General features: G+C 66.0%; 51 protein-coding genes (1 of these 51 running past the window's edge). 30 read left to right on the forward strand and 21 right to left on the reverse strand.

The genetic code is table 11. The features are described from left to right. Positions 1–135 precede the first annotated feature (135 nt). From ACSBQT_RS13390 to ACSBQT_RS13410, 5 genes are all read left to right on the forward strand, one after another. A complete protein-coding gene (locus tag ACSBQT_RS13390) occupies positions 136–960 on the forward strand; it encodes a hydroxypyruvate isomerase family protein (protein WP_410710853.1) in 825 nt (274 codons plus the stop codon). Positions 961–995: 35 nt separating this feature from the next. Continuing rightward, on the forward strand, positions 996–1,883 hold the full coding sequence (locus ACSBQT_RS13395; protein WP_410710852.1) for a 2-hydroxy-3-oxopropionate reductase: 888 nt from the start codon (positions 996–998) through the stop codon (positions 1,881–1,883). Between the two features lie 90 nt (positions 1,884–1,973). Next, positions 1,974–3,767, forward strand: coding sequence for a glyoxylate carboligase (gene gcl, locus ACSBQT_RS13400; protein ID WP_410710851.1), 1,794 nt, complete (start codon positions 1,974–1,976; stop codon positions 3,765–3,767). 128 nt (positions 3,768–3,895) lie between these two features. Beyond that, positions 3,896–5,251 carry an allantoinase AllB gene (gene allB / locus ACSBQT_RS13405; protein ID WP_410710850.1) on the forward strand — a complete coding sequence of 452 codons (1,356 nt, stop codon included), beginning with the start codon at positions 3,896–3,898 and terminating at the stop codon, positions 5,249–5,251. A gap of 144 nt (positions 5,252–5,395) precedes the next feature. After that, a complete protein-coding gene (locus tag ACSBQT_RS13410) occupies positions 5,396–6,385 on the forward strand; it encodes a DUF559 domain-containing protein (protein WP_410710849.1) in 990 nt (329 codons plus the stop codon). 89 nt (positions 6,386–6,474) lie between these two features. Here the strand turns inward: ACSBQT_RS13410 and ACSBQT_RS13415 are convergent, their stop codons facing one another. Then, positions 6,475–6,954: a peroxiredoxin gene (locus ACSBQT_RS13415; RefSeq protein ID WP_410710848.1), complete on the reverse strand. Its 480-nt coding sequence runs from the start codon at positions 6,952–6,954 to the stop codon at positions 6,475–6,477. A 48-nt stretch (positions 6,955–7,002) separates the two neighbouring features. Further along, entirely contained in the window at positions 7,003–8,160 is a 1,158-nt protein-coding gene (locus ACSBQT_RS13420) for a glycerate kinase (protein ID WP_410710847.1), read from the reverse strand. Positions 8,161–8,358: 198 nt separating this feature from the next. On the opposite strand from ACSBQT_RS13420, the gene uraD reads away from it, so the two are divergent. From uraD to aceE, 4 genes are all read left to right on the forward strand, one after another. Next, positions 8,359–8,850 (forward strand): 2-oxo-4-hydroxy-4-carboxy-5-ureidoimidazoline decarboxylase, encoded by a 492-nt coding sequence (gene uraD / locus ACSBQT_RS13425; RefSeq protein ID WP_410710846.1) that lies wholly within the window; start codon positions 8,359–8,361, stop codon positions 8,848–8,850. Continuing rightward, positions 8,847–9,170, forward strand: coding sequence for a hydroxyisourate hydrolase (gene uraH, locus ACSBQT_RS13430; protein ID WP_410710845.1), 324 nt, complete (start codon positions 8,847–8,849; stop codon positions 9,168–9,170). Before uraD ends, uraH begins: the two co-directional genes overlap by 4 nt. A gap of 155 nt (positions 9,171–9,325) precedes the next feature. Further along, the gene (pucL, locus tag ACSBQT_RS13435) at positions 9,326–10,210 is read left to right on the forward strand and encodes a factor-independent urate hydroxylase (RefSeq protein ID WP_410710844.1); all 885 of its coding nucleotides are present in this window, start codon (positions 9,326–9,328) and stop codon (positions 10,208–10,210) included. Between the two features lie 95 nt (positions 10,211–10,305). Continuing rightward, the gene (aceE, locus tag ACSBQT_RS13440; protein ID WP_410710843.1) at positions 10,306–13,050 is read left to right on the forward strand and encodes a pyruvate dehydrogenase (acetyl-transferring), homodimeric type; all 2,745 of its coding nucleotides are present in this window, start codon (positions 10,306–10,308) and stop codon (positions 13,048–13,050) included. Between the two features lie 24 nt (positions 13,051–13,074). On the opposite strand, the gene ACSBQT_RS13445 is transcribed toward aceE, so the two are convergent. Further along, positions 13,075–13,854: an IclR family transcriptional regulator gene (locus tag ACSBQT_RS13445; RefSeq protein ID WP_139907129.1), complete on the reverse strand. Its 780-nt coding sequence runs from the start codon at positions 13,852–13,854 to the stop codon at positions 13,075–13,077. A 162-nt stretch (positions 13,855–14,016) separates the two neighbouring features. Here ACSBQT_RS13445 and ACSBQT_RS13450 point away from each other — a divergent pair, with 162 nt between their 5' ends. The 3 genes from ACSBQT_RS13450 to ACSBQT_RS13460 all read left to right on the forward strand — a co-directional run bounded on the left by ACSBQT_RS13450 (position 14,017) and on the right by ACSBQT_RS13460 (position 17,671). Beyond that, positions 14,017–15,396: an NAD-dependent malic enzyme gene (locus tag ACSBQT_RS13450; RefSeq protein WP_410710842.1), complete on the forward strand. Its 1,380-nt coding sequence runs from the start codon at positions 14,017–14,019 to the stop codon at positions 15,394–15,396. 108 nt (positions 15,397–15,504) lie between these two features. Next, a complete protein-coding gene (locus tag ACSBQT_RS13455; RefSeq protein ID WP_410710841.1) occupies positions 15,505–16,812 on the forward strand; it encodes a DUF6986 family protein in 1,308 nt (435 codons plus the stop codon). A gap of 34 nt (positions 16,813–16,846) precedes the next feature. Beyond that, a complete protein-coding gene (locus ACSBQT_RS13460) occupies positions 16,847–17,671 on the forward strand; it encodes a bifunctional allantoicase/(S)-ureidoglycine aminohydrolase (protein WP_410710840.1) in 825 nt (274 codons plus the stop codon). Positions 17,672–17,779: 108 nt separating this feature from the next. Here the strand turns inward: ACSBQT_RS13460 and ACSBQT_RS13465 are convergent, their stop codons facing one another. Continuing rightward, positions 17,780–19,255 carry a malate:quinone oxidoreductase gene (locus ACSBQT_RS13465; protein ID WP_410710839.1) on the reverse strand — a complete coding sequence of 492 codons (1,476 nt, stop codon included), beginning with the start codon at positions 19,253–19,255 and terminating at the stop codon, positions 17,780–17,782. Positions 19,256–19,469: 214 nt separating this feature from the next. Between ACSBQT_RS13465 and ACSBQT_RS13470 the strand changes: the two genes are divergently transcribed. Together ACSBQT_RS13470 and ACSBQT_RS13475 are read left to right on the forward strand one after the other, a co-directional pair. Next, positions 19,470–20,531, forward strand: coding sequence for a pyridoxal phosphate-dependent aminotransferase (locus ACSBQT_RS13470; protein WP_410710838.1), 1,062 nt, complete (start codon positions 19,470–19,472; stop codon positions 20,529–20,531). Further along, complete coding sequence (locus ACSBQT_RS13475; RefSeq protein ID WP_410710837.1) at positions 20,528–21,940, forward strand: FAD-binding oxidoreductase; 1,413 nt, start codon at positions 20,528–20,530, stop codon at positions 21,938–21,940. The genes ACSBQT_RS13470 and ACSBQT_RS13475 overlap by 4 nt, the downstream gene beginning before the upstream one ends. Before the next feature lie 19 nt (positions 21,941–21,959). On the opposite strand, the gene ACSBQT_RS13480 is transcribed toward ACSBQT_RS13475, so the two are convergent. Further along, positions 21,960–22,565 carry a flavin reductase family protein gene (locus ACSBQT_RS13480; protein WP_410710836.1) on the reverse strand — a complete coding sequence of 202 codons (606 nt, stop codon included), beginning with the start codon at positions 22,563–22,565 and terminating at the stop codon, positions 21,960–21,962. A 105-nt stretch (positions 22,566–22,670) separates the two neighbouring features. On the opposite strand from ACSBQT_RS13480, the gene ACSBQT_RS13485 reads away from it, so the two are divergent. After that, positions 22,671–23,678: an isopenicillin N synthase family dioxygenase gene (locus ACSBQT_RS13485; protein ID WP_410710835.1), complete on the forward strand. Its 1,008-nt coding sequence runs from the start codon at positions 22,671–22,673 to the stop codon at positions 23,676–23,678. 4 nt (positions 23,679–23,682) lie between these two features. Here the strand turns inward: ACSBQT_RS13485 and mmuM are convergent, their stop codons facing one another. Further along, positions 23,683–24,600: a homocysteine S-methyltransferase gene (mmuM, locus tag ACSBQT_RS13490; RefSeq protein WP_410710834.1), complete on the reverse strand. Its 918-nt coding sequence runs from the start codon at positions 24,598–24,600 to the stop codon at positions 23,683–23,685. 21 nt (positions 24,601–24,621) lie between these two features. Between mmuM and tgt the strand changes: the two genes are divergently transcribed. After that, positions 24,622–25,878, forward strand: a complete 1,257-nt coding sequence (gene tgt, locus ACSBQT_RS13495; protein WP_410710833.1) for a tRNA guanosine(34) transglycosylase Tgt — start codon at positions 24,622–24,624, stop codon at positions 25,876–25,878. 198 nt (positions 25,879–26,076) lie between these two features. Here the strand turns inward: tgt and ACSBQT_RS13500 are convergent, their stop codons facing one another. Both ACSBQT_RS13500 and ACSBQT_RS13505 read right to left on the reverse strand, forming a co-directional pair. Beyond that, a complete protein-coding gene (locus tag ACSBQT_RS13500; protein WP_410710832.1) occupies positions 26,077–26,835 on the reverse strand; it encodes a queuosine precursor transporter in 759 nt (252 codons plus the stop codon). Continuing rightward, positions 26,816–29,398 (reverse strand): M3 family metallopeptidase, encoded by a 2,583-nt coding sequence (locus ACSBQT_RS13505; protein WP_410710831.1) that lies wholly within the window; start codon positions 29,396–29,398, stop codon positions 26,816–26,818. Before ACSBQT_RS13505 ends, ACSBQT_RS13500 begins: the two co-directional genes overlap by 20 nt. A 94-nt stretch (positions 29,399–29,492) precedes the next feature. Here ACSBQT_RS13505 and ACSBQT_RS13510 point away from each other — a divergent pair, with 94 nt between their 5' ends. Beyond that, entirely contained in the window at positions 29,493–30,563 is a 1,071-nt protein-coding gene (locus tag ACSBQT_RS13510) for an AI-2E family transporter (protein ID WP_062861148.1), read from the forward strand. 17 nt (positions 30,564–30,580) lie between these two features. On the opposite strand, the gene ACSBQT_RS13515 is transcribed toward ACSBQT_RS13510, so the two are convergent. Further along, positions 30,581–30,805 (reverse strand): hypothetical protein, encoded by a 225-nt coding sequence (locus ACSBQT_RS13515; protein ID WP_410710830.1) that lies wholly within the window; start codon positions 30,803–30,805, stop codon positions 30,581–30,583. 58 nt (positions 30,806–30,863) lie between these two features. Between ACSBQT_RS13515 and ACSBQT_RS13520 the strand changes: the two genes are divergently transcribed. The 3 genes from ACSBQT_RS13520 to ACSBQT_RS13530 all read left to right on the forward strand — a co-directional run bounded on the left by ACSBQT_RS13520 (position 30,864) and on the right by ACSBQT_RS13530 (position 33,437). Further along, positions 30,864–31,334 (forward strand): GNAT family N-acetyltransferase, encoded by a 471-nt coding sequence (locus tag ACSBQT_RS13520; protein ID WP_410710829.1) that lies wholly within the window; start codon positions 30,864–30,866, stop codon positions 31,332–31,334. A gap of 160 nt (positions 31,335–31,494) precedes the next feature. Then, on the forward strand, positions 31,495–33,018 hold the full coding sequence (exaC, locus tag ACSBQT_RS13525) for an acetaldehyde dehydrogenase ExaC (RefSeq protein ID WP_410710828.1): 1,524 nt from the start codon (positions 31,495–31,497) through the stop codon (positions 33,016–33,018). Beyond that, the gene (locus ACSBQT_RS13530; protein WP_410710827.1) at positions 33,018–33,437 is read left to right on the forward strand and encodes a DUF779 domain-containing protein; all 420 of its coding nucleotides are present in this window, start codon (positions 33,018–33,020) and stop codon (positions 33,435–33,437) included. The genes exaC and ACSBQT_RS13530 overlap by 1 nt, the downstream gene beginning before the upstream one ends. Positions 33,438–33,440: 3 nt before the next feature. On the opposite strand, the gene ACSBQT_RS13535 is transcribed toward ACSBQT_RS13530, so the two are convergent. The 6 genes from ACSBQT_RS13535 to ACSBQT_RS13560 are packed head-to-tail and all read right to left on the reverse strand — an operon-like array spanning position 33,441 to position 41,159. Further along, a complete protein-coding gene (locus tag ACSBQT_RS13535) occupies positions 33,441–34,739 on the reverse strand; it encodes an alkylhydroperoxidase domain protein (RefSeq protein WP_410710826.1) in 1,299 nt (432 codons plus the stop codon). A 1-nt stretch (position 34,740) separates the two neighbouring features. Next, positions 34,741–35,808, reverse strand: a complete 1,068-nt coding sequence (locus tag ACSBQT_RS13540; RefSeq protein ID WP_435001915.1) for a putative FMN-dependent luciferase-like monooxygenase — start codon at positions 35,806–35,808, stop codon at positions 34,741–34,743. Positions 35,809–35,813: 5 nt separating this feature from the next. Continuing rightward, positions 35,814–37,508 carry a dipeptide ABC transporter ATP-binding protein gene (locus tag ACSBQT_RS13545; RefSeq protein WP_410710824.1) on the reverse strand — a complete coding sequence of 565 codons (1,695 nt, stop codon included), beginning with the start codon at positions 37,506–37,508 and terminating at the stop codon, positions 35,814–35,816. After that, positions 37,505–38,365, reverse strand: coding sequence for an ABC transporter permease (locus ACSBQT_RS13550; protein WP_410710823.1), 861 nt, complete (start codon positions 38,363–38,365; stop codon positions 37,505–37,507). Before ACSBQT_RS13550 ends, ACSBQT_RS13545 begins: the two co-directional genes overlap by 4 nt. Then, positions 38,362–39,441 (reverse strand): ABC transporter permease, encoded by a 1,080-nt coding sequence (locus tag ACSBQT_RS13555; protein ID WP_410710822.1) that lies wholly within the window; start codon positions 39,439–39,441, stop codon positions 38,362–38,364. The genes ACSBQT_RS13550 and ACSBQT_RS13555 overlap by 4 nt, the downstream gene beginning before the upstream one ends. Then, complete coding sequence (locus tag ACSBQT_RS13560; protein ID WP_410710821.1) at positions 39,438–41,159, reverse strand: TIGR04028 family ABC transporter substrate-binding protein; 1,722 nt, start codon at positions 41,157–41,159, stop codon at positions 39,438–39,440. Before ACSBQT_RS13560 ends, ACSBQT_RS13555 begins: the two co-directional genes overlap by 4 nt. Before the next feature lie 190 nt (positions 41,160–41,349). Here ACSBQT_RS13560 and ACSBQT_RS13565 point away from each other — a divergent pair, with 190 nt between their 5' ends. The 3 genes from ACSBQT_RS13565 to ACSBQT_RS13575 all read left to right on the forward strand — a co-directional run bounded on the left by ACSBQT_RS13565 (position 41,350) and on the right by ACSBQT_RS13575 (position 43,586). Beyond that, positions 41,350–42,051, forward strand: a complete 702-nt coding sequence (locus tag ACSBQT_RS13565) for a VOC family protein (protein ID WP_410710820.1) — start codon at positions 41,350–41,352, stop codon at positions 42,049–42,051. Beyond that, entirely contained in the window at positions 42,039–42,707 is a 669-nt protein-coding gene (locus ACSBQT_RS13570; protein WP_410710819.1) for a VOC family protein, read from the forward strand. The genes ACSBQT_RS13565 and ACSBQT_RS13570 overlap by 13 nt, the downstream gene beginning before the upstream one ends. A gap of 105 nt (positions 42,708–42,812) precedes the next feature. Further along, a complete protein-coding gene (locus ACSBQT_RS13575; protein ID WP_410710818.1) occupies positions 42,813–43,586 on the forward strand; it encodes a DUF3152 domain-containing protein in 774 nt (257 codons plus the stop codon). Between the two features lie 88 nt (positions 43,587–43,674). Here ACSBQT_RS13575 and ACSBQT_RS13580 read toward each other — a convergent pair whose 3' ends face one another. Both ACSBQT_RS13580 and ACSBQT_RS13585 read right to left on the reverse strand, forming a co-directional pair. Further along, the gene (locus ACSBQT_RS13580; RefSeq protein ID WP_410710817.1) at positions 43,675–45,423 is read right to left on the reverse strand and encodes a DHA2 family efflux MFS transporter permease subunit; all 1,749 of its coding nucleotides are present in this window, start codon (positions 45,421–45,423) and stop codon (positions 43,675–43,677) included. Then, a complete protein-coding gene (locus ACSBQT_RS13585) occupies positions 45,420–46,070 on the reverse strand; it encodes a TetR/AcrR family transcriptional regulator (RefSeq protein ID WP_410710816.1) in 651 nt (216 codons plus the stop codon). The genes ACSBQT_RS13580 and ACSBQT_RS13585 overlap by 4 nt, the downstream gene beginning before the upstream one ends. 176 nt (positions 46,071–46,246) lie before the next feature. Here ACSBQT_RS13585 and ACSBQT_RS13590 point away from each other — a divergent pair, with 176 nt between their 5' ends. Continuing rightward, entirely contained in the window at positions 46,247–48,796 is a 2,550-nt protein-coding gene (locus ACSBQT_RS13590) for an ATP-dependent Clp protease ATP-binding subunit (RefSeq protein ID WP_410710815.1), read from the forward strand. 96 nt (positions 48,797–48,892) lie between these two features. Here ACSBQT_RS13590 and ACSBQT_RS13595 read toward each other — a convergent pair whose 3' ends face one another. Both ACSBQT_RS13595 and ACSBQT_RS13600 read right to left on the reverse strand, forming a co-directional pair. Beyond that, positions 48,893–49,705, reverse strand: coding sequence for a YidC/Oxa1 family membrane protein insertase (locus ACSBQT_RS13595; protein WP_410710814.1), 813 nt, complete (start codon positions 49,703–49,705; stop codon positions 48,893–48,895). Positions 49,706–49,840: 135 nt separating this feature from the next. Then, the gene (locus ACSBQT_RS13600; RefSeq protein ID WP_264800804.1) at positions 49,841–50,146 is read right to left on the reverse strand and encodes a hypothetical protein; all 306 of its coding nucleotides are present in this window, start codon (positions 50,144–50,146) and stop codon (positions 49,841–49,843) included. Between the two features lie 147 nt (positions 50,147–50,293). Between ACSBQT_RS13600 and ACSBQT_RS13605 the strand changes: the two genes are divergently transcribed. The 5 genes from ACSBQT_RS13605 to ACSBQT_RS13625 all read left to right on the forward strand — a co-directional run bounded on the left by ACSBQT_RS13605 (position 50,294) and on the right by ACSBQT_RS13625 (position 53,958). Next, positions 50,294–50,938, forward strand: coding sequence for a ClpP family protease (locus ACSBQT_RS13605; RefSeq protein WP_410710813.1), 645 nt, complete (start codon positions 50,294–50,296; stop codon positions 50,936–50,938). Next, the gene (locus ACSBQT_RS13610) at positions 50,935–51,516 is read left to right on the forward strand and encodes a ClpP family protease (RefSeq protein WP_410710812.1); all 582 of its coding nucleotides are present in this window, start codon (positions 50,935–50,937) and stop codon (positions 51,514–51,516) included. The genes ACSBQT_RS13605 and ACSBQT_RS13610 overlap by 4 nt, the downstream gene beginning before the upstream one ends. Positions 51,517–51,596: 80 nt before the next feature. Continuing rightward, positions 51,597–52,886, forward strand: a complete 1,290-nt coding sequence (locus ACSBQT_RS13615) for a sensor histidine kinase (protein WP_410710811.1) — start codon at positions 51,597–51,599, stop codon at positions 52,884–52,886. Next, positions 52,883–53,557, forward strand: coding sequence for a response regulator (locus ACSBQT_RS13620; RefSeq protein WP_410710810.1), 675 nt, complete (start codon positions 52,883–52,885; stop codon positions 53,555–53,557). The genes ACSBQT_RS13615 and ACSBQT_RS13620 overlap by 4 nt, the downstream gene beginning before the upstream one ends. A gap of 119 nt (positions 53,558–53,676) precedes the next feature. Continuing rightward, positions 53,677–53,958, forward strand: a complete 282-nt coding sequence (locus tag ACSBQT_RS13625) for an SHOCT domain-containing protein (protein ID WP_410710809.1) — start codon at positions 53,677–53,679, stop codon at positions 53,956–53,958. On the opposite strand, the gene ACSBQT_RS13630 is transcribed toward ACSBQT_RS13625, so the two are convergent. Continuing rightward, positions 53,955–54,314, reverse strand: coding sequence for a helix-turn-helix domain-containing protein (locus ACSBQT_RS13630; RefSeq protein ID WP_410710808.1), 360 nt, complete (start codon positions 54,312–54,314; stop codon positions 53,955–53,957). The two genes, ACSBQT_RS13625 and ACSBQT_RS13630, sit on opposite strands and share 4 nt — an antisense overlap. Before the next feature lie 178 nt (positions 54,315–54,492). On the opposite strand from ACSBQT_RS13630, the gene ACSBQT_RS13635 reads away from it, so the two are divergent. Next, positions 54,493–55,521: an iron-siderophore ABC transporter substrate-binding protein gene (locus tag ACSBQT_RS13635; RefSeq protein WP_410710807.1), complete on the forward strand. Its 1,029-nt coding sequence runs from the start codon at positions 54,493–54,495 to the stop codon at positions 55,519–55,521. A 51-nt stretch (positions 55,522–55,572) separates the two neighbouring features. Here ACSBQT_RS13635 and ACSBQT_RS13640 read toward each other — a convergent pair whose 3' ends face one another. Further along, on the reverse strand, positions 55,573–56,930 hold the 3' portion of the coding sequence (locus ACSBQT_RS13640) for a L,D-transpeptidase (RefSeq protein ID WP_410710806.1). 139 nt of this gene lie beyond the right edge of the window; only the last 1,358 of its 1,497 coding nucleotides appear in the window; its start codon lies off the right edge, out of view; the stop codon is at positions 55,573–55,575.

A 56,930-nucleotide genomic window follows, 5' to 3' on the forward strand; every position in this document is an offset into this window, starting at 1 on the left:
GGTTGCTGGGCCGCCGTCAGGTAGTTCTGGGGGAAAGGTCTTGACGGGAACTCCACGGCCGACTTATGCTGATTTCACGGAATGGAAACAAACTTCCACAATACGGAAAACAGCGGCAACTCAAAGGAGAGCTCCATGTCCCAGAACTTCACCTCACCTGGCAGCTACGTCCTCAACTGCTCCACCCTGCTCACCGAACTGCCCGTTCTCGAGCGCGCCCAGGCCGCGAAGGACGCCGGTTTCGACGAGCTCGAATTCTGGTGGCCCTTCGACGGGAACCCGAGCCCCACCTCGGCGGAGGTCGATGAGTTCATCGCCTCCCTCGAATCCGCAGGCGTCGCCCTCAAAGGCCTGAACTTCTGGGCCGGGAACATGGCAGCCGGCGATCGCGGAATGGTCTCGATCATCGGCGCCGAAGAGGACTTCGCGAAGAACGTCGACATCGTCGTCGAAATCGGCCGTCGCACCGGCTGCCGCGCATTCAACGCCCTCTACGGGCTGCGCACCAACGGCCAGGACTCCGCCTCTCAGGACGCCACCGCCGCCGCCAACCTCGCGCTGGCCGCCGGCAAGGTCGCCGAAATCGGCGGGACCGTCCTCGTCGAACCCGTCTCCGGAGCCGAGGCCTACCCGCTCAAGCGCTACGCCGACGCCGCCGAGGTGGTTGCTCGGGTCCGCGCCGACGGATCCGAGAACATCGCCGTGCTCGCCGACTTCTACCACATGCACGTCAACGGCGACGACGTCGCGGCCGTCATCGAGGCCGAAGCCGCCAACTTCGGCCACATCCAGATCGCCGACGCCGATGGCCGCGGGGCACCGGGAACCGGGTCGCTGCCGCTGCGCCAGTGGATCGACCGCGCCTACGACCTCGGCTACACCGGAGCCGTGGCACTCGAATACAAACAGGATCGCGCCACGGCCTTCGACTGGCTCGACCGCGCCGCCCAGACTGCCTGAACCTCACCACCGACGACTCGAAGGAAACCCCCACCATGTCCAAGACCATCGCTTTCATCGGACTCGGAATCATGGGCCTGCCCATGGCCAAGAACCTCGTTAACGCCGGATTCGACGTCCGCGGCTTCAACCGCACCCCGGCCAAGGCCCAAACGCTCGCCGAGGCGGGAGGCAGTGCCGCCGCCACCATCGCCGAGGCGGTGGACGGGGCCGACGTCATCATCACCATGGTTCCCGACTCACCCGACGTCGAAGCCGTGCTCACCAGCGACGACGGAATCCTCGCCCACGCGTCTGCCGGGTCCACCTGGATCGACTTCTCCACCATCCGCCCCGATGTCGCGAAGGACTTGGCCGAACGGGCCAAGGCTGCTGGCCTCAAACCGCTCGACGCCCCCGTCTCCGGCGGCGAACCCGGAGCCGTCGACGGTGTCCTCTCTGTCATGGTCGGCGGCGACCAGGCCGACTTCGATGCGGTCTCCGACGTCTTCGAAGCCGTCGGCAAGACCATTGTCCTCGTCGGCCCCTCGGGAGCCGGCCAGACGGTCAAGGCCGCGAACCAGCTCATGGTCGCCGGCAATATCGGACTCCTCGCCGAAGCCGTCGTCTTCCTCGAAGCCTATGGAGTCGAAACGGGTGCGGCACTGCAGGTCCTCGGCGGCGGGCTGGCCGGATCCAAGGTGCTCGATCAGAAGGGCCAGAAGATGCTCGACCGCTCCTTCGACCCCGGATTCCGGCTCGAACTCCACCACAAGGACATGGGCATCGTCACCGCCGCCGCCCGCGAGGCAGGAGTGGCGATCCCGCTCGGCGCCACGGTCGCCCAGCTCGTCGCCGCAACCGTGCAGCAGGGCAACGGAGGTCTCGATCATTCGGGTCTCTTCACCGTCGTCGAAGCCCTCTCCGGCAAGAACGAGAACTGAACGACCGCCTCGGCGCCGGTGATCTCACCACTCAACCCCGAACCGAGCCGGCGACAGCGTCGTCGCCGGCTCACGAACAAAGGACGAACCATGACACGCATGCGCGCAGTCGACGCCGCAGTGCTCATCCTCGAAAAGGAAGGCGCCACCGAGACCTTCGGCCTGCCCGGGGCGGCGATCAACCCGCTGTACTCGGCGATGAAGGCTCACGGCGGAATCTGCCACACCCTGGCCCGGCACGTCGAGGGAGCCTCGCATATGGCCGACGGATACACCCGTTCGGCACCGGGCAACATCGGAGTCTGCCTGGGCACCTCGGGCCCGGCCGGCACCGACATGATCACCGGGCTCTACGCCGCGGCCGCGGACTCCCAGCCGATTCTGTGCATCACCGGCCAGGCGCCCGTCGCCGTGCTCGACAAGGAGGACTTCCAAGCCGTCGACATCGCCTCGATCGCGAAGCCCGTGACGAAGATGGCCAAGACGGTGCTCGAAGCCGGGCAGGTGCCCGGCGTCTTCCAGACCGCCTTCCAGCTCATGCGCTCGGCCCGTCCCGGACCCGTGCTCATCGACCTGCCCATCGACGTGCAGCAGACCGAGATCGAATTCGACATCGACGCCTACGAACCGCTGACCCCGGCCAAGCCCGCGGCCACCTCGGCGCAGGCGGAGAAGATCCTCGATCTCATCGCCGAGGCGGAACACCCCATCATCATCGCCGGCGGGGGAATCATCAACGCCGACGCCGCCGACCGGCTCGTCGAATTCGCCGAACTCACTTCCATCCCGGTGTCACCGACCCTCATGGGCTGGGGCGTGATCCCCGATGACCACCCGCTGGCCGCGGGCATGGTCGGAATCCAGACGCACGTGCGCTACGGCAACGCGAGCTTCCTCGAATCCGACCTCGTCATCGGCATCGGCAACCGCTGGGCCAACCGCCACACCGGTGATCTGAACGTGTACCGGAAGGGTCGGAAGTTCGTCCACATCGACATCGAACCGACGCAGATCGGCCGCGTCTTCGCCCCGGATTTCGGGGTCGCCTCGGACGCCGGCGCAGCCCTCGATGCCCTGCTGGAGGCGGCGCGCGCCCGGTCGGGCGGACTGCCGGACTTCACCGGCTGGGCCGATGAGTGCACGGCGCGGAAGTCGACCGAGCATCGGAAGACGAACTTCACCGAGATGCCGATCAAGCCGCAGCGCGTCTACCAGGAGATGAACCGGGCGTTCGGCCAGGACGTCACCTACGTCTCGACGATCGGACTGAGCCAGATCGCCGGAGCCCAGATGCTCCACGTCTACCGGCCCCGGCACTGGATCAACGCCGGCCAGGCCGGACCGCTGGGCTGGACTGGACCCGCGGCACTCGGCGTGGCCAAGGGCAAGCCAGGCGAGACCGTGGTGGCGCTGTCCGGTGACTACGACTTCCAGTTCATGATCGAAGAGCTCGCAGTCGGCGCGCAGCACAAGATCCCCTATGTCCACGTCGTCGTCAACAACTCCTACCTGGGACTCATCCGCCAGTCCCAGCGCGGATTCGAGATGGACTACGAGGTGTCGCTGGCCTTCGAGAACATCAACGCCGCCGGTTCCGCATCCTCCGGATACGGCGTCGACCATGTGGCCGTGGCCCAGGGGCTCGGGTGCAAGGCGCTGCGGGTCGAGGATCCCGAACTCATCGGCGAAGGCCTGCGGGTGGCCAAGGAACTCATGGACGAACACCAGGTGCCCGTGGTCGTCGAGGTCATCCTCGAGCGGGTCACGAACATTTCGATGGGAACTGCCCTCGATCAGATCAACGAGTTCGAGACCCTCGCCCAGACCCCGGCCGATGCCCCGACGGCGCTGAGCCCGATGGGCGAACTGGCCGCGGCGAAATAGGGTGGGGCCCGGTCTCGCTGGGTCGAACCGCGGGAGGGCTGGGCCGAACCGCCCGAGCCGAGTAGTCTAGAACGGTATACCGAAACTGCATCCACCGGCCCACAAGGGCGGGCGACCGAGGAGGAACATTGAGCAACGACGCCGACTTCGACCTGATCATCCATGCCGAGAAGGCTCTGCTGCCTGAGGGCATCGAACCGGTGACGATCGGGGTCAGGGACGGGAAGATCGCCGAGATCGCCCGCGGTGGACAGGATCTGGGCACAGCCGCCTCGGCGGAGGTGAAAGTCATCGAAATCGGGGATGATCAGGTGCTGCTGCCCGGTCTCGTCGACTCCCACGTCCACGTCAATGATCCCGGTCGCGCCGAGTGGGAGGGCTTCGCCAGCGCCACCCGCGCGGCCGCGGCCGGGGGAGTGACGACGATCGTCGACATGCCGCTGAACTCGCTGCCGCCGACGGTCAACATCGCAGCCCTGGAGACGAAACGCGAGGTCGCCGAGCCCAAGGCCTTCGTCGACGTCGGCTTCTGGGGAGGGGCGATCCCCGGCAACACCGCGGATCTGCGGCCCCTGCATGAGGCCGGCGTCTACGGCTTCAAATGCTTCCTCGAGGACTCCGGCGTCGAGGAATTCCCGCCGTTGGAGCCGGCCGAGATGAAGGCGGACATGACCGAGATCGCCTCCTTCGACGGAATGCTCATCGTCCACGCCGAGGACCACGAGGTGATGACGTCGGCGCCGAAGAACTCGGGTCCGAAGTTCGCCGACTTCCTCGCCACACGCCCTCGCGAGGCCGAGAACGTCGCGATCGGCCGGGTCATCGACGCCGCCCGGGAGACCGGGGCCCGGGCGCACATTCTGCACCTGTCCTCGGCGGATGCGCTTGACCAGATCGCCGCGGCCAAGGCCGAGGGCATCAAGCTCACCGTCGAGACCTGCCCGCACTACCTCGTCTTCACCGCCGAGGAGATCCCGGACGGGGCGACCACGCACAAGTGCTGCCCGCCGATCCGCGAGGAATCGAACCGGGAAGCGCTGTGGCAGGGGCTCATCGACGGCACGATCGACTGCATCGTCTCCGACCACTCGCCCTCAACGGCCGAGCTCAAGCTGCTCGACACCGGCGATTTCGGTGCCGCATGGGGCGGAATCTCGTCGCTGCAGCTGGGACTCTCCCTCGTGTGGACCGAAGCCGCCAAGCGCGGAATCGACCTCGCCGAGGTGGTCCGCTGGATGTCCGCGGCACCGGCAGCCGTGGCGCGGGTCGAAGGCAAGGGAGCGATCGCCGAGGGCAATGACGCGGACTTCGCCGTCTTCGCTCCCGACGAGGAGTGGACCGTGAAGGCCACAGAGCTCTGGCACCGCAACCAGATCAGCGCTTATGACACCCGCACCGTCCGCGGTCGGGTCACACAGACGGTGCTGCGCGGAGCCCCGGTCGACTTCGAGACCCCGGCGGGCCGACTCCTCAACGCCCGCTGATTTACTACCTGACGGCGGCCGTGCCACCTCGCGCGAGGTAGCACGGCCGCCGTCAGGTAGTTGTGGGGAGAAGTTATCCACAGGTTGTTCTCAGGTATTGTCTTTTGATGGTCAAGAGTGCAGTTTGGTGTCATGTACCTAAGTATGACGACGCAGAAGCTCTATCGGCTCGGGTTCACCAAAGACGAGATTCGGCGCGGGGAGAAGTGCTGCCTCGAACGCGTAGCGCGAGGACGATATGTGGCCACCGGCTCCTGCACGGACGCGCGACATGAGCCGATCTGGTCGGCACTGAGTGAAGAGGACTTCGAGGAGTTCGGCCACCACGGCGACATGCGTGATGAGATCGAGCGTCTTCGCGTACTCATCCGGACTCGGGCTGAGAAGATCCACACCGCGTCTGGACGGTGGCGAGTGACGAAGGGGCGCGAGGTCTTCTCGCATCTGTCGGCGGCGCTCATCCACGGCCTCCCGATCGCCTATCCGGCCGAGTCCAGGGTGGAGGTGCTGCGTCCCAACATCAGCCGCAAGTACAAGCACCTCTATGTCCGGGACAGAGAGGTTCCGTCACCACATCGCCAGATGGTCGGCATCTATGCGGTGACGACGATGGAACGGACGCTCATCGACGTCGCCCGCGACTACGGACCCGATATGTCGGTGCCGATGCTCGACGAGGTGATCCGCCGACGCCGCACCGCGCGATTCCGCATCGAGGCGGTGCTGGCCGAATGCCCCGAATTACGCGGGGACGCGGCGGTGCTGCGCGCCCTCGACCTCACCGACGGCAGGCGCGAAGCCCCGTCGGAGTCGATCGCAGCAGTGCGCTTCTTTGAGCACGGAATCATCGGCTTCGAACCGCAAGTCGAATTCTTCGACCACTCCGGAGGCGTTGTCGCCCGAGTCGACTTCTGCAATCACGATGCCCGTCTGATCATCGAGATCGACGGCATGGAGAAGTACACGATGAATGGACGTTCGCCGGAAGAGAGCATCGCCGCGGAGAAGGCGCGTCAGGCCGCACTCGAAGCCAGGGGGTACACGATCATCCGGCTCACATACGGCGATCTCTTCCGTGCGGCTCCGTTCGAGCGGATCCTCGGTGAGCTCGCCACCCGGCTGCGCACGAACTGAGTGCCCGGAAACGCTCCCAGACGCAGGTGGCGGCGGTGGTGCCACCTCGCGCGAGGTGGCACGGCCGCCGCCAGGTAGTAATTGGAGGGTCAAGCGTTGAGCTCGTCGCGGAGGCGGGCGACGTGGCCGCGGGCGTCGACGTTGTACTCGGCGTGGGTGAGCGTGCCGTCGGCGCCGATGACGAAGGTCGAGCGCTGAGTGCCCTGGAACGTGTGCTCGCCGACCGTCTTCTGTCCATAGCTGCCGTAGGCCTTCGCCACCGCAGCGCCCGGGTCGGAGAGCAGCGAGAAGGTCAGCCCCTCCTCGGCGGCGAACTCCTTGAGCGATTCGGTGTCATCGGGGGAGACCCCGAGGACCTCGAAGCCCGCGGCCGCCAACGCCGAGAGGTTGTCCCGGAAATCGCAGGCCTCCGTCGTGCAGCCCGGCGATGCGGCCTTCGGGTAGAAGTAGAGGATGACGCTGCGGCCGGCATAGTCCGCCTTCGACACGGTCCGTCCCTCCGCGTCGGTGAGCGTGAAGTCGGGAGCGATGTCTCCGACAGCGAGCCGAATCTGAGTGGTCGTGGTCATGGTGCGTCCTTTCGTCGTTGAAATGGAGTGGCAGGTTGAAATGGTGTGTCAGACGGCCGCGAGTGCGCACGCCTGCGCAGCCGTGTCCTCGATGAGCGCCTCGGCGCGCTCGGACAGGGTGGCCAGGTCCGCCGGCCCCGGAGCGATCGACAACGCCGCCGTGATCCCGGCGTCCCGACATTCCGCGGCGGTCAGGCCGACCCGACCGGCGATGACGATCACCCTCGCCGAGGCGGGGGCATGGTCCCGCACGGCCGCGACGACTTTCCCGCCCAAGGATTGGGAATCGAAGGACCCCTCTCCCGTGAGCACGAGATCGGCGTCGGCCAGGGTCTCGGACAGTCCCACGGCCTCGGCGACCATCGTCGATCCGGGCACCACCTCGGCGCCGAGCAGCGTCGTCAGCGCCAGCGGAATCCCGCCGGCAGCCCCGAACCCCGGCATCGCCGCCAGGTCTTCTGCCTCGGCAGAGGTGTCGGTGAGCACCTCGGCCAAATGACCGAGTCCGGAATCGAGCACGGCCACCGAGTCCGCGTCCGCCCCCTTCTGCGGACCGAAGACCGCAGCGGCCCCGCGGGGCCCGGTGAGCGGATTGTCGACATCGACGGCGATGCGCCACCGCACTGCCGTCGCCCGCCGGTCCAGCCCCGAAGTGTCCACCGCAGCGATCGCGGCCAGGCCGCCTCCGCCCGGTGTGACCGGCTGACCTGCAGCGTCGGTGAAGCGTGCGCCGAGGGCGGACAGTAGTCCGGTTCCGCCGTCCGTGCTCGCCGAGCCGCCGATGCACAGCAGGATCTCCTCGACGCCGAGGTCGAGTGCCGCGGCCGCGATGAGCCCGACGCCGTAGGTATCGGCGCGTTCGGGCTGCAGCTCCACGTCCGAGACCTGCGGCAGGCCATTGGCTTGGGCCGCCTCGATGACCGCGGTCTTTCCGTCAGGGGAGAGGCCGAAGTCCGCCGAGGCGGCCCTGCCCAGGGCATCGACCGTGTCGACGGTGCGCGGCCGGGTTCCCCAGACGGCGAGCAGGGCATCGAGCGTGCCCTCCCCGCCGTCGGCGAACGGCAGTTCGGTGACCCGTGCGCCGGGGAAGACTGCGCGGGCGCCGCGGGCCATGGCGGCCGCGGCGGCAGGAGCGGAGGCTGAGCCCTTGAAGGAGTCAGGGGCGCAGACGATTGACGGGGTCTGATCTGTCGTTGTCAGGCTCATGCACTCATTCAACCTCATCGTCGATGGTCGGGTGTGCGGCGGTTGCCACACAAACAGTATCCACCATACGGAAGAAAGTTTCCATAAAATGTGTGAGCAATTTGACATTGCCGATGGCGCCCAGCAGACTCGGATCAGTTGTTCGGAAATGGTATTCCGAACGGTGAAAGTCATTCAGCGCCTGCCTAGGAGGTCACCGTGGACCTGGCCGAGTTCAACCGACTCCCAGCCGATGATGCCCGCGGAATTCTGCGTCCCTGCCTCGACGTCGACCGGTGGATCGACGCGATCGTCGACGCCCGCCCCCTGGCCGACCTCGACTCCGCCAAGGCGGCGTCCAGCGCCGCCGCACCGCTGACCACCGCCGAGATCGACGCGGCGATGTCCCATCATCCGCGCATCGGTGAGAAGGCGAAGGGCGAGAGCGCCGAGGCGGCCCACTCGAGCCGTGAACAGGCCGGACTCGGCACCCTGGAAGCAGATGTGCAATCCCAGCTGGCCGCCGGAAACGCCGCCTACGAAGATCGCTTCGACCGCGTCTTCCTCGTCCGCGCCGCCGGTCGCACCCCTGAGGAGATCCTCTCCGAACTGCAGCGCCGAATGGACAACACAGCCGAGGATGAGACCGCCGAGGTCGGGCAGCAGCTCATCCAGATCGCCGAACTGAGACTCGAAGGGATCCTCTCATGAGCTTCATCACCGCCCATGCACTCGACTCCATGGTCGGCACACCCGCCGCCGACCTCGAGGTCACTCTCTACTCCGGCGGCGAAGTCATCGTCTCGGCTCGCACCGACGACAACGGGCGAGTCTCCGACTTCGGCCCCGACCACCTCGAGCCGGGGGACTACCGGATCGTCTTCGGCACCGGCGACTACTTCGCGGCCCGCGAGATCGATCACTTCCACCCCGTGGTCACCATCGACTTCACCGTCCAGGCCGGGCAGGAGCACTATCACATCCCGCTGCTGCTCAGCCCCTTCGCCTACAGCACCTACCGCGGCAGCTGAGCCGCGCCCACAATCGCTCACAGGGGAAGCAGGCCCCCTGCAGGATCTCCATCCTCAACAAACCGCCGAAGCCGACCGGGAACTGCCGGCAGGCCTCGCCAAACGAATGGTCACGGCGTGAGCAGGTGCGCACGCCGACGAACTGGAGGAAGAAAATGAGCAAGGTCCGACTGACATCGAACCAGTACGGCAAGGCGGAGAACCGACTCATGCGGGTCTACCGCGACACCGACCGCCACGAGATCCGCGATCTCAACGTCACCTCACAGCTGTGGGGCGACTTCGAGACCGCTCACACCGAAGGCGACAACGAGCACGTCGTCGCCACCGACACCCAGAAGAACACGGTCTTCGCGAAGGCCAAGGAGCTGGGCGTGAGCTCCCCCGAACAGTTCCTCATGGGCCTGGCCCACCATTTCACATCGAGTTTCGACTGGGTCACCGGCGGACGCTGGGAAGCCGAAGAATACGGCTGGGACCGGATCAACGACCACAAGCACTCGTTCTACAAGTCCGCTCCCGAGGTCCGCACCGTCGTCTTCACCCGTGACGGCGACAAGGACACGCTGATCTCCGGCTTCAACGGACTCACCGTGCTCAAGACCACGGAGTCGGGCTTCGTCGGCTACCCGAAGGACAAGTACACGACCCTGCCGGAGACCCAGGACCGGATCCTCGCGACCGATATCGCCACCCGGTGGATCTACAACACCACCGACCTCGACTTCGAAGCCGTGTACACCAAGGTCAAGGAGATCATCCTCGACTCCTTCACCGATCACTTCTCCCACGCCCTGCAGCACACGCTGTACCAGATGGGCGAGAAGGTCATCGAGGCCGTGCCGGAGATCGACGAGATCCGCTTCTCCTGCCCGAACAAGCACCACTTCCTCTATGACATCGAACGTTTCGGGCTCGAGAACCCGAACGAGGTCTTCATCGTCGCCGACCGCCCCTACGGCCTCATCGAAGCCACCTTCACCCGTGAAGGCGTCGACGAGAACAAGGACGCATGGGCACAGGTCGCCGGCTTCTGCTGAGATCTGAACATCACCTGCTGAGACAGGACTTTCCATCTCCGGGCTCCCGGGGTACTGTTCCGGGAGCCCGGACCCCGTGAGAAGGAAACCCCGATATGACACAGGACACAACCTCGGCGAGTCCGAGGGGAAGCGTCGACGAAGAGGTCGATGAATGGATCGAGTCCTGGGAAGGGCTCGTCGGCGCGCGCGGAACCCAGCGCGCGGGCGAGATCATGGAGGCGCTGCGTGCACGCGCGGCCACGAACTCCGTTGCCCAGCCCAAGGTCACCACCACTGACTACGTCAACACCATCCCCGTTGACCAGGAGCCGTTCTATCCGGGCGAGGAGAAGGTCGAGCGCCGCTTCCGCAGATGGCTGCGGTGGAACGCCGCCATGCTCGTCCATCGCGCGCAGCGGCCCGAGATCTCCGTGGGCGGGCACATCTCCACCTACGCGGGTGCCGCCACGCTCTACGAAATCGGATTCAACAACTTCTTCCGCGGTCAGGACCATCCCGGCGGCGGCGATCAGGTCTTCTTCCAGGGCCATGCCTCACCGGGAATGTACGCCAGGGCGTTCCTCGAGGGCCGCCTGACCGAGGCCGACCTCGACGGGTTCCGGCAGGAGGTCTCGCGTGCCCCGCACGGGCTGAGCTCGTATCCGCACCCGCGCCTGATGCCGGAGTTCTGGCAGTTCCCGACCGTGTCGATGGGTCTGGGGCCGATCAACGCGATCTACCAGGCGCAGATGAACCGCTACCTCCACAATCGCGGCATCTCCGACACCTCGGATCAGCGGGTGTGGGCGTTCCTCGGCGACGGCGAGATGGACGAACCCGAATCGCGCGGCGCCCTGCAGCTGGCCGCGAATGAAGGGCTGGACAACCTCACCTTCGTCATCAACTGCAACCTCCAGCGCCTCGACGGGCCCGTGCGCGGAAACGGCAAGATCGTCCAGGAGCTCGAGGCGACCTTCACCGGCGCCGGCTGGGACGTCATCAAGGTGCTGTGGGGCCGCGAATGGGACGACCTGCTGGCCAAGGACCGCACCGGCGACCTCGTGAAGATCATGAACGAGACCCTCGACGGTGACTATCAGACCTTCAAGGCCGAATCCGGCGGATTCATCCGCGATAATTTCTTCGGCCGCACCCCTGCCACGAAGGGGCTCGTCGACCACCTCTCCGACGACGACATCTGGAACCTCAAACGCGGCGGCCACGACTACCACAAGGTCTTCGCCGCCTACCAGAAGGCCGTGAACACCAAGGGCAAGCCGACCGTCATCCTCGTGCAGACCGTCAAGGGCTACGGTCTGGGCACGACGTTCGAGTCCCGCAACGCCACCCACCAGATGAAGAAGTTCACCGCCGCTGACGTCAAGGCGTTCCGCGACCGGATGGACATTCCGATCAGCGACAAGGTCATCGACGACGACCCGTACGCCGTGCCCTACTACCACCCGGGCAAGGACGACGACGCGATCCAGTACATGCTCGATCGTCGGCGTCAGCTCGGCGGATTCCTGCCGGCACGGAAACCCGAGAACAACAAGATCTCCCTGCCCGCGCCCAGCGACAAGGCGTTCGCGCAGACGAAGAAGGGCTCGGGGCAGCAGATGGCCGCCTCGACGATGGCGTTCGTCCGGCTGCTCAAGGACCTCATGCGAGAGAAGGGGCTGGGCGAGCGGATCGTGCCCATCATCCCCGATGAGGCCCGCACCTTCGGCATCGATGCGTTCTTCCCGACCGCGAAGATCTACAACCCGAACGGGCAGAACTACCTCGCCGTCGACCGCGAGATGTTCCTCTCGTACAAAGAAGCCGTGAGCGGTCAGCTCCTCCACGTGGGCATCAACGAAGCCGGTGCCGCAGCCGGCTTCACCGCCGCGGGAACCGCGTACTCCACCCACGGCGAACCAATGATCCCGATCTACGTGTTCTACTCGATGTTCGGGTTCCAGCGCACCGGCGACGCCTTCTGGGCCGCCGGCGACCAGATGACCCGCGGGTTCATCATCGGCGCCACCGCCGGACGGACGACCCTGACCGGCGAAGGGCTCCAGCACGCCGACGGACACTCACCGGTGCTCGCGGCCACGAACCCCGCCGTGCGCGTCTACGACCCCGCCTACGGCTACGAGATCGGACACATCGTCCGCGACGGCCTGCACCGCATGTACGGCGAGCACGACCTCGGCGAGGACGCGCGCAACGTCATGTACTACCTCACCGTGTACAACGAACCGATGCTCCAGCCCGCCGAACCGGAGGACGTCGACGTCGAGGGCATCCTCAAGGGCATCCACCGCGTCGCCGAGGCGGCTGCGGGCGACCGTCCGCAAGCGCAGCTGCTCGCCTCCGGTGTGGCCGTGCCCTGGGCTCTCGAGGCCCGGGATCTGCTCGCCGCCGATTGGGGCGTCGACGCCGCTGTATGGTCGGTGACCTCATGGGCGCAGCTGCGCCGCGACGGCCTCGAATGCGAAGCCGCGGAGCTCGATGCCGCCGACGGCGCCGAGGCGGCCGACCGCGTGCCGTACGTGCGTCAGAAACTGGAGGGCCAGCCCGGCCCGATCGTGGCCACGAGCGACTTCGACTCCACCCAGCCAGATCTCATCCGGCCGTACCTGGACCACGATTTCGCGACCCTCGGCGCGGACGGGTTCGGCTTCTCCGACACCCGTGCCGCCGCGCGCAGGCACTTCAAGATCGACGCGCATTCGATGGTCGTGCGCACCCTGCAGCTGCTTGCCAAGCGCGGGGAGATCGACGGATCGGTCCCCGCCGAGGCGGCCCGCCGTTATCGTCTGAACGACGTCAACGCCGGCACCTCGGGAACGGCCGGCGGAGACTCCTGACCGGTTCGGGAACTGCAGCCAGAGTCAGCGGCCGCTCTGCATCTCAGCGGAGATGCGGGCGGCCGCGTCTTTGAGCAGGGGCACGGCGCGATCGGCGAACGACTGGTCGACGCGGCTGATCGGACCCGAGACGGAGATCGCCAATGGCGCGGGGGAGTCCGGGATGGCCATGGCGAAGCAGCGCACGCCGAGCTCCTGCTCCTGTTCGTCGATGGCATAGCCGCGCTCACGGATGCGGCCCAGCTCGGCCTCGAGATCTTCGATCGTCCCGATGCTGTATTCCGTGGGGGTGGGCATTCCGGCAGTGGCCGCGATATGCCGGACCTGCTCGGACTCGAGCCCTGCGAGGATGGCCTTGCCGACCCCGGTGGCGTGCATATGTGCACGGCGTCCCACCTCGGTGAACATCCTCATCTGGCGTTCGGATGCGACCTGATCGACGTAGACGACCATGTCTCCGTCCATCGTCGCCACGTTCGCCGACTCCCCGAGCTCGGCGACGAGCTCGCGCAGGTAGGGGCGGGCGACGGCGCCGAGCTGGGAGCCGGCGATATCGCCGAGTCGCACCAACCCGGGTCCGAGCGCATAGCCGCGATCGGGCAGCTGTCGGACCACACCGAGGTTGACGAGTGTGTTGAGCAGGCGATGGATCGTCGGCAGGGGCAGATTGACGTCCGCGGCGATATGGCTCAGCGTCGCCGATCCTGCGGAGTTCGCGATGCACTCAAGCAGTCCGAACGCGCGTTCGACGGACTGCACGCCGCCCTTGGACTGGCGGATCGCCGGGGTGTCCTTGCTGCTCATCGAGGTTCCTTAATCTGTGGTGAGTCTCGGCAGTGAAACTCCGTTCAGTCTAGTCCCGAAATGGAAGAAACTTTCCGAATACACTGACACCGTCTAGTATTTCCACTAGGCAGAAGTTATTATCCATAATACGGAAACTTGATATCAAGGAGGATATTGCCCATGGTCGCCACCAGTCCCGGATACTCCATCACTCTGCGCGTCGGCACCGAGGTCGGTCAGGCCTCGACCTCCGACCTCGTCGCCGCGGCCGCCGCCACCGGCGCATCGGTCACCGCCCTCGACGTCGTCGAATCCACTCCGCACTCGGTCATCATCGACGTCAGCGCCGACACCCGCGATGTCGCCCACGCCGACGAGGTCTCCGATGCGCTGAGTGCGCTGCCCGGAGTCGACGTCCACAAGGTCTCGGACCGCACCTTCCTGCTTCACCTCGGTGGGAAGCTCGAATCCGCCCCGAAGGTGCCCCTGCGCAACCGCGACGACCTCTCCCGCGCCTACACCCCGGGTGTGGCCCGCGTGTGCAAGGCGATCGCGGAGAACAAAGAGGATGCGCGGCGGCTGACGATCAAACGCAACACCGTCGCCGTGGTCACCGACGGCACCGCGGTGCTCGGCCTCGGCGATATCGGGCCTGAGGCGGCCATGCCGGTGATGGAGGGCAAGGCCGTGCTGTTCAAGCAGTTCGCCGGTGTCGACGCCTGGCCGGTCGCCCTCGACACGAAGGACACCGAGGAGATCATCTCCATCTGCAAGGCCATCGCACCGGCCTACGGCGGAATCAACCTCGAGGACATCGCGGCTCCGCGATGCTTCGAGATCGAGGCCCGCCTGCGCGAAGAACTCGATATCCCCGTCTTCCACGATGACCAGCACGGAACCGGCGTCGTCACCCTCGCCGCACTGAAGAACGCGCTCAAGGTCGTGGGCAAGAAGATCGAGGATCTGCGGATCGTCGTCTCCGGAGTCGGCGCGGCCGGCAACGCCATCATCCGCCTCCTCCAGGTCGCCGGGGCCACGAACATCATCGCCTGCGGACGTGATGGGGCGATCGGTCCGGACTCGACGGTCGACACCGACCACAAGAAGTGGCTGCAGGCGAACACGAACCCCGAAGGCTTCTCCGGCACACTCAAGGAGGCCGTCGTCGGCGCCGACGCGTTCATCGGCGTCTCCGCCCCGAATGTGCTCGACGGTGACGATATCGCGGCGATGAACACGGACGCGCTGGTCTTCGCCATGGCCAATCCCGACCCCGAGGTGGACCCCGCCGAGGCGGCCGAGCACGCAGCCGTGGTGGCCACCGGCCGCAGCGACTTCCCGAACCAGATCAACAATGTGCTCGCGTTCCCCGGAATCTTCCGCGGACTCCTCGACGCCGAAGCCCGCGACATCGACGAGAACATCATGGTCGCCGCCGCCGACGCCATCGCCTCGTGCATCCCCGAGGACGAACTCCACCCCGGCTACGTCATCCCCTCCGTATTCGATCCCGAAGTCGCAAAGAAGGTCGCCGAGGCGGTCGCCCGGGTCTCGTCCTGAAACCCCAGAGAGCCTGCGTGCCCGAGGGCGGAGAATGAGAGACAATGAGGCCAGGCTCGCACACCGCCGCCTCGCCGTCGAACCCGTGCAGAGAAAGAGAATGTGAAAGTGGAACGATCAACACTCGCCGATATCGACTCACTGCTTCAGGACACGGACGAGCTTCTGGCGACCGCGTACCCCGGTGATCGTGACGTCCGCCAGCCCGTACACACCGTGTACGTGCCCGGCGACCGCACGAGTGCCGACCTGCCGTACCAGTGGGGACAGCAGGCGCTCGAATGCGTCGAGGCCCATGGCGGAATGCTGCAGCTGGCCGAACGCGTCATCACCGCCGCCCGGAAGGAATCCGGTCCCGCGATCCCCGGCCAGGTGGTCAGCATCCACCAGGTGGCCCGTGAAGCCGAACTCCTCGCCGAGGCGGTCACTGCGAAACTCGAACGTGAGCCGATCGAGGACCTGCGCCTGGACTTCGAAGACGGGTTCGGCGACCAGGGCGACGAGACCGAGGATCGGTGGGTCGTCCAGGCCGCCCGCGATGCGGTGGCCGGCCGCGCGGAGAAGGGAGCCCCCGGCTTCGTCGGCATCCGGTTCAAATGCATGGAGAAAGCGACCCGGGAACGCGGTCTGCGCACTCTCGACCTGTTCATCTCCGAGCTCATCAAGGCAGGCGGCAGCCTGCCCGATAGTCTCGTGCTCACCCTCCCGAAGGTCAGCACCGTCGACCAGGTCCGGGCGATGGTGCTCGCCGCACGAGCGCTGGAAGCCGAGCACAGCCTCGGCGAAGGGACGATCACCTTCGAGATCCAGGTCGAGACCCCGCAGCTCGTGCTCGCCGCCGACGGCACCGTGCCGCTGGCGACGGCGCTGCAGGCCGGGGCCGGGCGCGTGACCTCCCTGCACTACGGAACCTATGACTATTCGGCGTCGATGGGAGTGGCAGCGGCCTACCAGGCGATGGACCATCCGGTCGCGGACTTCGCGAAGAACCAGATGATGCTCGCCGTCGCCGGCACCGGAGTCCACCTCTCCGACGGGTCGACGAACATCCTCCCGCTCGGCGAGCCCGCAGAGGTCCACCACGCGTGGGCACTGCACGCCGGCCTCGTCCGCCGCCACCTCAAACGAGGGATCTACCAGGGCTGGGACCTGCACCCGCACCAGCTCCCGACCCGGTTCCTGGCGACCTTCGCCTTCTACCGCGAAGGTGGGCCACGGGCGGCGCAGCGCTTGCACGACTACGTGTTCAAGGCCGATTCGACGGTCCTCGACGAACCCGCCACCGCGAAGGCGCTCGCACGCTACCTCGACCGGGGGCTCGTGTGCGGAGCCCACACCGAGGAGTTCGTGACCTCGCGGACGAACCTCAGCCTCACCCAACTCGGGCAGCTCGCCCGCACCGGCTCGCTCGACTGAGCCCACCGACCACAGACCGAAGGAGATCCCACCCATGACGACGACCGACCCGTACACCTACTGGGCCCCGACCGGCGGCCACCCGCCGCAGTCCGACCTGCTCACCGACCGTGCCCTCGTCACCGAGGCCTATACGGTCATCCCGCGCGGAGTGATGCGCGATATCGTCACCTCGAACCTGCCCGAGTGGACCGGGACCCGGTCGTGGGTGCTGAGCAAGCCCGTGGCCGGGGGAGCGGTGACGTTCTCGCAGACGATTCTCGAAGTCGCCCCCGGCGGCGGCTCGGAGGCGCCGGAACCGCAGCCCGAGGTCGAGGGATTCCTCTTCGTCATGGCCGGAACGCTCGAGGTCACTCATGAGGGAACCGCGCACACGCTGACCCCCGGCGGATTCGCGTTCCTGCCCGCCGGTTCGACGTGGTCGGCGAAGTCCACCGGCACCGAGGCGGCCCGCTTCCATTGGGTGCGCAAACGCTACCAGCCCGTGGCGGGACTGACCCCTGAAGCGAAGTTCGGCAACGAAGCCGATGTCGAACCGTCACCGATGCCGGGAACCGACGGACGGTGGCGCACCACCCGTCCGCTCGATCCGGACGACCTCTCCTACGACATGCACGTCAACATCGTCACCTTCGAAGCCGGAGCGGTCATCCCGTTCGCGGAGACGCATGAGATGGAGCACGGCCTCTACGTGCTCGAGGGCAAGGCCGTCTACCGTCTCAACGGCGACTGGGTCGAGGTGCAGGAGGGCGACTTCATCTCCATGCGCGCCTTCTGCCCGCAGGCTTGCTACGCCGGCGGTCCCGGACGCTTCCGCTACCTGCTGTACAAGGACGTCAACCGTCAGGTCGAACTCTGAGGCTCTCGACGCTCCGAACTCCTAAGGGAACGTAAGAAGCGGCTGGCCGGAAAGGATTCCGGCCAGCCGCCTCTCCCGTATGTCCGTCGCCTGAGTGCGTCAGTCCAGTCAGATGAGCTGCAGGGTCCGCGATGTGTACTCGGAGACCTCCTTGAGCAGCGTCTCGTCGTCGACGAGGTCGCGGCCGAGCGAGGGGATCATGTCCTTGAAGCTCTTCTCCCAGCCCGCGAACTCGCGGGGGAAGCAGGTCTTGAGCAGTTCGATCATGATCGGCACCGCGGTCGAGGCACCCGGTGAAGCACCGAGCAGGGTCGCCAGCGAACCGTCGGCGGACGAGATGAGTTCGGTGCCGAACTGGAGGACGCCGCCCTTCTTCGGATCCTTCTTCATCACCTGCACGCGCTGACCGGCCTGGATGAGTTCCCAGTCGGCAGGGTCGACGGAGGGGATGAAGGTCTGCAGAGCCTCGAAGCGGGCCTTCTTCGTTGCGGCGAGCTCACCGAGGAGGTACGTGACGAGGTCCGTGTTGTCCTTGGCGACATTGAGCATCGTGCCGATGTTGTTTCCGCGCACGGAGAACGGCAGATCGGTGAAGCGGCCCTTCTTGAGGAACTTCGGCGAGAAGCCGGCGTAGGGGCCGAACATCAGGTAGTCCTGGCCGTCGACGACACGGGTGTCGAGGTGCGGCACCGACATCGGGGGAGCATCCTGGGCGGCCTGGCCGTACACCTTCGCCTGGTGGCGGGCGACGAGATCCTGATTCGCGGTGCGCAGGAAGTAGCCGGAGACCGGGAAGCCGCCGTAGCCGCGTCCCTCCGGGATGCCGGACTTCTGCAGCAGCGGCAGTGCACCGCCGCCGGCGCCGACGAAGACGAACTTCGCGCCCACATGGTGGGTCTCGTGCGAGAGCAGATCCTTCACGGTGAGAGTCCAGCCGTCCGAGGAACGGTCGAGGTCGGTGACCTGGTGGCTGGTGCGCACGGTCGCGCCCTTGGCGGCGACGTAGCTGAGCAGCTGAGACGACAGAGAGCCGAAGTCGACGTCGGTGCCCTGCTTGATGCGCGAGATACCGTTGACCTGCCCGGGACCGCGGCCGGAGAACATCAGCGGCAGCCATTCGGCCTGAGTGTCCGCGTCCTCGGTGTATTCCATGTCCGCGAACAGCGGATTGCGCACCATCGTCTCGTAGCGGTTCTTGATGTAGTCACGTCCCTTGTCGCCGCGTCCGTAGCTGACGTGGGCGATGGGATTGATGAAGGTCGTCGGATCGGTGATGACACCGGTGTCGACCAGGTGCGACCAGTACTGGCGCGAGTGGTGGAACTGCTGGTTGATATTCGAGGCCTTCTCCAGGTCGATCTGACCGTTGGAGTCCTCGGGGGTGTAGTTGAGTTCGCAGAGTGCGGCGTGGCCGGTGCCGGCGTTGTTCCAGGGGTCGGAGCTCTCCGTTGCCACATAGTCGAGCTTCTCGTAGACACGGATGTCCCAATCGGGCTGAAGTTCGGTCAGCATGGCGCCCAGAGTGGCGCTCATGATGCCGCCGCCGATCAAGACGACGTCGACTTTTTCCTGCGGTGAGGGCATTTGGACTCTCATTCCTCGTCTCTGACTACATGTATTCGTCTCTCAGGGTACTCTCCGGGATCGGCCCACCTGTAACCCGGGAGGTGGGAACGAAGCGTCGCGAGAGCATTCTCACAGCGGATGGACGTCCGCCCTGCTCGCCTTTATCCGACCATTCGGACGCTTTGGCAAGACAGTCTGTGTTGCGTGCCACAAGATATGCAACTATGGGCACATGTCCAAACGTTTCCAGCTCCGTGACGCGCTCGCCGAATTCCCTCCCTACGTTCCCGGCAAGCCTCCCGTCGCATCCCCCGGCCTGACCCCGTACAAACTGTCCTCGAACGAGAACCACCTGCCGCCGCTGCCGGGTGTCATCGAATCGGTGGCATCCGCCTCGGCGATTCCGGGGAACTACCCCGATCCCACCGCAGCCGCGCTCGTGGCCGATATCGCCTCCCACCTCGATGTCGAACCCGCCGAGGTGGTCCCTGGAGCCGGGGCCTCCGAGGTCCTCACGGTGCTGACGAACATCACCCTCGAAGCGGGCACGTCCGTGGTCTATCCGTGGCCGTCGTTCGAGATGTACCCGATCCTCGCCTCGGCGCGGGGCGCGGAGAAGCGCCCCGTCGACCTCCTGGAAGACGGTCGGCACGACTTCGCCGGGCTGGCCGCGGCGATCGATGACACGACCCGCCTCGTGCTGCTGTGCTCGCCGAACAATCCGACCGGTCCGACGATCACCGATGCCGAACTCGAGGGATTCCTCGCCGAGGTGCCCGAGTCCGTCATCGTCGTCCTCGACGAGGCGTACCTCGAATTCGCCACCGAGGCGGCCGACGGGCTCGCCGCGCGGAAGAAGCATGCGAACCTCGTGCTCGCACGCACCTTCTCGAAGGCCCACGGCCTGGCCGGTCTGCGCGTGGGCTACGGCATCGCCGATGTCGAGATCGCCTCGGCGATGCGCCAGGTCATCGCCCCGTTCTCCGTCACCGCCGGTGCCCAGGCCGCCGCCCGGGAATCACTGGCACGCGTCGACGAGGTGGCCGTACGCGCCAAGGAAGTCGCGGCAGTCCGCGATAAGTTCGCCCACGGTCTGCGGGAGCTGGGTCTGTCCGTGCCCGATGCTCAGGGCAACTATGTGTGGATCGCACTCGACCCCGAGGCGGCCGTCGCCTTCGAAGGTGAGTGCGCGAAGCAGGCCGTTGCCGTGCGTCGCCTGCAGGGCGGGGTGCGTGTGAGCATCGGACCCGATGAGGCTCTCGACCGTGTGCTCAAGGTGGCCGCGTCGCTGTGACGACGAGTGCGGAGACGACGGTGGGCACGGACCTGGACGGACTTGCGGCCGAGCTGAGCTCGGGCGCCCTGGTCGCCGATCGGGATGTCATCGACTCCTATTCGTCGGACAAGGCCCTGTTCTGTCCGGTGGGGACCGCCTCGGCGCTCGTTCGTGCTGCCGACGTCGATGATGTGGTCGCGGTGATGCGCTTCGCCACCGCGCATCGGATCCCGGTGGTCACTCAGGGTGCCAGGACGGGTTTGTCGGGGGCGGCGAACGCCACTGACGGGGCGATCCTGCTCAACGTCGCGAAGCTGAACGCGATCGTCGACATCGACGCGGTGAACCAGACGTGCCGGGTCCAGCCCGGAGTCATCAACCAGGACCTCAAGACCGCGCTGGCCGAGCACGGTCTGTCGTATCCGCCGGATCCGGGGTCGGTGGCGATCTCCACGATCGGTGGGAACGTCGCGACGAACGCCGGTGGCATGTGCTGTGTGAAGTACGGAGTGACGCGAGACTATGTGCGGGGACTGACCGTCGTCCTCGCCGACGGAACAGTGACCCGGTTGGGTCGGCAGACGGCGAAGGGGGTGGCCGGTCTCGATCTGGCGGGACTGTTCGTCGGGTCCGAGGGGACGCTGGGCGTCATCGTCGAGATCACCCTTGGGCTCAAACCGCTGTTGTCGCTGCCGGTGACGGGAGTCGGGATCTTCCCGGACATGGAATCGGCCGGGCATACGGTCTCTGCATTCATGGCTTCCGGGGCGGCCCCGTCGATGCTCGAGCTCATGGACGGAGGCACCGTGGGCATGATCAATGCCTATGGTGATTTCGGGCTGCCCGACGGGGCCGGTGCACTGTTGTTGGTGCAGTCGGATGCTCCGGGGCAGGCTGGTGTGACCGAGCTGGAATCGTTCGAGGCGATCGCCAGGGCGCAGGGTGCCGATGAGGTGTTCTTCTCCGATGATCCGGCGGATTCGGAGATGCTGGTGGCGGCCCGGCGTGCGGTGTCTCCGGCGATGGAGAAGTACGTGTCGGGGCTTGGTGGGGGAGAGCTCATCGATGATGTGTGCGTTCCTCGGTCCCGCCTCGGCGAGTTCTTCGCCAGGTTGGACGAGATCGCGGCCGCGCACTCGGTGGAGGTGTCCACGGCCGGTCATGCCGGGGATGGGAACATGCATCCGAGTGTGCTCTTCGATGCTCACGATCCGGCGAGCGTGGCCGAAGCGAAGGAGACGTTCGCGGAGATCATGCAGCTGGGTCTCGATCTGGGTGGGACGATCACGGGCGAGCACGGGGTCGGGTATCTGAAGAAGGACTGGCTGGTGCGCGAACTCGATGTCGGCGCTCAGATGCTGCAGTCGTCGATCAAGTCCGCGGTCGATCCTTTGGGGATCCTCAACCCGGGTAAGATGCTCGGCTGAGCTCCTCGGGTGATCGAACTCAGCCCGGTCGGCGCATGTCGAAGCGCTGATCCGAGCTGATCCCGAAGTATGCGGTCGGTCCGCCGCCGCGCAGTACCTGCTCGGCGGCGGCTGTGTCGACGATCCCGTCGGTGAGCAGGGATTCGTCGAGATGGACCCCCACCACTTCACCCACGGTGAACCACGAGCCGGAGCTTTCCCCGTCCGCGGTGCGCAGGTCGATGATCTGAGCGACTCGGCATTCGAAGGTCGCCGGTGAGGCTGCCACACGTGGCGCAGAGATCTCCACGGACTTGGCCGCCTCGACGTCTGCGGCGGAGAACTCGTCGACCTCCGCGGTGGTCGACGAGGCGTTCATCGCCTCGGCGAGCGTCTGAGTGACGAGGTTCCAGGTGAACTCCCCGGTCTCTCGGCAGTTGGCAACGGTGTCCTTCCACGCGTTGCTGGAGAAGCCCACGAGCGGTGGAGAGTAGTTCAGCGCATTGAAGAACGAATAGGGCGCGAGATTGCGGCGGCCCTCGGCATCGACTGTGCCGATCCAGCCGATGGGTCGCGGTGCGACGATGGCGTTGAAGGGGTCGTGCGGCAGGCGGTGGCCCTCGGACGGGCGATAGAAGTGGGTCACCCGACCATTCAAGCAGGAGTTCCGGGAGAGCGCACTGTGACTGAGTGTTGCGCACGATGACGGAATGCCGCTGCGACGACGGCGGACGTGCCTATCGTCTGTGACATGACCCTCACCCAGCTCCCCATCCTCGACCTCAGCCTGGCCGATGACCCCGCGACCGCCGAGGCATTCCGTGCGGACCTGCGCCGCATCACCCATGAGATCGGCTTCTTCTACCTCACCGGCCACGGAATTCCCGATGCCGACTTCACCCGCATCATCGACGTCGCCGGCCGCTTCTTCGCTCTGCCCGAGGAAGAGAAGCTCGCGATCGAGAACACGAACTCCCCGCACTTCCGCGGCTACACCCGCACCGGCGGCGAACGCACCCAAGGCCGCGTCGACTGGCGGGAGCAGATCGACATCGGCCCAGAACGCGCACCCGTGACCGAACCGGTCAACGACTTCGACTACCTCACCGGTCCCAACCAGTACCCGGAATCGCTGCCCGAGCTGCGCGAGGCCACGGAATCCTGGCACGCGCAGCTGAGCGAGGTCGGCGCTCGTCTCCTCGAACAGTGGGCGCTGAGCCTCGGTCAGGCGGGCGATCATTTCGCGTCCGCCTTCGCCGAGGATGCCGAATCCTTCATCAAGATCGTCCGCTACCCCGAAGCCGAATCCGAGTCCGTCACCCAGGGCGTGGGCGAACACCGGGACGCCGGCACGCTCACCCTGCTCTACCCGCAGCCGGGCACCACCGGCCTGCAGGTGCTCACCGATGACGGTTGGATCGATGCGGATCCGATCGAGAACACCTTCGTCGTCAACATCGGCAAACTCCTCGAAGTCGCCACGAACGGCTACCTCAAAGCCACCGTCCACCGTGTCCTGCCGACCGGACCCGGGCAGGACCGCATCTCCATCCCGTTCTTCTTCAACCCGGCTCTGAACGCTCGTCTGCCCGAGGTCGAATTGCCCGCCGAACTCGCCGCCGATGCCCGCGGTGTGACTCAGGACGAACGCGACGCTCTGCACGCCGTGTACGGCGAGAACGCCTTCCTCTCCCGGCTGCGGTCCCACCCGAACGTCGCCGAGAAGTTCTATCCGGACCTCGTGAGAGCTCGGGCCTGAGGACTCAGGCTCGGGTCCGCTCCGTCAGGACTGCGATGTCCTCCGGACGCACCCGACAGCAGCCGCCGATGATCCGCGCACCGAGGCGGGTCCACTCCGCCACTGGCCACGAACCGACACCGGCTTCCGCGCCGTCGCGCCAGGTCAGGGTGTTCGCGTCGTAGATCTCACCCGAGTTCGGATAGGCGATGAGCGGCAGATCCGTGTGCCGCGACAGTTCTCTCAGTGCCGGAGTCACCAGGGATGGGCGCACACAGTTGACTCCGATCGCCTGCACACTCGCCGAGGCGGCCGCCGCCTCCGCGAGCTCCGCCAAGGTGCTGCCGTCGGGCAAGATCGGGACGTTCGTGTCCGTGCCGGTCTGTAGAGTCACGGTCACCCAGGAGGGAAGTCCGGTCTCGTCTGTCAGGCCGATGATCGCTGCGATCTCGTCGAGGCGCGGCTGGGTTTCGATGGCGAGCAGGTCCGCTCCCGCCTCGGCGAGGGCAGCGATGCGCGGACGATGGAAGGCGGTGTATTCGGACGAGGACAAGCGGTAGTCGCCGGTGTATTCGGCACCGTCGCCCAGAGCTGCGCCGTAGGGGCCGACGGAACCGGCGGTGAGGACGTCTCTGCGTTCTGCGGCACTGCGCGCGACTCTCACGCTGTCGGTGATGATCCGGTTGCCTTCCGCGACGCTGATTCCTGCTTCGACGAAGCCCGTCGGCGTCGCCTGGTAACTCGCGGTCGTAAGGATGCGGGCACCGGCATCAGCGAAGGCGGAGTGCACTGCCAGCAGGGTGTCCGGATCACGGCGGATGAGCTCGGCCGACCACAGGGCGTGGCCGAGGTCGATGCCGCGATCTTCGGCGGCGCTGCCCAGACCGCCGTCGATGACGATGGGGGCGACCTCGGAGAGGGTGAGCATCTGGGTGAACGTCATGGACTTAGTTAAGCTTGTCTGGTGACTGCAGACGAAACTTCGGCGGCATTCGAGACCGCACCCATCAACGACCGATCGAACTTCGGATTCGAGGTGGGCACCCGCATGGACACGGGCGGACGCACCGGGGTCATCCACACCCCGCACGGCGATATCCAGACCCCGGCGTTCATTCCGGTCGGCACGAAGGCCACGGTCAAAGCCGTGCGTCCCGACGAGGTCGCCGAACTCGGCGGTCAGGCGGTGCTCTCGAACGCCTACCACCTCTACCTGCAGCCGGGGTCGGACCTCATCGACGAGGCCGGCGGTCTGGGCCGGTTCATGAACTGGCCGGGACCGACCTTCACCGACTCCGGCGGATTCCAGGTGATGAGCCTGGGCTCGGGATTCAAGAAGGTCATCTCGATGGAGTCGACAGGCGAGCAGAACGATGAACTCGTCGCCGTCGGCAAGGAGCGGCTGTCGAACGTCGACGACGACGGAGTGACGTTCAAGTCCCACCTCGACGGGTCGATGCACCGCTTCACCCCGGAGATCTCGATGCGTGTGCAGCACGAACTCGGCGCCGACATCATGTTCGCCTTCGATGAGCTGACCACTCTGGTGAACACCCGCGGCTACCAGGAGGAATCGCTCGAGCGAACCCGACTGTGGGCGATCCGCTGCATCGAAGAGCACTTCCGCCTCACCGAAGAGCGGTCGCACCGGCCCTACCAGGCGCTCTTCGGAGTGCTGCAGGGTGCGCAGTACGAGGATCTGCGGCGCAAGGCCGCCCGCGACCTGGGCGCGATGGACTTCGACGGCTACGGCATCGGCGGGGCACTGGAGAAGGAGAACCTCGGCATCATCATCCGCTGGGTGTGCGAGGAGCTGCCGGAGAACAAGCCGCGCCACCTGCTGGGCATCTCCGAACCCGACGACCTGTTCGAAGCGATCAAGACAGGCGCGGACACCTTCGACTGCGTCTCGCCCTCCCGCGTGGCCCGCAATGCCGCTATCTACACCCGCGACGGCCGGTACAACCTCACCGGCGCGAAGTACCGCCGCGACTTCGGCCCGCTCGATCCCGACTGCACGTGCTACACGTGCCAGAACTACTCACGGGCGTACCTGCGGCATCTGTACAAGGCGAAGGAGATGCTCTTCTCCACCCTGTGCACCATCCACAACGAACACTTCGTCGTCTCGCTCGTCGCCGAGATCCGCCAGGCGATGATCGACGGCTGCTTCGACGAGCTCGAAACCGAGGTCCTCGGCCGGTACTACGCGAAGAAGTAGGCGCGCTTCCGGCAGCCACTGCGGTCGCCCGCCGGTCCCACGCGCTTCCGCCCGTAGGTGAGTCATCGACTTCTGATCAGCGCATCGAGTTCTATCCCGATGACCTGATCGGAACTCGATGCGTCCAGTGACGAAACTCGATGACACTTGCCGCTGAGCAGTTTTCGTCCGGGGCCGGCCACACTGCGTCCGGTCGGCCTAAGCCCGGGCCGCGTCGAGCTCGTAGCTGGGTTCGTGGCGCTTGACGAGCTTGATGACCCGGTAGGTCACGGGCAGGAAGATGATCTCGACGGCGACCTTGTAGACGAAGCCGACGATGATGTAGTTGAGGAAGTCGAGACCCGGGATGACACCGGCGAATGCGATGATGCAGAACAGCAGCGTGTCGACGAACTCGCCGACACCGGTCGACGTGAGCAGACGCACCCACAGCTTCGACTCGCCCATGCGCTTCTTCACCGCCACGAGCACCCAGGAGTTGAGCAGCTGGCCGACGAAGTAGCCGACGAGGGAGGCCGCGACGATGCGAGGGTAGAAGCCGAGCACAGCGGCGAAGGCGTCCTGGTTCTCGTAGCCGGGCCCCGGAGGCGAGATGAGCACGAGCCAGAAGACGAAGGTGGCCAGTAGCTGCAGGGCGAAACCGGTGATCACGGCCTTGCGAGCGGCTTTGAAGCCGTAGACCTCGCTGATCACATCGCCGAGGATGTAAGCGATGGGGAAGAGGAACGCGCCGCCGTCGGTGACGATCGGTCCGAAGCCGATGACCTTCGTGGCGGAGATGTTCGAGATGATGAGCACCGCGCAGAACACGGCGAGGAAGACCGCATAGTAGCGGCCCCGGGAGGATGCGAAGGCTGCGAATCGTGCAGCCGAAGTGGTGTGCGCCGGATCGGTGGTGCGATCCGGCTGCCCAGACTCAGACTCGGAACGCCCAGACTCAGGACTGTTGCGCGACAACGGTGATTTCCTTTCCTCCGGTGACCGTGAGCAGCTGCTCGTACGTCAGAGGCACCATCGAATTCGGTGTCCCCGCGCCGGCCCAGAGAACAGGATAGTCCTTCAGCGACACATCGACATAGGTCGGAATCGGGCCCGGGTGACCGCAGGGTGCGACCCCGCCGATGACCTGCCCCGTGGCCTCGCGCACGAGCTCCTTCGACGCCCGGTCGAGGGAATCGACGCCGATGAGGTCGGCGACATGCGTGGTGTCGACCCGGTGAGCGCCCGAGGCCATGATGAGTACGGGTTCACCGCCGGAGGAGAAGATGAGGCTGTTCGCGATCGCCCCGACCTCGATGCCCAGCGCTTCGGCCGCCGCGGCCGCCGTCGGCGTCGAGCCGTCGAAGATCTCGATGCGCGGGTCGATCCCGGCGGCCGAGAGATCGGCGGCGACCGCCTCGTGGTTGGGATGATCCCACCTCGCCGAGGCGGCTCCGGGCTCGGTCTCGGCCGTGGCCTCCGCGTCCTCGTCGTCGACCTCGGTGACGGGTTCGGCGAGACCGCGACGGCGCAGCAGGGGAGCGACATCCGGGCGGGTGCCGAAGAAGCGTTCGATCGCTGCCATCGGGTCGACCGAATAGCCGGGAGCGAGGATGGCTTCGCGGAAGGCATCTCCGGCTTCTCGGTTGAGTCCGCCCTGGGACTCGAACCATTCGCTCACCCAGGCGGCGATGACTTCGGAGTAGAGGTAGGAGTAGTAGCCGGCCGCATACCCGGAGGCGAAGATGTGACCGAAATACGTCGACCGATAGCGCGGCGGCACGAGCGGGGAGAACCCGGCCGCGGCGAGCACCTCCGATTCGAAGGACAGCACCTCGGTGATGTGCTCTCCGGCCTCGAGCGAATGCCAGGACAGGTCGAGCATGGCAGCGGCGAGATATTCGATCGTGTCGAAGCCCTGCCCGAACTTCTCCGAGGCGACGAGTGCGTCGACGAGTTCGGCCGGCATCGGCTCACCCGTGTCGACGTGCTTGGCGAAGTGGGGGAGGACCTGCGGGTGGAAACGCCACATCTCATTGAGCTGGGACGGGAACTCGACATAGTCGCGGGGGACGGCGGTTCCTGCCGTCGAGGGGTAGGTGGAGTTCGCGAAGAGCCCGTGGAGGACGTGGCCGAATTCGTGGAAGAACGTCGTCAGCTCGGTCGGATTGAGCAGAGTGGGCCGACCCGGACCGGGCTTGGCGAGGTTGAGCGAGAGGGTGACGACCGGCAGCAGCCCGGTCAGCCGGGAGGCGGGAACCAGCTGGTCCATCCAGGCTCCGCCGCGCTTCGTATCCCTGGAATACGGGTCGATGAGGATGAGTCCCAGGTGACGTTCGTTGACGTCGGTGACTTCATAGACGCGGACGTCCTCATGCCAAGCAGTGACACCCTCGTAGGGGGCGAAGGTGATTCCGTACAGGCCGGTGGCGGCCCGGAAGACGCCTTCGGTGAGGACGGTGTCGAATTCGAAGTACTTGGCCACCTCGTCGGGGTCGATGCCGAACTCGTCGGCGCGGTACTTCGCGAGGTAGTACTTGACGTCTTCGGCTGCGACGTCCTCGAGGTCGTAGCGCTGCTTGACCTGTGCCAGCTCCTCATCGAGTTGGGCGTTCGCGGGACTGATGAGGGAGGAGACGATATCGGCGGCCGCATCGGGGTTGCCGGCGGTCTGATTGTCGATGGCGAACGACGAGTAGGAGGGGTATCCGAGCAGATGCGCCTTCAGTGCACGCAGCGCCGTGGTGTCTGCCACCTGGGTGCGGGTGTCGCCGTCGCCGCCGCGGGATCCGCGCGCCATCGAGTTGTTCAGCACGTGCCGACGCGTCTGTGCTGAGTTCAAGGACTCGAGCACACCCTGTTGGGTGAAGTTGTTCAAGGGCAGCAGGTAGCCGTCGACGCCGCGATCGGCGGCACGACTCTCCGCCGCCGCGATCTGATCGTCATTCATTCCGGCCAGGGACTCGGCTTCGCTGACGTGCACAGCCAACTCGCGCGTATCGAGCTGCAGGGCACGGGAGAAGGAGTTCTCCAGCGTGGTCAGTTCGCCCGCGATCGTGGCCATCTGCGCTCGTTCGTCCTCGCCGAGGCGGGCTCCCGCACGCACGAAGTGATCGATGGTCAGTTCGTGCTGACGTTTGTCCTCGGGGTTGAGGTCGGAGACCGAGACCTGTTCGATGCGGTGGAAGAGGTCGACGTTGAGCAGGAGCTCGGTCTCGGCGGCCGACAGGAGTTCCCAGGTCTCGCCGATGGCGTCGGTGAGTTCGGGACGCAGATGATTCGATTCGATGGCTGCGGCGACGGAGGCGATGCGGGTCATCGGCACGGACGCGGATTCGAACCTCACGGTGGTGGAGAAGAACGTGGACTCGGCGTCATCGGCGACGATCGCAGCCACCTCGGCGCGTGCGAAATCGGTGGCTGTGTGAACCGCGGTCAGCAGCGTCTCCGGGGTGACCGCCGCGAAGTCGGGCAGCGAATAGTCGGTCTGTGGGTCGAGGAACGCTTCCCAGACATCGATGCCGTTCGGATCTGCGCTCATTCTCGACGATTCACTTTCTTAGCGGTTGAGGGTTCGCTCCGATCCTAACGTGAGTCAGCCGAACAGTGCATGATCGCTGGTTACACTGGTTTCCATGGGCACTGGGCAGGGCAAGTCCCTCACACTCAACAGCGCGTTCCGGCTCGGTTTCACCGGCGCCTTGGGCGTGGGGTTGGCGATCGTGGTGATGACGGCGCTGCAGTCCGTGGCGACCGTGATCATCTACATCGGTCTGGCGCTGTTCCTCGCGCTCGGTCTCGAACCGATCGTGCAGTGGTTCGTCGATCGGAAGGTGCCGCGGTCACTGTCGGTGCTCATCGTCATCGTGGCCTTCATCCTCATCGTCGTCGGCGCCGCGCTGCTCATCGCCCCGGCCGTGATCAGTCAGATCCAGACGTTCGTCGCCGATCTGCCCGGGATCGTGGGGAACCTCGCGACGACCGGGTGGGTGACGGAGCTCGAGGAGCAGTTCACCGGCGCGATCGACATCGATGCGGTGTTCGCCAACATTTCGGCATGGGCTTCGGACCCGAAGAATGTGCTCTCGCTCGGCGGCGGCGTCGTGTCGATCGGGGCGGGGATCTTGAGCTTCCTCACTGGCGTGATCATCGTCGTCATCCTCACCATCTACTTCGCGGTGTCCATGCCGACGATCAAATCCGCGATGTTCTCCCTGGTCGCGGCCTCATCGCGGCCGACCGTCGAATCCGTCACCGAGGAGGTCACCCGATCCATCGGACGCTACGTCCTCGGTCAGGTGTCCTTGGGCGTCATCAACGGCGTGTGTTCGGCGATCTTCCTCACCATCATCGGTGCCCCGCTGCCGGCGCTGCTGGCGTTCGTGGCGTTCCTGTCCTCGCTCATTCCCCTGGTCGGTCCGATCACCGGTTCGATCATCATCACCGCTTCCTGTCTCATGGTCTCGCCCGGGCTGGGCATCACTGCAGGCATCTACTACCTCGTGTACATGCAGGTCGAGGCGTATCTGCTCAGCCCGCGGATCATGAACGCCGCGGTCGACGTGCCCGGAGCCCTCGTCATCATCGCCGCCATCGCCGGTGGAACCTTAGGCGGTGTGCTCGGTGCGGTGGTCGCGGTGCCGGTGGCCGCCTCGGCGCTCATCATCATCCGCAAGGTCGTCGTCCCGGCGCAGGCGAAGAAGTAGGAGCGGCTGGCCGACTGTCAGTCGTGGTCGTCGCGGCTGTCGGAACCGATACGGGTGACGAGTGCGTGGATGATGAGCTTGACGATGAAATATGTGCCGAAATAGCCGACTGCAGCGACGACGAGCGTGACGAGCAGGTTGGACTCCCCGGTGCCGACCACGGACAGTGTGGCGAAGACCGTGACGGTGATCGCCGCGAGATAGGGGATCAGTCGGAGGACGGGGGATTCGGGCTCGCTCATGGGGCTGAGTCTAGCAACGGGGTACCGGAGCATCGATGCCGAGTCTAGGGTGGAGCCCATGACTGAAGCCGACTGGAGAGCTCAGCGCGACGATGCCGTCCCCGACGATGTGGAACGGCTGCTCGCAACCGTGCCGGAATGGTTCGGCAGACCCGAATCCAACGCCGAATACATCGACGACGCGCGCCGCATGGAAACGTGGACTGTCCGCGACGAACATGGCCAAGTCGTCGGAGCCACGCTGGTGACGCATCATTTCCCGCAGACCAGCGAAATCCATCTCACCGTCGTCGACCGCTCCGTCCACGGCGGGGGAGTCGGGACTGCGATGATCGAAGCCATCACCGAGGATGTTCGGACCCGTGGGGCGCGGCTGCTCGAAGTGAAGACCTTGGGCCCGTCGAAGGACGATCTGAACTATGCACGGACCCGTCACTTCTACGAGAAGATGGGCTTCCTGCCTCTGGAGGAGACCGACCTGTGGGGAGCGGACACGCCCTGCCTGATCATGGTGAAGCCGGTGGGGTGAGACTGCGAACGACTGTCCCTGCGAACTCCCTCAACGGCTATTGTCCGCACCCGGGTTCCGACCTAAGGTGAGAGGACACGGACACATCCGCTCCGCGCCTCCGACCGCCATCGGACGAGGCACGTGTTGTGGGGTGGATGGACTCACACGAAGGAGTGTCATGGCAGTCTACTCAGCACCCGGTACCGACGGCGCGCTCGTCACGTTCAAGCCCCGTTATGAGAACTACATCGGAGGAGAGTGGGTACCGCCGAAGGACGGCAACTACTTCGAGAACATCACTCCCGTCACCGGACAGGCATTCACCGAGATCCCCAGCTCCACCGCCGACGATGTCGAAACCGCACTCGACGCCGCATGGGCGGCGGCACCGGCCTGGGGCAAGACCTCCGTCGCCGAACGGTCGAACATCCTGCTCAAGATCGCCGACCGCATCGAATCCAACCTCGAGATGCTCGCCGTCGCCGAGACCTGGGACAACGGCAAGGGAATCCGCGAACCGCTGGCTGCGGACCTGCCGCTGGCCGTCGACCACTTCCGCTACTTCGCCTCGGCCATCCGGGCGCAGGAAGGCGGCGTCTCCCAGATCGACGACGACACCGTCGCCTACCACTTCCACGAGCCCCTCGGCGTGGTCGGACAGATCATTCCCTGGAACTTCCCACTGCTCATGGCCACCTGGAAGCTCGCTCCGGCGCTCGCCGCAGGCAACTGCGTGGTCCTCAAACCCGCCGAGCAGACCCCGGCGTCGATCCTCGTCCTCGCCGAACTCATCGGCGACCTGCTGCCTCCCGGCGTCCTCAACATCATCAACGGATTCGGCGTCGAAGCCGGCAAGCCGCTCGCGTCTAACAAACGCATCCGCAAGATCGCCTTCACCGGTGAGACGACGACCGGCCGCCTCATCATGCAGTACGCCTCGCAGAACATCATCCCGGTCACCCTGGAGCTCGGCGGAAAGTCACCGAACATCTTCTTCGACGACGTCATGGCCGCCGACGACAGCTACCGGGACAAAGCACTTGAGGGCTTCGCGATGTTCGCTCTCAACCAGGGCGAGGTCTGCACCTGCCCGTCGCGTGCGCTCGTCCAGGACTCGATCTTCGACGACTTCGTCGCCGCCGGCGTCGAACGCGTCGGCTCCATCAAGCAGGGCAACCCCCTCGACACCGACACCCAGGTCGGCGCACAGGCCTCGAACGACCAGTTCGAGAAGATCATGTCCTATCTCAAGATCGGAAAGGACGAAGGCGCCGAGGTGCTCATCGGCGGCGACAAAGCCGAACTCGACGGTGACCTTGCCGGTGGGTTCTACATCCAGCCGACGATCTTCAAGGGCACGAACAAGATGCGCATCTTCCAGGAGGAGATCTTCGGACCCGTCGTGGCGCTGACCTCGTTCTCCGACTACGACGACGCCATCGCCACTGCCAATGACACCCTCTACGGCCTCGGCGCCGGAGTCTGGGCTCGCACCGGCAACACCGCCTACCGGGCCGGACGCGACATCCAGGCCGGCCGCGTCTGGGTGAACAACTACCACGCCTACCCGGCCCACGCCGCGTTCGGCGGATACAAGTCCTCGGGCATCGGACGTGAGAACCACAAGATGATGCTCGACCACTACCAGCAGACGAAGAACCTGCTGGTCAGCTACTCCGAAAATGCACAAGGATTCTTCTGATGAGTGAAACAGCCGAAACAGCCGCCCTCGAATCGACACCGACGATCGAGGGCGAAGAGAAATCGCGAGTGGCGATGACTCAGGCCGCCATCGACCTGCTCGCCGGACTCGTCGACAAACACGGACAGCTCATGTTCCACCAGTCCGGCGGCTGTTGTGACGGCTCGTCGCCCATGTGCTTCCCCGAAGGCGACTTCCTCACCTCGGAAGCCGATGTGCTGCTCGGTCACTTCGACCTGCCCATCGACGATGCCGAGAAGGCCGGACTGGACTTCTGGATGTCGACGGAGCAGTTCGAGTACTGGAAGCACACGCATCTGACGATCGATGTGGTGCCGGGCAGGGGGAGCGGCTTCAGCGTCGAATCACCGACGGGAAACCGCTTCATCATCCGCTCGACGCTCATGGACGTTGGCTGAGGCCTACTTCAGCACCTCGGGTTCGCCGAGGGAGAGCATCAGCCGGTTCGCCCAATTGAAGAAGGCGGCACAGCTGAGTGCGTCGATGATGTCGCCGTCTTCCAGACCCGCCGCACGCAGTTCCTTCACGTTCTGGGTTCCGAAGGCCTGCGGGGTCAGGGTGAGCGCGACCGAGGCGTCGACGACGGCGTCCCACACCTGATCGCCGAGGTGGCTCTGCGTGCCGATTCCGTCGTCGAGGAGGCGCTGGACAACGTCCCGACGCCCGGATTCCTCGGTGGCCCGATCGGCGTGGACCGACGCACAGAACAGGCACCCGTTGAGCCGCGAGGCTGCGGTCGCAGCGAGTTCGCGTTCGGCCCGGCCGAGCCCGTCGGTGGTGTTGAAGAAGATGTCGAAGTCGGTCAGGGTCCGTGCCTTGAGCGCGGCAGGATCGCGTGCGAGCAGCCGGAAGTAGGGGTTCTTCGCCCGTCCCGCCTCGACGAGCGCATCCCGTTGGACGTCGCTGAGGTCCGCCTCGGCGACGGGCGCGATCCACGGCACCCATCCGAGCCCGCCCTGTTGGAACAGTTCGGGACGGTGGAGATCCGGATACGTCTTCACCTGGTCCCCGACGTCTCGCAGTGCCTGCTCCGCCCTCGCCGAGGTGGGGCTGTCGTCGGCCTCGTGTGAGGACGGGGCGGCGTCGGCCGGGGCTTGAGTCGCAGAGGCCGCATCGGTGAGTACGGCGAGTCCGGTGCTGATGCGGATCTGGAAGTTGAGGAACGACACGAGCTGAGCGAGAGTGACGATGCCGTCCTCGTCCCAACCCGCCTCGAGCAGAAGTGCCAGGTGACCCGGGCGGCTGTCGCGCGGATGGAGGACGAGAAGATGAGCGAATTCGAGTCCTGCCGTCAGCTTCTCACCGAGTCTCTTCGCCGTCGCCCCGGCGGCAGTCAACCACGGCCCGGGAACGTTCTCCTCAGCTAACGCTGCGGATTCGAAGATTCCGTAGGGACCAGCGGTGCCGGCCGGCGCAGTCGCCTCGTCGAGGAGTTCGGCGACCGCCCAGGACACGGACTCGTCTTCGTCACGCAGGAGATCACGGTAGAACTCCTCGGCCCGCGCGGAACCGAGCAGACCCGCGGTGAACGCGGCGACCGCATAACGGTCGCGGAAGCTCACGCTCTTCGGATCGGCGGGTTCGAGCAGAGCCTCGAAGCTCAGCTGCGCGTTCTCCTTCGCCTGTGCCCGGTGGCCGCGCAGCTCATCGAGAGGATCGTTCGCCGCGATTCCGGCGAGGAGGTTGATGATATCTGGCATCTCAGTGCACCTTCTCCTTGGTCACGGAGAACCCGAGGGCGGGGGCCACCTCGGTGGCCAGCAGTTCGATGGACCGCAGAGCGGTCTCGTTCGTCGCCGGAACCGAGTGCACCTGGAAGCTGACGTCGGTGGCCCGGTCGAGGACGCGGTCATGCTGCAGGCGTTCGCTCACCTGCTCGGGCGTGCCGAGGTAGGTGTCGGTGGCGATGAGGAGCTCATCGAGGGTCAGTGACGAGGTGTCATAGCCGACGAGGCGGTCGGCCTCGGCCCGCAGCGCTGGCTCGGTGATCTCGCGCAGCCGGGGCAGATCCTCTGCGTCGGCGACCACGGCGGTGCGGGAGGCGAGGACGCGCGGTTCGGCCCCCGCGGGCAGCTGGGAGAGATAGTTGTCGATGACCGGCAGCTGCACCTCGTCGAGGCGTGCCGCCGGATTGTCCTGGGGCCGCGGCTGGGTCCGCGAGAGCATGAGACCGTCACCGGCAGCCCCGGCCGCACCGGCACCGCCTGAGGAGAACGTCGCCTGCCACAGTCGTCGCTCGAGGCTCGGACGCTGCCCCGCGGGAGCAGGGTAGAGACCGTGGTCGGTGGGCAGCCGGTCGCCTGAGAACAGTGTGCGCAGGGTCGCGAGATTGTCGGCGAAGACCTCACGACGCTCATCGAAGCTCGTGCCGAAGGCGGGGAACGACTTCGGGTTCCCGCCCGAACCCAGCCCGATCTCGAGGCGACCGTCGGAGAGTTCGTCGAGGACGGCGGCGTCTTCGGCCACGCGCACGGCATTCTCCATCGGCAGGGTGATGATCGCGGTGCCCAAATTGATCCGGGTGGTGCGGGCAGCGGCGTGGGAGAGGAAGACGAGCGGGGAGGGCAGTCCGCCCTCGGCCGCGGAGAAGTGGTGCTGGGCGACCCAGGCCGAATGGAAGCCGAAGTCCTCGGCTGCCTCGATCTGTTCGAGGGCGAAGCGATAGCGGTCTGCGGCTGGGGCGTCTTCGAGCAGGCGGGTGAAGAATCCGAGCTTCGGTCCGGTTGCCTGAGCGTCGGTGGCCTGAGTGCCGGTGGATTGAGGGGTCATGGTTCTCAGCTTTCTGCTGCTGCGGTGAGCAGGGTCGGGGTTGCCGGTCGATTGTTCGCAGGCGCTGCATTGACCGACAGCGTCGCGGGACGGGGGATCGCCTCGAGCAGAGTGCGTGTGTAGACAGAGCGGGGGCGAGTGAAGATCTCTTCGGTCGCGCCGTCGTCGACGAGGTGTCCGTGCGACATCACGGACACCGTATCAGCGATCTGGCGGACGACGGCGAGATCATGGGTGATGAAGACGTAGGTCAGACCGAGTTCCTGCTGGAGCTCGTCGAGCAGGGTGAGGATCTGCGCCTGCACGGTCACGTCGAGAGCGGAGACGGCTTCGTCGAAGACGACGAGTTCGGGTTCGACGATGAGGGCGCGGGCGATCGCCACTCGCTGCAGCTGTCCGCCGGAGAGTTCGGCGGGACGCCGATCGAGGAAGTCGGCAGGCAGCGCCACCCGGTCCATCGCTTCGGTCACGAGCCGCGGTCGGGAGGCGCGATCGCCGAGGCGGAAGTTGCGCAGCGGCTCCGTCAGCGTCGACCGGATCGAATGCTTGGGATCGAGAGCGGAGAACGGGTTCTGATGGACGAGCTGCACGGTGCGCCGGAACTCCCGCAGCCGCTGCCGTGAGGGACGACCGCGTCCGAGCTCCGCAGCATCGAAGTCGCCGATGCGCACATGCCCGGACTGCGGGGTGAGGAACCCGGACAGCGCCTTGCCCGTGGTGGTCTTGCCCGAGCCGGACTCGCCGACGAGACCGTGCGTGGTCCCGCGCGCGACGGTGAAGTCCACACCCTCGATGCCGGTGATCCGATCATCCGTACGGTCGAAGACATGGGTGAGCGATTCGACGGAGACGAACGGGTCTGTGGACTCCCTGGTCGCCTCGGCGCGGGCAGTTCGTGCCTTTGTCTGCAGTGCGGGAGCATCGGCGATGAGACGGGTGGTGTAATCGGTGGCCGGGTCGGAGAAGACCCGTCCGGCCGGCCCCGTTTCGACGATGCGCCCGCCCTGCATGACCACGACCTCGTCGGCGCGTTCACCGGCGACGGCGAGATCATGGGTGATGAAGAGGATGCCCATCCCGGTCTCGGTGCGCAGTTCGTCGAGGAGGTCGAGCACCTGCTTCTGGACGGTGACGTCGAGGGCGGAAGTGGGTTCATCGGCGATGAGCAGGCGCGGACGCAGCGCGATGGCCGCAGCGATGAGCACACGCTGCCGCATCCCGCCCGAGAGCTCGTGCGGGAACTGATCGGCCCGCTTCTCCGGCTGGTCGATGCCGACCCGGTCCAGCAGCTCGACGACCTGGGCGCGAGCCTCGGCGCGGCCCGCGCGACGGTGGATGCGCAGCGCCTCGGCGACGGATTTCCCGATCGTCTGCAGCGGATTGAGCGAGGACCCCGGGTCCTGCGGGACATAGCCGATCTGGGAACCGCGCACACCGCGCCAACCGGAGGTGCCCAGGCTGAGCAGATCAACCTCGCCGAGGCGGATCCGCCCGGCCGCGACCCTGGCCGAGGAGGGAAGGAGACCGATGACGGCGTTCGCCGTCGTCGACTTCCCCGAACCTGACTCGCCGACCACGGCGGTCATCGAACCGGGACGGACCGCGAGATCGAGCTCGCTCACGGCCGGTGCCGCGGAGCCGCCTCGGTGGGAGTATTCGACGGACAGGCCGTCGATGCGCAGCAGTGAGGAGTCGGTCATGATGTCACCTTTCGCAGGGTGTTGCCGATCTGGTGGGTGGCGAGCACGATGGCCATGACCACGAGGCCGGGCAGCACTGTCAGCCACCAGGCGGTGGCGACGAAATTGCGGCCTTCAGCGATGATGAGGCCCCATTCGGGGGTGGGCGGCGGGGTGCCGTAGCCGAGGAACCCGAGCGTGGAGATCTGCAGGATCGCCGAACCGACCTGGAGGACCGCCAAGGACAGCACGGGCGAGATCGAATTCGGGAGGATATGGCGGACGAGGACGGTGAAGAAGGTGCCGCCGGAGCCGTAGGCAGCGGCCACGAAGTCGCTCGTATTGACCTGCACCGCCTGCGACCGGGCGAGACGGGCGAACTGGGCGATGGCCGTGACCCCGACGGCGATGGCCGCGTTGATCGTGCCGAATCCCAGGACGACGACGATCGAGAGGCTGAGCAGGATCGCGGGGATGGACAGCAGCACGTCGATCAGGCGCATGAGCACATCGTCGACGAGTCCGCGGCGGGTGCCGGCGATGAGTCCGATCGTGGTGCCGACGATGAGCCCGACCCCGACGGCCACGAGCGCGGCCAGCAGGGACTGGGAGGCGCCGTAGACGACTCGGGTGAAGGCATCGCGGCCGGTCTGGTCGGTGCCGAACCAATGCTCGAGGCTCGGGGCCAGAAGGGCAGGGGTGTTTCCGCCGTCGTTGGGATCGTAGTGGGTGAAGAGACCGGGGAACAGCGCCCAGGCGATGGCGATGAGCAGGACCAGAGCGGAGGCGATGGTGGCCGGGGTGATCGCGGCGCGTGCCCGGCCGCCGCGTGCGCGCCGGGACTCGGTGACCTGGCCGCGGGTGAAGACGATGCTCATGAGTTCTTCTCCTTCGTCTCGTCATCCCAGTCGAGGTCGACGCCGACGCTGGCCGCGGATGCCGTGAGAGCGCGACGTGTCGGTTCGTCGTGGCTGCGCAGTGGCCTGCCCGCCGAGGCGGTGCTGCGTTTCGTGCGCAGACGGACGTCGATGACGGGATAGAGAAGGTCGACTGCGAGATTGATGATGACGTAGCCGAAGGTGGCGATGACCACGACGGCCAGCAGGATCGGATTGTCCCGGTGGGTGACGGCCTGGGCGGTGATCAGCCCGATGCCGTTGCGGCCGAACACGGTTTCGGTGACCACGGCGCCGGCGACGAGTTCGCCGAAGACGAGCCCGATGATCGTCAGCCCCGGCAGCACCGCATTGCGGGCGACGGTGTGGACGAGGATCCACAGTTCGGAGGCGCCCTTCGCGGTGGTGACCTTGACGAAGCCGGAGGCCTGCACCTCGGTGATGGAGCGGATGAGCACCTGGGCGATCGGGGCCGAGAGCGGAACCGCCACGGTCAGGGTCGGCAGCACGAGCGCTTCGGCGGGGCCGGGATTGACGACGGAGACGACGCCGAGCTGGAAGGAGAAGACCTGGATGAGCAGGATTCCGAGCCAGAACACCGGGATGGAGATGAACAGACTGGGCACCGAGTCGAGGATCCGGCGCACCCGAGCAGTCGGCCCGGTGGACGGTCCGAAGGTGGCGAAGACGGCGATGATCACGGCGAGGACGAGGGCGGTGACGAACCCGGAGGCCGCGAGCACTGCGGTCGACGGCAGAGCCGCAGCGATGCTCGTCGACACGGCCGCGCCGGTCTGGACCGAATAGCCGAAGTCGCCGGTGAGGAACCCGGTGAGGCTGGTGAGGTACTTGCCGAACCAGGAGTCGTCGGCGCCGGTGGCGTTTCGGATCTCGGCGATCTGGTCGTTGGACAGGCCCAGTGCGGGATCGGCGAAGCGGGCGGTGACGCCGTCTCCGGGGATGAGGCTGAGCAGGATGAATGCCGCGGTGAACGCGAGCAGCAGCACGAGGACCGCCTGGCCCAGGCGCAGGAGGAGGTAGCGGGTGTCGAGGATCATTTCTCTCCTGCCAGCCAGGTGCTGTAGAAGTCGGGGCGGCCCACGGGTTCGGTGGTGAAGCCGTGGACGCGGCGGCGGAATGCGAAGACCTGTGGTTCTTCGAAGAACGGCAGCACATAGGCCTGGTCGACGAGGTAGTTCTGGACCGCCTCGGCGGCCTCCTGCCGTTTCTCATGGTTCGGTTCGGACGCCAGCGTTTCGAGGAGTTCGTCGATCTTCGGGTCGACCGAATCGTCGTCGGCGTCCGCGCGGTCGACTCCGTTGAGGAAGACGTCGCGATTGACCGAGGAGTAGTTCGAGCGCAGATTGTCGAAGTCGGCGCGGGCGACCATCGAGTGGTAGATCTGCACGGTGTCGAGTTCGAGGGCGTCGAGCGTCTGCTTCGACTGGTCCCCGGGGTTGATCGACAGGCGTACCCCCACGCGGCGCAGCTGCTGTTGGATGAGGGTCTGGACCTCGTTCGACCGCGGCTGCGGCAGTGCGATATTCACCGTCAGCGCCAGCGGAGTTCCGTCCTTGACGCGGTAGCCCTGCCCGTTGCGCTCGCTCCAGCCGGCCTGGTCGAGGAGGCGGTTCGCCTTGTCCGGGTCGAAGTCCCATGATCCGGACTGGTCGGTGTAGCCCATGGCGCCCTTGGCCAGCAGGCCGGTGGCCAGCGGGTAGTTCGGGGTGAAGAGCTTGTCGACGATCTCCTGTCGATCGATGGCGGCGATGAGCGCTCGCCGGACGTCGATGTCGCCCAGCAGGTCGTGGCGGAACCGGAAGTTGATGCTGTTGTTGATTCCGTTCGTCGCCTTCGCATAGAGGCGCAGCCCCTGTTCGGTGACACGCGACTCATCCGGTGCCTGGACATCACGGACGCCGTCTGCCTGCCCGGAGAGCACGGCTCCGATGCGCACGGAGTATTCGTTGTTCGTCAGGTAGTCGATGCCGTCGAGGTGGGCCCGGCCCTGATGCTTCAGGTGCGGGGGCGCCCAGTCGTAGTCCTCGCGGGCACGGACGGAGAGCTTCGTGCCGATGGTCTCGTCAGTGATGTGGAAGGGCCCGCAGGTGTGGATCTGCGTGGCTCCGCCCGGGCCGAAGCCTTCGGCGTCGAGGTCGAGAGTGGAATCGGCGAGCAGCCCCGCGTTCATCGTCGACGTCGCCTGCGCGAAACCAGGGGAGGGGGCGGAGAAGTGGAACCGGACCCGATTTCCGTCGAGGACTTCGCTGCGTTCATAGTTCGAGATCTGCTCGGACACCGGCAGCGTGCGGGCTTCGTCGCCGCGACCGAAGAGGTCGAAGTTCTTCGCCACATTCTCCGGTGTCAGCGGCGAACCGTCCGAATAGGTCACGCCCTTGCGGATGGTGAAGGTGTAGGTCGTGGCGTCGGCGTCGGTCTCCGGCAAGTCCGTGGCCAGCCACGGATGGAGCTCGAGGGTCTCGGGATCCTGCCACAGCAGGCGTGCCGAGATGTTGTTCATGATTCCGCCGTTGGGGTAGAAGCCGACCGACGGCGGGTAGAGCAGAGTCCAGGTCTGGGGTTCGAAGTAGGTGAGCACCCCGCCGCGGACGGGTTCGCCCTCGGCCAAGGAACCTGAGTCATGGGGAGTGCAGGCGCTGAGGGTGAGCAGAGTGCCGAAACCGAGACCGAGGCTCAGTACCGAGCGGCGGTCGAGGCGTCGGTCGGTCAGGCGCTGAGTCAGACGCGCTGAGGTGGAGAGACGGTGATCCGTCATGGGACGTCCTTCGGGCAAGAGGAATGGAACAGAGGGAATTGAGCCGGATAGTTCAACAATATACGGACATTGCGATTGCCGTTGACGGCAGGCAACGGCAGTGTCCGGCGCGGGGCCCGAGGTGGATGTGCATGCCTTGAGTTAAGCGCATCCGTGCAATCCGCGTCAATCCGGGGCTTAATATTGAGACATGTTGAACACATCGAGTTTCGATCATCTGGTGATCGCCGTTCCCGACCTTGAGAAATATGTTGAGCAATCAGCGGATCTTCTGGGGGTGAAAGCGATCGACGGTGGGGCCCATCCGGGGTTGGGTACAGCCAATGCGCTGCTCGGGCTCGAGCTCGACGATGACCTCACCGAGTCCCTCGGACTCGCGCGTCCACGTGGTGCGAACCCGCTCACATACCTCGAGATCCTCGGCCCCGACCCCGAGCAGGACCCGGCACTCGCGGCAGGGCGCTTGGCCGGGATCACGGCACCGACCGTGCAGCGGTGGGCGATCCGTCCGGACGATTTCGACGGCGTCGTCACGGCAGCTGCGCGGTCACGGGAACCGCGCGTCGACCTCGGCGAGGTCCATGACATGACCCGACGCCGACCGGACGGGGTGGTCCTCGATTGGCGCCTGACCAGGCGCACCCCACTGCCGTGGTCGGGAATCCAGCCGTTCCTCATCGATTGGAAGGACTCCGAGCATCCGGCGAGCCAGGAGATGCCGTGGGTCCGCCTCGAGAAGCTGTGGGCCGCGAGTGACGAGCCTGCTGCGGTCGGTTCGGTCCTCGACTTCTTCGGCATCGCTCTCGACATCATTGCCCCAGGCCGCCAAGAGGGGGAGACTGAGGGCCTACACGCTCATCTGAAAGGTCCGGGTGGATCATGGACTCTCTGAACACCATTCCCGCGCAGCTCGACCACCTCATCATCACGGTGCCCGACCTCGAGGCCGGGGTCGCCGCCGTGGAAGAGGCCACCGGGGTGCGTGCGGTTCCCGGCGGTTCGCACCCGGGGCGAGGGACCGCGAACTCTCTGCTCGGGCTCACCCCGAATGGTTGGCCGGAGGGAGCCCACACCTACCTCGAGATCCTCGGCCCCGACCCGCAGCAGGTGCCGCCCGCTGACGGGACCTTGCCGCTCGACGCTCATCTGGCCGCCGAGCCGACCCTGCAGACCTGGGCCATCCATCCGCCGGCGTTCCTCGCGAAGATCGCGGCCGCGAACTCCGCGGGCATCGACTTCGGCGAGGTCCAGGACATGGCTCGCGACACTGCCGAGGGTGACCGCCTCGAATGGCGGCTGACCACGCGTTCCCCGCTGCCGCACTCAGGTGCGCAGCCGTTTCTCATCGACTGGGGCGAATCCGTGCATCCCGCCGAGGCGGCCCTGCCCACCCTCGAACTGCTCGAATTCCGTGTGGAATCGCCCGAGCCCGAGGCGGCGCGGGAGGTGCTCGAGGTGCTCGGGGCCGGTGACACCACGGTGGTCGAGGGGCCGGACTGCCGTCTGCGTGCCAGATTGCGCGGACCCGGCGGCGTGCTCGAGTTCTGATCACTCGCCGAGAAACGGGCTGAGTGTCGAGACACGGGTGTGTGCGCACGTTTCTCGACACGCAGCCCGTTTCTCGATGAATCGGCAGGAGATAGACTCACAGGCGTGCTCAGTCGAACCCGTCTTGTCTCCCGTCCACGCCTCCGCACCCTGACCTCGCTTGCCGCTGTCTCGCTGATCGTCGGGCTGAGCGCCTGCGCGCCCGCCGCCGACGAAGAGACCCGGCCGACTCCGAAGGCAGCCGAAACGCAGGCCGCCTCGCCGGGCCCGAGCGGCTCAGCCACCGAAACCAGCGAGCCCACCGAGACCGCGAACGTCGAGGACGCCGGAGCGGCCGGAGTCAGCGAAGGCGATATCGACACCCACGGCAGCGGCAGATGGGACCGGCCGAAAGAGGAGACCGGACCCAACCGCGACGAGGGCAAGACGTTCAAAGTTGCCCTGCGCGTCGAGGACAACCTGCCCATCAACGTCGATGAGGCCGGCGACTTCATCATCAAGACCCTCCAGGACGAACGCGGCTGGCAGGACATGGACGACGTCTCCATCGAGCTCGTCGATGAAGGTCAGGACACGATGATCTCCATCGCCAGCCCCGATACCGTCGACGAGATGTGTCTGCCGCTGCGGACCCTGGGCAAACTCTCGTGTCGCAACGGACCCAACGTCATCCTCAACGCCAAGCGCTGGGTCTCGGCCACCGAAGAGTTCGACGACATCGTCCAGTACCGGCAGTACCTCATCAACCACGAGGTCGGTCACGCCCTCGGCCACGGCCACGAATCCTGCCCCGGACCGGGCAAGACCGCCCCGCTCATGCAGCAGCAGACGAAGGGTCTGCAGGGCTGCAAACCGAACGGGTGGCCCTCGAAGAGCTAGTTCCGCGGCAGTCGCGGACAGACTCAGGCCGATACACCGCAGGCCCCGCAATTGCGGGGCCTGCGCTGTCAGTGCGTGGATGTGCGTTTCAATGCTTGGGCGAGCGGGGCCGCAGAGAATAGTCTCCGTTACCCCGCGTGGCCTTCTCGTACTCGATCTCATCGTTGACGGAGCTCGTGCCCGAGGGGGTCAGCGAACCAGGCTGTTCGACGACAGCGATGCTGTCGGTTGCGACGACCTCACGCTGATGGTCCGCCGGGGCACCTGCATCGAGCTTCGTGGCCAGAGCCTTCTCGCGAACGAACATGAGGATGACGGCCGCGATGATTCCCAGCGGGCAGACCCACAGGAAGATCGGCACCAGCGCATCGCTGTACGCATTGACGATGATCGAATGGATCGGATCGGGCAGCGACTTGACCACCTCGGGGGTCAGTGAGTTCGACCCCGTGCCCTTCATCGCCTGGGCGCCCTGAGGTCCCAGGGACTTGATGCCGTCCTCGAGGTTGGATGCCAGCCGCGAGGTGAAGAGCGAACCGATCAGCGACATGCCCAGCGTGCCGCCGATCTGCCGGAAGAAGTTGTTCGACGCCGTCGCCGTGCCGACCATCGCGACCGGGAACGAGTTCTGGACGATGAGCACGAGCATCTGCATCGACAGTCCCAGGCCGAGGCCCAGCACACACAGGCAGCCGATGACGACGAGAACGTTCTGGTCGGCCGTGACGAAGGTCCCCATGAGGAAGAGGGCGACGCCGACGATCGCGCTGCCGAGCACCGGGTACCACTTGTACCGTCCCGTCTTCGAGACGACGAAGCCGATGATGACCGAGCTCGGCAGCATCACGGCCATCATGGGCACCATGAGGAGCCCGGCCTTCGTCGCTTCGATCCCGTGGGCCATCTGCAGGAACGTGGGCATGTACGAGAGGACGCCGAACATGCCGATGGCGATGCACATGCCGGCGATCGTGCAGAGGACGAAGTTCGTGTCCTTGAACACGAACATCGGGATGACGGGTTCGGGCACAGCCTGTTCGACGAAGACGAAGACGACGGCGCTGATGACGGCGATGGCGATGAGTCCGATGATGATCGGATCGTCCCAGTCGTACTGATGTCCGCCCCACGAAGTCGTGAGGATGAGCGCCGAGGTGAATTCGGCGATGAGGATCATGCCCGCGACATCGACATGGCGTTTGACCGACCGGTCCGACTTGGGGACCTTGAGGAAGAGGATGGCGGCGATGAGGGCGAGCACGCCGAACGGCAGGTTGAGGGCGAACGTCCAGCGCCAGCCCGGACCCTCGGTGATCCAGCCGCCGATCAGCGGTCCCGCCACCGAGGTGACCGCGAAGTTCGCTCCCATGATGCCCATGTACGGGCCGCGCTTGCGAGCCGGCACAACCGCGGCGATGAGAGCCTGCGAGAGGATGATGAGACCGCCGCCGCCGAGGCCTTGAATGACGCGTGCGGTGATGAGGACGGCCATGTTGTGGGCCAGGAAGCCGACGACCGAACCGAGGATGAACATGCAGATGGCGAAGATGAAGATCTTCTTCCGGTTGAACGAATCGCCCAGCTTGCCGTAGATCGGCATCATGATCGTCGACGCCAGCATGAACGCCGTCGAGACCCACAGCATCTGGTCGACGCCGTTGAGGTCGCCGACGATGGTCGGCAGGGCCGTGGCCAGCATGGTCTGGTTGAGCGAGAACATGAACATTGCCAGCATCAGGCCGGTGAACAGCAGGATCACCGACGAGGTCTCGATCTCCGGCTCCTCCTCGGCGCCGTGCTGCCTCTCGGCAGCGGGCTCAGTGGCGGTAGTGGTCATTTCAGCCTTTCTAAGAGGGTCAGGAACAGTTCGATCGAGGAGGTGAACGCCTGGTCCACTCGCTCGTCGTCCAATTCGTGTTCGGTGTCGAACCGCGCAGAGGCGAAAGCATGCTCGAGCGGGATGCTGCACAGCTGCGCGAGCATCCGCGTGGCCCGTGCGGCGGTGTCGTCATCGGCAAAGGTGATTCCGCGACGTTCGACCCGCCGGCGGATGCCGGTGATGATCTGCTCGGAGTAGTGCCGCTTCGTCTCCATGCTGAGCATGCCGAGGTGCGGATGCCGAGCCTGGATCGCGCGCAGCTTCTGCTTGTTCGCCGACCGCGGCAGCAGGAATTCGAACGCGGCGCGGATGGTGAAGGAGAGATCCTCCACCAGACGCTCGCGCCGGGGCTCGAAGTCCTCGATGAATCGCTGCAGAGCGGCGGCGATATCGTCAGAGGTCGTCAGTCCGACGATCGCCATCTCCTTGGTGGGGAAATAGTTGAAGAACGTGCGCGTCGAGACCTCCGCAGCTTCCGCGATCCGAGCCACGGTCACCTCGTCGAGCCCATGATCGAAGACGAGATCGACGGCCGCGGCGTGGATGGACGCGCGGCGCTCACGGGTCTGACGCTCGCGCAGGGATTCGGTCGGTTCGGAACTCACCAGAAAATTATGCACCTCTTGCAAATTTGCACCAAATGCAGAAATGCATCCGATGCATTTCTCGACGGTGATGTTGTTCACACTCCGTCGTCGGGCGGGCGACAGGTGGGAATATATGTCCGCATCCACCTGTTGATTGAGTCGTATACGCTCAACTTTGAAAGAGGAGGTCAGCTTTGGCCACATTCTTCGGACCCGCAGGCTCGGGCGGAGACTCGTTCGACGAGTTCCTCGCTCGTTTCCTCCAGGGACAGACCGGAGCCCGCCGAGGCCGTTCCGTCGACATCAACCGACTGCTGAGCAAGCGCAGCCACGAGGTCATCGAAGCGGCCGCGGAGTTCGCAGGACGACACGGTCAGTCCGAGGTCGACGCGCTCCACATCCTGCGCACCATGGTCGATGCCGAACCCGGAATCTCCGCCGTGCGCCAGGCCGGTGCCGATCCCGAGGCCATCGCCCATGCGATCGAAGAGCGCCTTCCGGCTGCAACCGACACCGAGGCGGATTCCACGCCCACACTGACCGGTTCGGCCCAGCGCGCCCTGCTCGACGCCTACCAGGTGGCGCGAGCGTTCGGGTCGACCTACATCGATCCCGAACACATGTTCTTCGCCTTCGTGCTCAACCAGGAGATGCCCGCCGGGCGGATCCTCGCGCAGGCAGGCGTCACCCAGGCCGCGCTGCAGGCCGGTGCCGAGGCGGCCGAAGCCGCAGGGATGCACCCCGGCCAGGAGGCCGAGGGTGAGGACGGTCAGGAATCAGTGCTGGAGAAGTTCGGCACGGACCTCACCGAGCTCGCCGCCGAGGGCAAGCTCGATCCCGTCATCGGCCGCTCGGAGGAGATCGAACAGACGATCGAGATCCTCGCCCGCCGGACGAAGAACAACCCGGTCCTCCTCGGTGAGGCCGGCGTTGGCAAGACCGCGGTCGCCGAAGGCCTCGCTCAGGCCATCCACTCGGGCGAAGTGCCCAAGCAGCTGCAGGGCAAGCGCATCATCGCTCTCGACATGCCCGGAATGCTCGCCGGCACCCGCTACCGCGGTGACTTCGAGGAGCGCCTGACCGGAGCACTCAACGAGATCGCCGATGACGGAGACATGATCGTCTTCGTCGACGAACTCCACACCCTCGTCGGTGCCGGAGGCAACGGCGAGGCGAACTCGATGGACGCCGGCAACATCCTCAAACCGCGCCTGGCCCGCGGCGATCTGCACATGATCGGCGCGACCACGCTCAAGGAGTACCGCACCATCGAGAAGGATTCGGCTCTCGAGCGTCGCTTCCAGCCGGTGACCGTGGGTGAGCCGAGCGTCGAGGATGCGGTGACGATCATCGACGGGCTCAAGGACCGCTACGCGGAGTTCCACGAGGTCACCTACACCGCCGAGGCGGTCCGTGCGGCCGTGGAGCTGTCGAACCGCTACATCACCGACCGCTTCCTGCCGGACAAGGCCATCGACCTCATCGATCAGGCCGGTGCCCGGATGTCGCTCAGGCGCGGACCCGCGGTCGATATCGACGCGCTCAAGCTCAATCTCTCCGAACTCGAAGCGGAGAAGAAGTCCGCTATCGAGGTGGAGGACTACGAGCGTGCCGGCCGTGTCCGCGATGAGATCAACGAGGTGACCGCCCGGATCGAATCCGCCGAGAACCCGGACGCGGAGGCCGCGAAGACCGCTGCCGCCGAGGCGATCATCGGTGAACAGGAGATCGCGCACGTGGTCTCCCGGGCCACCGGAATCCCGGCAGCACGGATGACGCAGAGCCAGAAGGCACGACTGGCGAACATGGAAGAGGTCCTCCACGACCGCGTGGTCGGACAGGATGAAGCCGTGACCGCCGTGTCGCGCGCGATCCGCCGCAGCCAGACCGGTATGGCCGATCCCAATCGGCCCATCGGCAGCTTCCTCTTCCTCGGCCCCACCGGTGTCGGCAAGACTGAGCTGGCGAAGGCTCTGGCGCAGACCCTGTTCGACGACGAGTCGGCCATGATCCGCTTCGATATGAGCGAGTTCGGAGAACGCCACACGGTGTCCCGCCTCGTCGGTGCTCCTCCCGGCTACGTCGGCTACGACGAGGCGGGGCAGCTGACGGAGAAGGTCCGCCGTCGCCCATATTCGGTCATCCTCCTCGACGAGGTCGAGAAGGCCCACCCGGATGCGTTCAACCTGCTGCTGCAGGTCCTCGACGACGGACGGCTCACCGACGGCCAGGGCCGCACGGTCGACTTCCGCAACACCGTGGTCATCATGACCTCGAACCTCGGTTCCGAGTTCATGTCCGGCACTCCGCTGGGCTTCGCCTCCGGTGCTGCGGGAGACGCGGAGAAGGATCTCAAGGCCAAGGTCATGGGTCGCCTCAAGGAGTTCATGCGGCCGGAGTTCATCAACCGCATCGATGACACCGTGATGTTCTCGCGGCTCGACCGTGAGCAGCTGCGGTCCATCGTCGATCAGCAGCTGGCCGCGTCGAAGCAGCGCCTCGAGGCTCAGGGCATCGCCCTCGACGTCTCGGCAGAGGCTCTCGACTGGCTGGCCGACGAAGGGTACGAACCCGAGTTCGGCGCTCGTCCGCTGCGTCGCACGATCCAGCGCGAAGTCGACGACCGCATCGCCGATCTCCTCGTCACCGAGGCGGTCGATGAGGGCGGCACCGTGCGCGCCACTGTCGTCGACGGCGCACTCAAGGTCGTTGCCGGGACCCGCCCGGAGCCGATGATCGCCTGATCATTCGATCGCCGAGGCGGCCCGCGCCGGCCGCCGCCACAGTGCCCGGGGCGGAGGATGGGAATCCTCCGCCCCGGGCTCTGTTGTGCTCCCGACTCAGCCGGACACCGCGGTGGTCGCCTCCGACTGCGATTCGTTCGCTCCGAGGAGGCGGTTGAGGACGAGCCGTTCGCCGAGCGTCCACGTGGTCGTCGTCGCCAGGTAGAGAGCGGCGGCCAAGGGGACGAAGAGCGCGAAGATCGCGGTGAGGAAGGGCATGAAGCTCAGAGTCTTCATCACTCCGGACAGATCCGGCATCGCCGGAGCATCTGCCCCGTTCTTCGCCGGGGGAGCGGTCGGAGCCTCGGGTGTGGCCGGGGTGAGCAGGTGCCGGGAGAACCCGGCGACGACGGCGATGAGGACGACGAGGACGAGGTAGACCGTGATCGCGGTGCCCGTCAGATCGCCGGCGCCGAGCAGCTTGACGAAGCTCGTGTTGAGAGGCAGACCGAAGAGAGTATGACCGAGCAGCTCATTGGCATGCCCGCCGATCGTCGCATTGATGAAGAGACCGTAGACGGCCATGAGCACGGGCATCTGCGCGAGCACCGGAAGGCACCCGGCGAAAGGAGAGGCGTTCTCCTCCTTGTACAGCTCCATGAGCTTCTGCTGCATGAGCTCGGGCTTGTCTTTGTGCTTCTTCTGCAGCTCGCTGATCTTCGGGGCCAGTCGTTTCCGAGTGATGCCGGCTCTGACCTGGGACACACCGACGGGGATGAGCACGGCGCGGACCAGGACGGTGAGCACGATGACGGCCAGGGCGGCGCTGAAGCCGCCGGCGAGTGGTTCGAGGATGTCGCTGATCCCCGTGACCACCGTATAGGCGGCCTCGACGAGCAGGCGGATAGGCAGGAATTCGTAGATGTTCACAGGTGAGTGTCCTTCGGACTTAGGCGCACTGAGGCGCAGTTGAATGGGCCGTTGCAGGCCATCACCGTGACGACTGATGACAATTGCCCGCGCCGAGGCAGGGAGGCGTTCCGTACGGAACGTGATCGAGGTCGTTCAGGCGATGGCGTGAACGACGGAAGAGGGGGCTCTGGGCAGTGCCGTACCCGGAGTGCCGGGCTCCTCAGGCATGCGGAATTCGCGGATGCTTCGGCGCGCGTCCGGCAGAGACGGCGGGCGCGCCGACAGCGAGAGCACACGCAGCAGAGACATGCTCGCCCATGCGGCGATCGGCGTCAGCAGGGCCGCACCGAGGAGAGCCAGGACGATGAGATGAGTGGGGGACTGGGGAACGACCGAGTCGAGGTCGGAAGAGAGCACGACGACGAGCAGCTGCAGAGTCAGCCACATATTCGCCATCATCTTGCCCCCTAACCAGTGCGTCGATGCTAGCACGCGGGCCTGTGCGGGCCGTTCAGTGAAACAAGAGTCCGTCCGCTCACAGCGGCAGGCGTCTGCGCCGAGCGGATCAGGGTTCCCCGCGCCCACCGGCACTGTCAGGGTGGACGCATGTTCACTCTCAACTCTTCGCCCCACAGCCGACCGCCCCTGTTCTCCGACTCCGACGAAGCTGCGGCAGCCACCGCGATTCCCGAATCCCAGCGTATGCTCTACGCCTACCGATCCGTCGTCTTCAACGGCGAGCTCCGCGACGAGAACGGAATGGAGATCATCTCCCGACTCGTCCTCCTCTCCGCCGAGGACCCGCGCTCCGATATCCACCTGTGGATCAACTCTCCCGGCGGATCCGTGCCGATGATGCACGCGATCGCCGACACCATCGCCGCCCTGCCCAACGACGTGGTCACGATCGCCTTCGGCTACGCCCTGTCGGCGGGACAGTTCGTGCTCATGATGGGAACGCCCGGACGACGCCTCGCCCTGCCCCACGCCCGCATCCTCCTCCACCAGGGCTCGAGCGGGATCGGCGGCGCCGCCGCCGACATCGAACTGCAGTCCGCCGACCTGCGATCGGTCAGGGACACCGTCCTGCACCGGATCGCCGAGGCGACCGGGAAGACCTACGACCGCATCTTCGAAGACTCCCTGCGGGACCGGTGGTTCACCGCCGAGGAGGCGATCGAGTACGGACTCATCGATCGGGTCATCGACTCCCCGTCCGACCTGCGAGCTCAGATCGGAGGAGGGCGATGAGCCAGTACACGATCCCCAACGTCGTCGACCGAACCGGAGGCAGCGAGAAGATCGTCGACGTCTACTCGCATCTGCTCGGCAACCGGATCGTCTACCTCGGCGTGCCCATCGACGACGGGGTGGCGAACACGATCATCGCGCAGCTGCTCCACCTCGATTCGAGCAGCCGGGACCTGCCGATCAGCATGTACATCAACTCCCCGGGCGGCTCCCTGACCGCGATGACGGCGATCTTCGACGCAATGCACCACATCGGCGCACCCGTGGCCACCACCTGCGTCGGGCAGGCCGTCGCCGACGCGGCCGTGCTCCTGGCCGCCGGAGAACCCGGCCAGCGGGCCATGCTCGCCCACGCCCGCGCCGTGCTGCGACAGCCGCACGCCGAAGGGGCGCGCGGCACGATCCCCGACCTCATCGTCGCCGCAGACGAGATCGTCCGGCAGCGCCGAGACGTCGAAGAGATGCTCGCCGGCAGCACCGGACGGACCCCGGAGCAGATCCACCGTGACTTCGATCGCGACCTCGTCCTCGACGCGAAGGCGGCGCGGGACTTCGGACTCGTCGACGTCATCCTCTGACCGCGTACTCTCGCCGCGGTGGGCGGAGATACTCCCTGAGGATGACGACGAGCTCCGGGTCGGGTCGCTACGATCGGAGAATGAGACCGGCCCGTCCAGACCGCCGCGCGCGCAGGCGGATCGTCCTGCTCACCGTCGCCGCAGCGGTGCTGCAGCTGCCGTTCGCCATCGTCCTCGCCGCGGCGACCGAGACGACTGCGGCAGCGATGATCGCCCGTATCGGCACCGCGGTCCTCTCACCGGTGATCTTCTTCGTCGCAGCGCGATGGCCCGGACCGCGCGTGGCCGTACTGGCAGGGCTCGTCCTCCTCGATGTCCTGGTGTGGGCGGCGGCGACTCCCGATCCGGGCCCCGGTGGATTCGGCATGGGACCGGGTGCGTGGAGCGACCGAGGTCCCTGGTCGCCCGCGGAGGCCGGGCCCGGGACGACGCCGTTCTATGCCGCCTACCTCTTCGCCGTCGTCGCCGCGATCGTCCGCGGAAAGGCAGTCTGGGCGATCGCCTCGGCGGCGGGAGCCTGGGCGGGCTGCCTGCTGCTGGGTCCCCTGCTGGGAATCGACTGGTCGGTGGGGCGGGTGGTCTCGGCGACGATGGGACTCGCCATCGCTGTGGGCATCGGCGCCTTCGTCCGCCGCCGAGGCGAGCTGCGTCGCCAGGAGGCAGCCCAGCAGAACGCACGCCGCGCCGAGGTCGTCCAGGCCGAACGACTGCGCATCGCCCGGGATCTCCACGACGTCCTCGGCCATGCTCTGTCCCAGATCAACGTTCAGGCCGGAGTCGGCGAACACCTCATCGACCGCGATCCGGAGCAGGCGCGGTCCGCACTCGCGGCCATCAGAGAACTCAGCCGCACCGGGCTCAACGAAGTGCGCACCGTGCTGCACACGATGCGCTCCGACACCGGTGCTGCCGAAGCCTCCGGACCGGCGCCCCTGGCTCCGGTGCTCGGGCTCGACGATGTTCCGGCGCTGGTCTCCCGCCTCGTCGGCACCACGGACATCAGCGTGGACGATCGGCGGTATACGCACGCCGAGGGAGTGAGAGAGACACCCGGCCAGTCAACGGATGCAGCCGCCTATCGGATCATCCAGGAAGCACTGACGAACGTGCTCAGACATGCCGGCGCCGGCAGCGCACGGGTCGTCATCGCACGGCACTCGGATCGGCTGCGGGTGCGCATCAGCGATGATGGGGCTGGACTCCCAGACGGAGTCGAAGGGACGGGAATCATGGGCATGCGTGAGCGGGCGAAGCTGCTGCAAGGGTCACTCACCCTGATATCGGAAGGTCGACAGGGCACCACCGTCGACGTCGACCTCCCCTGGAACGCCGACCCTGCAGAGCTGCCCGACGAGGAGCCGCACCGATGACACCGATCCGAGTCGCCATCGCCGATGACCATCAGCTCGTGCGCGCCGGCTTCGCTTCACTGCTCGATTCCGAGGACGATATCGAGGTCACGATCCAAGCCTCCGGCGGACACGCTCTGCTCGAGGCGCTGCGCGCAGCACCCGTCGACGTCGTCCTCATGGACATCCGCATGCCCGACGGAGACGGACTGTGGGCGACGGAGGAGATCGCCGCCGATCCGCGGCTCGACGCCGTCCGCGTGGTGCTCGTGACGACCTTCGGACTCGACGAATACATCGTCCGCGCCGTTCGCGCGGGGGCCAGCGGGTTCCTGCTCAAGGATACCGACCCGACCGACCTCATCCGCGCCGTGCGCGTCGTGGCCGCCGGTGAGGCCCTGCTCTCGCCCGGAGTCACGAAGTACCTGCTCTCCCGCATGTCCTTGGGGCTGAAGGCAGAACCCGACTCCGGACTCGACGTTCTCACCGACCGCGAACGCGAAGTCCTCGCGCTCGTCGGCCGCGGTCAGTCGAACGATGAGATCGCCGAATCGCTCGTGCTCTCCCCGCTGACCGCGAAGACCCATGTCTCGCGGATCATGACGAAGGTCGGGGCCAGAGACCGCGTGCACCTCGTCGTCCTCGCCTACGAATCGGGGCTGGTCTCTCCCGGATGGCTGAACGAGCACTGAGTTCTGCTCCGTGCGGAGCAGCACAGGTGACTCCCGTCGGCGGATTCGCAGGGACCAGCCCGAGGTGTGTCATTGATGTCAGGTCCACGAACGGCGTGGACACCCGCCAAGGAGGCATCATGCACATGGAACACGGACCGCTGGCCTGGCCGTTCTTCTTCCTCATCCCGATCTTCTGGGTCCTCGTCATCGGACTCATCGTCACTCTCATCGTGGCTCTCAACCGTCGCCGGTGGCGGCAGGCCGGGGGACCGCCGTGGGCGGCTGCAGCACGAGAGGGTACGAGGAGCGCCGAGGCGACTCTGGCCCAGCGCTTCGCTCAAGGGGACATCGAGGAGGCCGAGTATCGCGCCCGACTCGAGGTGCTGCGGGCGAATCGGCTCGAGGCAGGGAACGGCTAGGCTGCGAGAGCGAGCCGTACCTGACCCGCTGCAGGCGGAGCAGGTGCGGCTCGCGTCATATCGGTCGCCGACAGCAGCGCGGTCGCAGGGACCCCGGACGTCAGGCCGAAGGCCGCGAGGACGAGGATCTGCGGCAGCTGGAGCCCGAGCACCTCGGCCACTGCCTCGATGACCTCGGACGACGGGTCCTTGAGCCCGCGTTCGATCTCGGAGAGGAACTGGGTCGAGACCCCGGACCGATGGGAGACCTGCGCCAGGGTGAGACCCAGATCGGTGCGGCGCAGTCGGAGAGCGCGGCCGAGCGCCTCACGCCACAGCGGCGGCGGGGTCGGGCTGTGCGGGAGCATGTCGGTCATGGGGTGAGCCTACGGTCTTCTGCGCCGCCTCGGCGAGGGTTTCTGCTGTCAGCAGATGAGGATGACTGACGTGAGGTGGCTCACAGGTGTTGCGGAAACGGCAGTAGGTTAAGTTAGGCTGACCTACGTTAATGTCGAGGGGCCGCATCAGGCTCCGACCACTGTCGAAAGGACAGGAATGCCAGTTCCTCACAGCCGACGGGCCGTCATCGCCGGAGCGCTCGTTGCGCTCTCGCTCACCGCCACCGCCTGCGGACAGGGATCGCAGGCCGCGGAGGAATCCGGGTCCGCGAATTTCGAGACCGTGACGATCAAGCACGCACTCGGCGAAGCGGTCATCGAGTCCGAGCCCGAACGCGTCGTCACCCTCGGCCAGGGATCGACGGAGACCGCGATCGCTTTGGGCAAGACGCCGGTCGGCATGGAGGAATATGCCTGGGGATCCGATGACACCGGCTACATGCCGTGGATCTACGAGGCCGTGAAGGACAATGGCGAGAAGCTGCCCGAACAGTTCCAGGGCGATACGGAACTCGACGTCGAGGCCATCGCCGAACTCGAACCGGATGTCATCCTCGCCCCCTGGTCGGGAATCACGGCTGAGCAGTACAAACAGCTCGATGCCATCGCCCCGACCGTGGCGTACCCGAAGCAGCCGTGGACGATCACGTGGGATGAGCAGATCACCACGATCGGCAAGGCGCTCGGTCAGGAAGAGGAGTCCGAAGGCCTCGTCGACGACATCAAGACCCAGCTGAAAGAGGCGAAGCGGGAGGAATACAAGGACCTCACGTTCTCCTTCATCTACAACTCGGGCCCCGGCACCCTCGGCGTCTTCTACCCCAACGAGCAGCGGGTGGCGATGGTCTCGGCGCTCGGGCTGACCCCGGATCCGATCATCGACGAACTGAAGAAGGACTACGACGAGCCGGGAACGGATTCAGCGCTCATCGGTCTGGAGAATGCGGACAAGCTCAACGATTCGGACCTCATCTTCACCTTCTACTCCGATGAGAAGAACAGGAAGGAGATCGAATCGCAGGGACTGTATGCGAACATTCCGGCGATCAAAGCCGGGGCCGTCGTGGCTCCGGAGGACCAGCCCTTCGTCACAGGCTCCTCGATCATCAACCCGCTCACCGTCCCCTGGACGCTCGAGCGCTATGTGCCGATGATCGACAAAGCGGTGAAGAAGCTCGACAAGTAAGTCGTCGGCGAGGAGTCTGTCGCATCGGTCAGGCAAGCAAGCTGGGCGCTCTCAACCGAGGGCGCTCAGCTTCTTCCATTCATCCCACGAGTACACCCAGTCCGAGATGTCGCTGTCGTTGGTCGACAGGCTCACGTGGGAGCCGGTGACCTCGACGGGGTCGCCGAAGATCGCGGAGTCGTAGTACTCCTTGGCCCGCTCGGTGGTGAGATTGATGCAGCCGTGCGAGACGTTCTGCGAACCCTGGACGCCTGCCGACCATGGGGCGGCGTGGATGAATTCGCCGTTGTTGTGGATGCGCACCGCCCACTGCACATCCGTCTCGTAGTCCCACTGTTCGGAGGTCATCGTATAGTCGGCGGCCTTCGACATCACCACATGCGTGCCGTTGTAGGACGGGGACTTCGGCGCGCCGAGCGAGGCCGGGAAGTCCATGACGGTCTTGCCGCCACGGGTGACGGTCATGCGGTGGGTCTTCACATCGGCCTTGACGACCTGTTTGCGTCCGATCTCGAAATCGAGCGTGAGGTCGTTCTGACCCACGCTGTTCTCGCCCGTCGGCACATCCTTGAGCGGAACGTCGACGGAGACCTTCGAGTGCGCCGGCCAGAACTCCTTCGGACGGAAGTGCAGGCGGGACTGAGGGTCGTCGTAGAGCCAACCCCAGGAGCCTTCGACCTCCCGCTCCTTGCCGTCCTCATCGGTGACCTTGACCGAGAGGCGGCGTTCGACATCGTCGCGGAAGTCCTTGGACACGGTGGAACCGAAGTTGAGCATGATGGGGGCGGCGACGCCGACCGTCTGATCATCGGCGAGCGTTGTGCGCACCGACATCGGAGCGCCGTCGCTGGCGCCGACGGTGATCGTCGCGTCGAGGTCGACCTCGTCTCCCTCGGCAGTGGTGGCGGTGGCCTTCACGGTGTATTCGCTGTCGGCGACGAGGCCGTAGGTCGAGATCCAGGCGGCGGACTCATCGGGGGCTGCGACCGCCTCGGCGCTGTCCTTGTTCTCTGCTTCGCCGTCCTTCGCCTCATCGTCGGCGGTCCCGGACTCGGTGGAGCTCGGTGTCGACGATCCGGCCTGGGCGTCGTCATCGGTGTCGAGCGCGGCGCCCGAAGCGTCGAAGAACGTGCCGGGATCGTGCGCGATGCGGGGGTGGGCCTCCTCGGTGACGGAGATGTCACTGAGGTCGGCGTTCTCGACGGAGATGCCGATCCGCTGGCCGGCCTCGAGGCCGACGTCGTCACCGGATTCGGTCACTTCGCCGAAGTCCCCAGCGCCGGGCATCGCGGTCGCTGCATCGGCGGACTCACTCGGCTCAGCTGAGGAGGTCGCATCGCTGGACTGCGACGTCGGTGTCGATTCGGACGCGGATTCTGCTGCCTCGGAGGTGATGGCTCCGACGCGGA

Source organism: Brevibacterium sp. H602, assembly GCF_051172395.1.
In the GTDB taxonomy this organism is placed as follows: Bacteria; Actinomycetota; Actinomycetes; order Actinomycetales; family Brevibacteriaceae; genus Brevibacterium.

Excerpts from the sequence above, each read along its gene's own strand:
- ACSBQT_RS13390 (WP_410710853.1), top strand. The coding sequence starts at position 136 with ATGTCCCAGAACTTCACCTCACCTGGCAGCTACGTCCTCAACTGCTCC.
- ACSBQT_RS13395 (WP_410710852.1), top strand. The coding sequence starts at position 996 with ATGTCCAAGACCATCGCTTTCATCGGACTCGGAATCATGGGCCTGCCC.
- gcl (WP_410710851.1), top strand. The coding sequence starts at position 1,974 with ATGACACGCATGCGCGCAGTCGACGCCGCAGTGCTCATCCTCGAAAAG.
- ACSBQT_RS13410 (WP_410710849.1), top strand. The coding sequence starts at position 5,396 with ATGACGACGCAGAAGCTCTATCGGCTCGGGTTCACCAAAGACGAGATT.
- ACSBQT_RS13415 (WP_410710848.1), bottom strand. The coding sequence starts at position 6,954 with ATGACCACGACCACTCAGATTCGGCTCGCTGTCGGAGACATCGCTCCC.
- ACSBQT_RS13420 (WP_410710847.1), bottom strand. The coding sequence starts at position 8,160 with ATGAGCCTGACAACGACAGATCAGACCCCGTCAATCGTCTGCGCCCCT.
- uraH (WP_410710845.1), top strand. The coding sequence starts at position 8,847 with ATGAGCTTCATCACCGCCCATGCACTCGACTCCATGGTCGGCACACCC.
- pucL (WP_410710844.1), top strand. The coding sequence starts at position 9,326 with ATGAGCAAGGTCCGACTGACATCGAACCAGTACGGCAAGGCGGAGAAC.
- aceE (WP_410710843.1), top strand. The coding sequence starts at position 10,306 with ATGACACAGGACACAACCTCGGCGAGTCCGAGGGGAAGCGTCGACGAA.
- ACSBQT_RS13445 (WP_139907129.1), bottom strand. The coding sequence starts at position 13,854 with ATGAGCAGCAAGGACACCCCGGCGATCCGCCAGTCCAAGGGCGGCGTG.
- ACSBQT_RS13450 (WP_410710842.1), top strand. The coding sequence starts at position 14,017 with ATGGTCGCCACCAGTCCCGGATACTCCATCACTCTGCGCGTCGGCACC.
- ACSBQT_RS13460 (WP_410710840.1), top strand. The coding sequence starts at position 16,847 with ATGACGACGACCGACCCGTACACCTACTGGGCCCCGACCGGCGGCCAC.
- ACSBQT_RS13465 (WP_410710839.1), bottom strand. The coding sequence starts at position 19,255 with ATGCCCTCACCGCAGGAAAAAGTCGACGTCGTCTTGATCGGCGGCGGC.
- ACSBQT_RS13470 (WP_410710838.1), top strand. The coding sequence starts at position 19,470 with ATGTCCAAACGTTTCCAGCTCCGTGACGCGCTCGCCGAATTCCCTCCC.
- ACSBQT_RS13485 (WP_410710835.1), top strand. The coding sequence starts at position 22,671 with ATGACCCTCACCCAGCTCCCCATCCTCGACCTCAGCCTGGCCGATGAC.
- mmuM (WP_410710834.1), bottom strand. The coding sequence starts at position 24,600 with ATGACGTTCACCCAGATGCTCACCCTCTCCGAGGTCGCCCCCATCGTC.
- ACSBQT_RS13505 (WP_410710831.1), bottom strand. The coding sequence starts at position 29,398 with ATGAGCGCAGATCCGAACGGCATCGATGTCTGGGAAGCGTTCCTCGAC.
- ACSBQT_RS13510 (WP_062861148.1), top strand. The coding sequence starts at position 29,493 with ATGGGCACTGGGCAGGGCAAGTCCCTCACACTCAACAGCGCGTTCCGG.
- ACSBQT_RS13515 (WP_410710830.1), bottom strand. The coding sequence starts at position 30,805 with ATGAGCGAGCCCGAATCCCCCGTCCTCCGACTGATCCCCTATCTCGCG.
- ACSBQT_RS13520 (WP_410710829.1), top strand. The coding sequence starts at position 30,864 with ATGACTGAAGCCGACTGGAGAGCTCAGCGCGACGATGCCGTCCCCGAC.
- exaC (WP_410710828.1), top strand. The coding sequence starts at position 31,495 with ATGGCAGTCTACTCAGCACCCGGTACCGACGGCGCGCTCGTCACGTTC.
- ACSBQT_RS13530 (WP_410710827.1), top strand. The coding sequence starts at position 33,018 with ATGAGTGAAACAGCCGAAACAGCCGCCCTCGAATCGACACCGACGATC.
- ACSBQT_RS13535 (WP_410710826.1), bottom strand. The coding sequence starts at position 34,739 with ATGCCAGATATCATCAACCTCCTCGCCGGAATCGCGGCGAACGATCCT.
- ACSBQT_RS13540 (WP_435001915.1), bottom strand. The coding sequence starts at position 35,808 with ATGACCCCTCAATCCACCGGCACTCAGGCCACCGACGCTCAGGCAACC.
- ACSBQT_RS13545 (WP_410710824.1), bottom strand. The coding sequence starts at position 37,508 with ATGACCGACTCCTCACTGCTGCGCATCGACGGCCTGTCCGTCGAATAC.
- ACSBQT_RS13550 (WP_410710823.1), bottom strand. The coding sequence starts at position 38,365 with ATGAGCATCGTCTTCACCCGCGGCCAGGTCACCGAGTCCCGGCGCGCA.
- ACSBQT_RS13555 (WP_410710822.1), bottom strand. The coding sequence starts at position 39,441 with ATGATCCTCGACACCCGCTACCTCCTCCTGCGCCTGGGCCAGGCGGTC.
- ACSBQT_RS13560 (WP_410710821.1), bottom strand. The coding sequence starts at position 41,159 with ATGACGGATCACCGTCTCTCCACCTCAGCGCGTCTGACTCAGCGCCTG.
- ACSBQT_RS13565 (WP_410710820.1), top strand. The coding sequence starts at position 41,350 with ATGTTGAACACATCGAGTTTCGATCATCTGGTGATCGCCGTTCCCGAC.
- ACSBQT_RS13570 (WP_410710819.1), top strand. The coding sequence starts at position 42,039 with ATGGACTCTCTGAACACCATTCCCGCGCAGCTCGACCACCTCATCATC.
- ACSBQT_RS13580 (WP_410710817.1), bottom strand. The coding sequence starts at position 45,423 with ATGACCACTACCGCCACTGAGCCCGCTGCCGAGAGGCAGCACGGCGCC.
- ACSBQT_RS13600 (WP_264800804.1), bottom strand. The coding sequence starts at position 50,146 with ATGATGGCGAATATGTGGCTGACTCTGCAGCTGCTCGTCGTCGTGCTC.
- ACSBQT_RS13605 (WP_410710813.1), top strand. The coding sequence starts at position 50,294 with ATGTTCACTCTCAACTCTTCGCCCCACAGCCGACCGCCCCTGTTCTCC.
- ACSBQT_RS13610 (WP_410710812.1), top strand. The coding sequence starts at position 50,935 with ATGAGCCAGTACACGATCCCCAACGTCGTCGACCGAACCGGAGGCAGC.
- ACSBQT_RS13615 (WP_410710811.1), top strand. The coding sequence starts at position 51,597 with ATGAGACCGGCCCGTCCAGACCGCCGCGCGCGCAGGCGGATCGTCCTG.
- ACSBQT_RS13620 (WP_410710810.1), top strand. The coding sequence starts at position 52,883 with ATGACACCGATCCGAGTCGCCATCGCCGATGACCATCAGCTCGTGCGC.
- ACSBQT_RS13625 (WP_410710809.1), top strand. The coding sequence starts at position 53,677 with ATGCACATGGAACACGGACCGCTGGCCTGGCCGTTCTTCTTCCTCATC.
- ACSBQT_RS13630 (WP_410710808.1), bottom strand. The coding sequence starts at position 54,314 with ATGACCGACATGCTCCCGCACAGCCCGACCCCGCCGCCGCTGTGGCGT.
- ACSBQT_RS13635 (WP_410710807.1), top strand. The coding sequence starts at position 54,493 with ATGCCAGTTCCTCACAGCCGACGGGCCGTCATCGCCGGAGCGCTCGTT.